Annotated in this window: 56 protein-coding genes (2 of these 56 only partly in view); 19 read left to right on the top strand and 37 right to left on the bottom strand. The window is 69.1% G+C overall.

Annotated elements, in window-relative coordinates:
* Positions 1-327, top strand: partial view of a Bug family tripartite tricarboxylate transporter substrate binding protein gene (locus ABD104_RS12785; protein WP_087839500.1) — the 3' portion only. The gene continues 642 nt to the left of window position 1, outside the view; 327 of the gene's 969 nt are visible here — the last part of the coding sequence; its start codon lies beyond the left edge, outside the window; it ends in the stop codon at positions 325-327.
* Positions 328-357: 30 nt separating this feature from the next.
* Here ABD104_RS12785 and ftsH read toward each other — a convergent pair whose 3' ends face one another.
* Both ftsH and ABD104_RS12775 read right to left on the bottom strand, forming a co-directional pair.
* A complete protein-coding gene (gene ftsH, locus ABD104_RS12780; protein ID WP_243724568.1) occupies positions 358-2394 on the bottom strand; it encodes an ATP-dependent zinc metalloprotease FtsH in 2037 nt (678 codons plus the stop codon).
* Positions 2391-3347, bottom strand: coding sequence for a LysR family transcriptional regulator (locus ABD104_RS12775; protein WP_087839498.1), 957 nt, complete (start codon positions 3345-3347; stop codon positions 2391-2393). Before ABD104_RS12775 ends, ftsH begins: the two co-directional genes overlap by 4 nt.
* A gap of 115 nt (positions 3348-3462) precedes the next feature.
* On the opposite strand from ABD104_RS12775, the gene ABD104_RS12770 reads away from it, so the two are divergent.
* The 4 genes from ABD104_RS12770 to ABD104_RS12755 are packed head-to-tail and all read left to right on the top strand — an operon-like array spanning position 3463 to position 7430.
* Positions 3463-4440, top strand: coding sequence for a tripartite tricarboxylate transporter substrate binding protein (locus ABD104_RS12770; protein ID WP_087839497.1), 978 nt, complete (start codon positions 3463-3465; stop codon positions 4438-4440).
* A 37-nt stretch (positions 4441-4477) separates the two neighbouring features.
* Entirely contained in the window at positions 4478-5470 is a 993-nt protein-coding gene (locus ABD104_RS12765) for a Bug family tripartite tricarboxylate transporter substrate binding protein (protein ID WP_087839496.1), read from the top strand.
* Positions 5471-5508: 38 nt separating this feature from the next.
* A complete protein-coding gene (locus ABD104_RS12760; protein ID WP_279817603.1) occupies positions 5509-6570 on the top strand; it encodes an isocitrate/isopropylmalate dehydrogenase family protein in 1062 nt (353 codons plus the stop codon).
* A gap of 2 nt (positions 6571-6572) precedes the next feature.
* A complete protein-coding gene (locus ABD104_RS12755; RefSeq protein ID WP_243724567.1) occupies positions 6573-7430 on the top strand; it encodes an amidohydrolase family protein in 858 nt (285 codons plus the stop codon).
* A 1071-nt stretch (positions 7431-8501) separates the two neighbouring features.
* Here the strand turns inward: ABD104_RS12755 and ABD104_RS12750 are convergent.
* The 3 genes from ABD104_RS12750 to ABD104_RS12740 form a co-directional block, all read right to left on the bottom strand.
* Positions 8502-8996, bottom strand: coding sequence for a DUF6306 domain-containing protein (locus ABD104_RS12750; protein ID WP_087839494.1), 495 nt, complete (start codon positions 8994-8996; stop codon positions 8502-8504).
* A 21-nt stretch (positions 8997-9017) separates the two neighbouring features.
* Complete coding sequence (locus ABD104_RS12745; protein ID WP_087839493.1) at positions 9018-9371, bottom strand: cupin domain-containing protein; 354 nt, start codon at positions 9369-9371, stop codon at positions 9018-9020.
* A gap of 130 nt (positions 9372-9501) precedes the next feature.
* Positions 9502-9654 (bottom strand): hypothetical protein, encoded by a 153-nt coding sequence (locus ABD104_RS12740; RefSeq protein ID WP_279817606.1) that lies wholly within the window; start codon positions 9652-9654, stop codon positions 9502-9504.
* Between the two features lie 127 nt (positions 9655-9781).
* Between ABD104_RS12740 and ABD104_RS12735 the strand changes: the two genes are divergently transcribed.
* The 4 genes from ABD104_RS12735 (at position 9782) to xth (ending at position 13639) form a co-directional block, all read left to right on the top strand.
* On the top strand, positions 9782-10978 hold the full coding sequence (locus ABD104_RS12735; protein ID WP_087839490.1) for an NnrS family protein: 1197 nt from the start codon (positions 9782-9784) through the stop codon (positions 10976-10978).
* Between the two features lie 11 nt (positions 10979-10989).
* Positions 10990-11445 carry an azurin gene (gene azu, locus ABD104_RS12730; protein ID WP_087839489.1) on the top strand — a complete coding sequence of 152 codons (456 nt, stop codon included), beginning with the start codon at positions 10990-10992 and terminating at the stop codon, positions 11443-11445.
* A gap of 195 nt (positions 11446-11640) precedes the next feature.
* Positions 11641-12627, top strand: a complete 987-nt coding sequence (locus ABD104_RS12725; RefSeq protein WP_343927626.1) for a Bug family tripartite tricarboxylate transporter substrate binding protein — start codon at positions 11641-11643, stop codon at positions 12625-12627.
* A gap of 232 nt (positions 12628-12859) precedes the next feature.
* A complete protein-coding gene (gene xth / locus ABD104_RS12720; RefSeq protein WP_087839487.1) occupies positions 12860-13639 on the top strand; it encodes an exodeoxyribonuclease III in 780 nt (259 codons plus the stop codon).
* Positions 13640-13645: 6 nt separating this feature from the next.
* Here xth and ABD104_RS12715 read toward each other — a convergent pair whose 3' ends face one another.
* From ABD104_RS12715 to ABD104_RS12675, 9 genes are all read right to left on the bottom strand, one after another.
* On the bottom strand, positions 13646-15190 hold the full coding sequence (locus ABD104_RS12715; RefSeq protein WP_279817612.1) for a gamma-glutamyltransferase family protein: 1545 nt from the start codon (positions 15188-15190) through the stop codon (positions 13646-13648).
* Between the two features lie 4 nt (positions 15191-15194).
* Positions 15195-15803, bottom strand: coding sequence for an SRPBCC family protein (locus tag ABD104_RS12710; RefSeq protein WP_343927625.1), 609 nt, complete (start codon positions 15801-15803; stop codon positions 15195-15197).
* On the bottom strand, positions 15800-16951 hold the full coding sequence (locus ABD104_RS12705) for an FAD-dependent oxidoreductase (protein WP_087839484.1): 1152 nt from the start codon (positions 16949-16951) through the stop codon (positions 15800-15802). The genes ABD104_RS12710 and ABD104_RS12705 overlap by 4 nt, the downstream gene beginning before the upstream one ends.
* Before the next feature lie 37 nt (positions 16952-16988).
* The gene (locus ABD104_RS12700) at positions 16989-18083 is read right to left on the bottom strand and encodes a DODA-type extradiol aromatic ring-opening family dioxygenase (RefSeq protein ID WP_343927624.1); all 1095 of its coding nucleotides are present in this window, start codon (positions 18081-18083) and stop codon (positions 16989-16991) included.
* Entirely contained in the window at positions 18080-18559 is a 480-nt protein-coding gene (locus tag ABD104_RS12695) for a (2Fe-2S)-binding protein (RefSeq protein WP_279817617.1), read from the bottom strand. The genes ABD104_RS12700 and ABD104_RS12695 overlap by 4 nt, the downstream gene beginning before the upstream one ends.
* Positions 18556-19404 (bottom strand): FAD binding domain-containing protein, encoded by an 849-nt coding sequence (locus ABD104_RS12690; protein ID WP_087839482.1) that lies wholly within the window; start codon positions 19402-19404, stop codon positions 18556-18558. The genes ABD104_RS12695 and ABD104_RS12690 overlap by 4 nt, the downstream gene beginning before the upstream one ends.
* Positions 19401-21773 (bottom strand): xanthine dehydrogenase family protein molybdopterin-binding subunit, encoded by a 2373-nt coding sequence (locus ABD104_RS12685; RefSeq protein ID WP_343927623.1) that lies wholly within the window; start codon positions 21771-21773, stop codon positions 19401-19403. The genes ABD104_RS12690 and ABD104_RS12685 overlap by 4 nt, the downstream gene beginning before the upstream one ends.
* Before the next feature lie 2 nt (positions 21774-21775).
* Entirely contained in the window at positions 21776-22783 is a 1008-nt protein-coding gene (locus tag ABD104_RS12680; protein WP_343927622.1) for a Bug family tripartite tricarboxylate transporter substrate binding protein, read from the bottom strand.
* 70 nt (positions 22784-22853) lie between these two features.
* On the bottom strand, positions 22854-23234 hold the full coding sequence (locus ABD104_RS12675; RefSeq protein ID WP_165963210.1) for a RidA family protein: 381 nt from the start codon (positions 23232-23234) through the stop codon (positions 22854-22856).
* Between the two features lie 250 nt (positions 23235-23484).
* On the opposite strand from ABD104_RS12675, the gene ABD104_RS12670 reads away from it, so the two are divergent.
* Positions 23485-24399, top strand: a complete 915-nt coding sequence (locus ABD104_RS12670; RefSeq protein ID WP_165963209.1) for a LysR family transcriptional regulator — start codon at positions 23485-23487, stop codon at positions 24397-24399.
* Between the two features lie 9 nt (positions 24400-24408).
* Here the strand turns inward: ABD104_RS12670 and bioD are convergent, their stop codons facing one another.
* Genes bioD through ABD104_RS12655 form a run of 3 tightly spaced genes read right to left on the bottom strand, consistent with a single transcriptional unit; the run spans position 24409 to position 27697 of the window.
* Positions 24409-25833, bottom strand: coding sequence for a dethiobiotin synthase (gene bioD / locus ABD104_RS12665; protein ID WP_343927621.1), 1425 nt, complete (start codon positions 25831-25833; stop codon positions 24409-24411).
* Positions 25830-26498 (bottom strand): alpha/beta fold hydrolase, encoded by a 669-nt coding sequence (locus ABD104_RS12660; RefSeq protein ID WP_132980034.1) that lies wholly within the window; start codon positions 26496-26498, stop codon positions 25830-25832. Before ABD104_RS12660 ends, bioD begins: the two co-directional genes overlap by 4 nt.
* Entirely contained in the window at positions 26495-27697 is a 1203-nt protein-coding gene (locus ABD104_RS12655; RefSeq protein ID WP_087839476.1) for an aminotransferase class I/II-fold pyridoxal phosphate-dependent enzyme, read from the bottom strand. Before ABD104_RS12655 ends, ABD104_RS12660 begins: the two co-directional genes overlap by 4 nt.
* Before the next feature lie 99 nt (positions 27698-27796).
* On the opposite strand from ABD104_RS12655, the gene ABD104_RS12650 reads away from it, so the two are divergent.
* Positions 27797-29080, top strand: a complete 1284-nt coding sequence (locus ABD104_RS12650; protein ID WP_087839475.1) for an adenosylmethionine--8-amino-7-oxononanoate transaminase — start codon at positions 27797-27799, stop codon at positions 29078-29080.
* Here ABD104_RS12650 and ABD104_RS12645 read toward each other — a convergent pair whose 3' ends face one another.
* Genes ABD104_RS12645 through ABD104_RS12635 form a run of 3 tightly spaced genes read right to left on the bottom strand, consistent with a single transcriptional unit; the run spans position 29081 to position 32334 of the window.
* Positions 29081-30529 carry an NAD-dependent succinate-semialdehyde dehydrogenase gene (locus ABD104_RS12645; RefSeq protein ID WP_243724565.1) on the bottom strand — a complete coding sequence of 483 codons (1449 nt, stop codon included), beginning with the start codon at positions 30527-30529 and terminating at the stop codon, positions 29081-29083.
* 49 nt (positions 30530-30578) lie between these two features.
* The gene (locus tag ABD104_RS12640) at positions 30579-31556 is read right to left on the bottom strand and encodes a Bug family tripartite tricarboxylate transporter substrate binding protein (protein WP_165963208.1); all 978 of its coding nucleotides are present in this window, start codon (positions 31554-31556) and stop codon (positions 30579-30581) included.
* Positions 31557-31590: 34 nt separating this feature from the next.
* A complete protein-coding gene (locus ABD104_RS12635) occupies positions 31591-32334 on the bottom strand; it encodes an SDR family NAD(P)-dependent oxidoreductase (protein ID WP_243724564.1) in 744 nt (247 codons plus the stop codon).
* A 100-nt stretch (positions 32335-32434) separates the two neighbouring features.
* Here ABD104_RS12635 and ABD104_RS12630 point away from each other — a divergent pair, with 100 nt between their 5' ends.
* Genes ABD104_RS12630 through ABD104_RS12620 form a run of 3 tightly spaced genes read left to right on the top strand, consistent with a single transcriptional unit; the run spans position 32435 to position 34599 of the window.
* Complete coding sequence (locus ABD104_RS12630; protein WP_087839472.1) at positions 32435-33340, top strand: LysR family transcriptional regulator; 906 nt, start codon at positions 32435-32437, stop codon at positions 33338-33340.
* 22 nt (positions 33341-33362) lie between these two features.
* Entirely contained in the window at positions 33363-33695 is a 333-nt protein-coding gene (locus ABD104_RS12625) for a superoxide dismutase (RefSeq protein WP_338618665.1), read from the top strand.
* 7 nt (positions 33696-33702) lie between these two features.
* Entirely contained in the window at positions 33703-34599 is an 897-nt protein-coding gene (locus tag ABD104_RS12620) for a ZIP family metal transporter (protein ID WP_343927620.1), read from the top strand.
* Positions 34600-34631: 32 nt separating this feature from the next.
* Here ABD104_RS12620 and ntrC read toward each other — a convergent pair whose 3' ends face one another.
* The 6 genes from ntrC to rph form a co-directional block, all read right to left on the bottom strand.
* Positions 34632-36149, bottom strand: a complete 1518-nt coding sequence (gene ntrC / locus ABD104_RS12615) for a nitrogen regulation protein NR(I) (RefSeq protein WP_132980032.1) — start codon at positions 36147-36149, stop codon at positions 34632-34634.
* A 50-nt stretch (positions 36150-36199) separates the two neighbouring features.
* A complete protein-coding gene (gene glnL, locus ABD104_RS12610) occupies positions 36200-37288 on the bottom strand; it encodes a nitrogen regulation protein NR(II) (protein WP_087839469.1) in 1089 nt (362 codons plus the stop codon).
* Positions 37289-37352: 64 nt separating this feature from the next.
* The gene (gene glnA / locus ABD104_RS12605; protein ID WP_087839468.1) at positions 37353-38765 is read right to left on the bottom strand and encodes a type I glutamate--ammonia ligase; all 1413 of its coding nucleotides are present in this window, start codon (positions 38763-38765) and stop codon (positions 37353-37355) included.
* 367 nt (positions 38766-39132) lie between these two features.
* A complete protein-coding gene (gene hemW / locus ABD104_RS12600) occupies positions 39133-40368 on the bottom strand; it encodes a radical SAM family heme chaperone HemW (RefSeq protein WP_343927619.1) in 1236 nt (411 codons plus the stop codon).
* Positions 40368-40967, bottom strand: a complete 600-nt coding sequence (gene rdgB, locus ABD104_RS12595; protein WP_087839466.1) for an RdgB/HAM1 family non-canonical purine NTP pyrophosphatase — start codon at positions 40965-40967, stop codon at positions 40368-40370. The genes hemW and rdgB overlap by 1 nt, the downstream gene beginning before the upstream one ends.
* A 26-nt stretch (positions 40968-40993) precedes the next feature.
* Positions 40994-41749 carry a ribonuclease PH gene (gene rph / locus ABD104_RS12590; RefSeq protein ID WP_087839465.1) on the bottom strand — a complete coding sequence of 252 codons (756 nt, stop codon included), beginning with the start codon at positions 41747-41749 and terminating at the stop codon, positions 40994-40996.
* A gap of 204 nt (positions 41750-41953) precedes the next feature.
* Here rph and ABD104_RS12585 point away from each other — a divergent pair, with 204 nt between their 5' ends.
* Entirely contained in the window at positions 41954-42874 is a 921-nt protein-coding gene (locus ABD104_RS12585) for a YicC/YloC family endoribonuclease (RefSeq protein ID WP_279817638.1), read from the top strand.
* A gap of 57 nt (positions 42875-42931) precedes the next feature.
* Positions 42932-43513, top strand: coding sequence for a nitrogen fixation protein NifQ (locus ABD104_RS12580; protein ID WP_087839463.1), 582 nt, complete (start codon positions 42932-42934; stop codon positions 43511-43513).
* Here ABD104_RS12580 and ABD104_RS12575 read toward each other — a convergent pair whose 3' ends face one another.
* Together ABD104_RS12575 and ABD104_RS12570 are read right to left on the bottom strand one after the other, a co-directional pair.
* A complete protein-coding gene (locus ABD104_RS12575; protein ID WP_132980029.1) occupies positions 43514-43792 on the bottom strand; it encodes an Rdx family protein in 279 nt (92 codons plus the stop codon). It abuts the gene before it with no gap.
* 13 nt (positions 43793-43805) lie between these two features.
* Positions 43806-44480, bottom strand: a complete 675-nt coding sequence (locus tag ABD104_RS12570) for a uracil-DNA glycosylase family protein (RefSeq protein WP_343927618.1) — start codon at positions 44478-44480, stop codon at positions 43806-43808.
* 64 nt (positions 44481-44544) lie between these two features.
* On the opposite strand from ABD104_RS12570, the gene ABD104_RS12565 reads away from it, so the two are divergent.
* Positions 44545-45357 carry a DUF72 domain-containing protein gene (locus tag ABD104_RS12565; protein WP_087839547.1) on the top strand — a complete coding sequence of 271 codons (813 nt, stop codon included), beginning with the start codon at positions 44545-44547 and terminating at the stop codon, positions 45355-45357.
* A gap of 13 nt (positions 45358-45370) precedes the next feature.
* Here the strand turns inward: ABD104_RS12565 and ABD104_RS12560 are convergent, their stop codons facing one another.
* Genes ABD104_RS12560 through ABD104_RS12550 form a run of 3 tightly spaced genes read right to left on the bottom strand, consistent with a single transcriptional unit; the run spans position 45371 to position 48000 of the window.
* Positions 45371-46066 carry an SDR family NAD(P)-dependent oxidoreductase gene (locus ABD104_RS12560; RefSeq protein ID WP_087839460.1) on the bottom strand — a complete coding sequence of 232 codons (696 nt, stop codon included), beginning with the start codon at positions 46064-46066 and terminating at the stop codon, positions 45371-45373.
* Complete coding sequence (locus ABD104_RS12555; RefSeq protein ID WP_087839459.1) at positions 46056-47021, bottom strand: Bug family tripartite tricarboxylate transporter substrate binding protein; 966 nt, start codon at positions 47019-47021, stop codon at positions 46056-46058. The genes ABD104_RS12560 and ABD104_RS12555 overlap by 11 nt, the downstream gene beginning before the upstream one ends.
* Before the next feature lie 40 nt (positions 47022-47061).
* Positions 47062-48000, bottom strand: coding sequence for a dihydrodipicolinate synthase family protein (locus ABD104_RS12550; RefSeq protein WP_087839458.1), 939 nt, complete (start codon positions 47998-48000; stop codon positions 47062-47064).
* Positions 48001-48106: 106 nt separating this feature from the next.
* Here ABD104_RS12550 and ABD104_RS12545 point away from each other — a divergent pair, with 106 nt between their 5' ends.
* On the top strand, positions 48107-49033 hold the full coding sequence (locus ABD104_RS12545) for a LysR family transcriptional regulator (protein WP_087839457.1): 927 nt from the start codon (positions 48107-48109) through the stop codon (positions 49031-49033).
* A 24-nt stretch (positions 49034-49057) separates the two neighbouring features.
* On the opposite strand, the gene ABD104_RS12540 is transcribed toward ABD104_RS12545, so the two are convergent.
* The 6 genes from ABD104_RS12540 to ABD104_RS12515 form a co-directional block, all read right to left on the bottom strand.
* Positions 49058-49384: a tetratricopeptide repeat protein gene (locus ABD104_RS12540; protein WP_087839456.1), complete on the bottom strand. Its 327-nt coding sequence runs from the start codon at positions 49382-49384 to the stop codon at positions 49058-49060.
* A 65-nt stretch (positions 49385-49449) separates the two neighbouring features.
* The gene (gene ppk2, locus ABD104_RS12535; RefSeq protein ID WP_087839455.1) at positions 49450-50373 is read right to left on the bottom strand and encodes a polyphosphate kinase 2; all 924 of its coding nucleotides are present in this window, start codon (positions 50371-50373) and stop codon (positions 49450-49452) included.
* A gap of 80 nt (positions 50374-50453) precedes the next feature.
* The gene (locus tag ABD104_RS12530; RefSeq protein ID WP_087839454.1) at positions 50454-51506 is read right to left on the bottom strand and encodes a VWA domain-containing protein; all 1053 of its coding nucleotides are present in this window, start codon (positions 51504-51506) and stop codon (positions 50454-50456) included.
* A 16-nt stretch (positions 51507-51522) separates the two neighbouring features.
* On the bottom strand, positions 51523-52518 hold the full coding sequence (locus ABD104_RS12525) for a DUF58 domain-containing protein (protein WP_087839453.1): 996 nt from the start codon (positions 52516-52518) through the stop codon (positions 51523-51525).
* On the bottom strand, positions 52493-53494 hold the full coding sequence (locus ABD104_RS12520) for an AAA family ATPase (protein ID WP_371695852.1): 1002 nt from the start codon (positions 53492-53494) through the stop codon (positions 52493-52495). The genes ABD104_RS12525 and ABD104_RS12520 overlap by 26 nt, the downstream gene beginning before the upstream one ends.
* Positions 53495-53529: 35 nt before the next feature.
* Positions 53530-54540, bottom strand: a complete 1011-nt coding sequence (locus ABD104_RS12515) for a S1C family serine protease (protein WP_087839451.1) — start codon at positions 54538-54540, stop codon at positions 53530-53532.
* A 237-nt stretch (positions 54541-54777) separates the two neighbouring features.
* Here ABD104_RS12515 and ABD104_RS12510 point away from each other — a divergent pair, with 237 nt between their 5' ends.
* Positions 54778-55015 carry the 5' end (the start) of a VWA domain-containing protein gene (locus ABD104_RS12510; protein WP_087839450.1) on the top strand. It continues 833 nt past the right edge of the window, so the window shows 238 of its 1071 coding nt (coding positions 1-238); its start codon is at positions 54778-54780; its stop codon lies beyond the right edge, outside the window.

Below are 55015 nucleotides of genomic sequence, written 5' to 3'. Positions count from 1 at the left end.
GGCAACCTGAAGGCGCTGGGCGTCACCACCTCCACGCGCAGCCCGCTCGCGCCCGACGTGCCGACCATCGCGGAATCGGGCGTGCCCGGGTATGAATCGACCTACTGGTTCGCGGCCTACGTGCCGGCCGGCACCTCCGACGCGATCGTGAACCGCCTGAACCAGTTGCTGGTGACCGCGGCCAGGACGCCGACAGCGGCGAAGTTCTACGGACCGACCGGCACCGAACTGGTGACCAGCACGCCCGACGAGCTGCGCCGCTTCCAGGCAGCCGAATCGCAGAAATGGGCGCAGATCATCGCCAAGGCGGGCATCCAGAAAGAGTGATGCACGCGCGCCTCGGACCAGGCTGCCGCCTTACAGCAGCGGCAGCTTGTCCTCGTCGTCCCGCGGCCGAATCCCTTCGGGCAGTTCGTTGAGCCGCGGCGCGGGCGGCAGGCCCGTCACTTCCAGGATCTCCTTCTCGTCCAGCGTTTCCCGCTCCAGCAGCGCCCGCACCAGCGCATCCAGCTGGCCGCGATGCTCGCGCAGGAGGCCCAGGGCGCGGTCGTGGCAACCGTGGATGATCTTCTGGACCTCATCGTCCACGGTCCGGGCCGTTTCCTCGCTGTACGGCAGGCTGCCGCCCGCGGCGCCCAGGTAGGGATTCTGGCGCGGCGCCAGTTGCACCATGCCGAGCCGGTCGCTCATGCCCCAGCGCATGACCATGTTGCGCGCCAGGTTCGACGCCTGCTCGATGTCGCTTTCGGCGCCGGTGGTGCGAGTGCCGTAGACGACCTCCTCGGCCGCCCGGCCGCCCAGCATGCCCACGATGCGAGCCAGCAGATAGGCTTCGGGATAGTTGTAGCGGTCGGTCTGCGGGCGCTGGTAGGTCACGCCCAGGGCCTGGCCGCGCGGCACGATGGTGACCCGGTGCACCGGATCGGCGCCCGGCACCAGCAGCCCCAGGATGGCGTGGCCGCCCTCGTGGTAGGCGATCCGCTCGCGGTCGGCATGGCTCAGGATCAGCGGCCGCTCGGGGCCCAGCACGATCTTCTCGAGCGCGTCGTTGAAGTCCTTCTGGTGCACCTGCTCCTGGTCGCGGCGGGCCGCCAGCAGGGCCGCCTCGTTCACCAGGTTCTTCAGGTCGGCGCCCGACAGGCCGGGTGTGGTCGAAGCCAGTTCCGGCAGATCCACGTCGGCCGCCAGCGGCGTCTTGCGCGTATGGACCTTCAGGATGGCCTCGCGGCCGTTCTTGTCCGGCAGGTTGACCACCACGCGCCGGTCGAAGCGGCCCGGCCGCAGCAAGGCCTTGTCCAGCACGTCGGGCTGGTTGGTGGCTGCCAGCACGATGACGCCCTCGCGTCCCGAAAACCCGTCCATCTCGGTCAGGATCTGGTTCAGGGTCTGTTCCTGCTCGCTGGACCCGCCTATCGCGACCTGGCCGCGCGCGCGGCCGATGGAGTCTATCTCGTCGATGAAGATGATGGATGGCGCCTGCTCGCGGGCCTGCTTGAACAGGTCGCGCACCCGGGCGGCGCCCACGCCCACGATCATCTCGACGAACTCGGCCGCGCTCATGGAGAAGAACGGCACGCCGGCCTCGCCCGCCACGGCCTTGGCCAGCAGGGTCTTGCCGGTGCCCGGCGCGCCCACCAGCAGCACGCCCTTGGGGGCGGAACCGCCCAGGCGCGTGTACTTGGCGGGGTTCTTCAGGAAATCGACCACCTCGACCAGTTCGTTCTCGGCTTCGTCGATGCCGGCCACGTCCTCGAAGGTGACCTTCTCTCCCCCTTCCAGGTCATAGCGGCGCGCCTTGCTCTTGCCCAGCCCGAACATGCTGCCGCCCATGCCGCCCTGCCGCGCGGCGCGCCGGTACAGCCAGACGTAGAAGGCGATGATGAAGATGGCCGGCCCGAAGCCGAAGATCAGCGTCGTCAGCCAGTTGCCGCTCTGGATGGGCTCGGCGCTGATCTCGACCTTGTGGTCGATCAGGAACTGCTCGAAGCCCGGCCCCACGAACACGGGCAGCGTGCTTTCGAAGGTGGTGGACGTGCGTGGCTGCTGGGCCCGCGCGCCGGCCTTGGCGGGGGCCTCGGTGGCGGCGGTCGGCCAGGTGACGGCCTTGACGAAGCGGCCCTCGATGCGCTCGCCCTGGCTGTAGATGGCGGTGACGTTGCCCTTGGCGACCTCTTCCTTGAAGACCGTGTAGGGCACGGTGATGGGCGCGTCGGCGCCGCCGCCCGACAGGTAGCGCGCCAGGAAGTAGTTGACCAGCAGCACGGCCAGGAAGATCAGCCACATCCGGCGCGGCGGCATGGACATCTGATTGCCCGCGTTGCGGCCATCGGGCAGTCCGCCCCTGGCCGGGGTGTTCGCGGATTTCTTCGGCTCCTGCTGGCTCGGCCACTTCATGGCGTCCCCTCCCTGTGTCGATCGGCTGCCGCCAAGCATACTCCTCCGGTACGATCTTCCTTGCGTACCCGCGCCTCGGCGACGATCACGTCGCGAAAGGCCTGCACCGCCGGCGCGGCCGGCTGCCCGCGGCGCCAGATGAGGCCGACCTGCCGCCCCAGCACGGGCTCGACCAGGTCCACGCTGGCCAGGCCCCGGCCCGCCGACCCGGACAGCGCGTGCTTGGGGACCGCGCCCACGCCCACCCCGGCCTGGATCAGGCTCAGCAGCGCCGGCACGTGCAGCACCTCGCCTATCCATTTGGGACGCGTGGCCAGATGGGCCAGCCCCTGGTCGATCAACAGGCGGTTGCCGCCGCCGGCGGCCAGGCCGATGCACTCGACGTCGGCCAGTTCTTCCCAGCGCATGCGCCGGCGCCGGGCCAGCGGATGATCCGGCCGGCAGGCCAGCACGAAAGGCTCGCTCGCCAGTTCCTCGAACTCCAGGTCGGGTTCGCGCGTACCGAGGTAGCTGATGCCGAAATCGGCGTCCGAACGCGAGACCGACAGCAGGACGTCGGGTGCCGGCTGGTCCAGTACCCGCAGCCGGATGCGCGGGAAACGGGCGTGGAAAATGCTGGCGGCCCGGGCGACGAAGTTGTCCACGGCCGACGGGATGCAGGCCACGGTGACCAGCCCGCGGATGCGTTCGGACAGCTCGGTCATGCCCAGCAGCGCGCCCTCGAGTTCGGACAGCACGTGCTGGGCGCGCGGCAGGAACGACCGCCCCATGGCGTTGAGCTCGACCTTGCGGGTGCTGCGCTCGAACAGCCGCATGCCCAGCGCTTGCTCCAGCTTGTCGACCCGCCGCGACAGCGCCGGCTGGGACACGTGCAGGGCCTGCGCCGCGGCGCGGAAGCTGGCCAGTTGCGCCACCGTCACGAAGGCCCGCAGGTCCGACAGATCGAAATTCATACGATTACCGTATCAATTGAAAGGATTTTTGCAATTTACAGCAAGAGCGGGATGGATGAGGATGCCGGCAAGGCACCGATGAGTGCCTTGCAGAACATTTCCGGAGGCATTACCCATGAAGCGACGCTTCATACTCCTGGCCGGCGCAGCCGCGACGGCCGGCGCGCTGGCATCCACCTCGGCCCGGGCCGACGATGCCTGGCCCCAGCGCCCGATCACGCTCGTGGTCCCCTTCGCCGCCGGCGGCGGCACCGACAGCATCGCCCGCGACATCGCCAGGCAGATGAGCGATCAGTTGCGCCAGCCCGTGGTCGTGGAAAACCGTGGTGGCGGCGGCGGCTCCATGGGCGCCAACGCGGTCGCCAAGGCGCGGCCCGACGGCTATACCGTGCTGTTCGCGACCTCGACCTTCGCCACCAACGCGGCCTTCGAGCCCAGGCTGCCGTACGATCCGGAGCGCGACTTCGCCCCGGTCGCCATGATCGGCCGCGGCCCGCTGCTGCTGGTGACCAGCAAGCAGCTCGGCGCCGCCACCGTGCCGCAACTGCTGGCCGCCGCGCGTGGCCGCGCCGAAGGCCTGAACTTCTGCTCGGCCGGTCCCGGCAGCATCAACCACCTGGCCGGCGAACTGTTCCGCCAGCAGACCGGAGCGGCCATGACCCACGTGCCGTTCAAGGGCAGCGCCCCCGCCAGCATGGAACTGCTGGCCGGACGCGTGGACGTGTTCTTCGCGACGGTGCCGACCATCCTGCCCCACGTCAAGGAAAACAAACTGAACCTGCTGGCCGTGACCAGCGACAAGCGCTCGGCCCTGTTTCCCGAGGTTCCCACCCTGGCCGAGGCGGGGGTAAAAGGCTATGACGTGACCACCTGGTGGGGCGTCCTGGCCCCGGCCGGAACAAAGCCCGCCGTGGTGCGGGCGCTGAACAAGGCGGTGATCGCCGCGGCCGCGGCCGCGCCCGTGCAGGAGCGGCTGCGCCACGAAGGCGCGACGCCGCTGGCGCTCAGCCCCGCGGCCTTCGGCGAGGAACTGCGCAAGGAACTGGCGCTGTGGCGCGGCGTCGTCGCCAAGCCCGGCATGCAGTTGCAATGACCGGACCGGCCAACACAATCATTACGAGACATCATCCATGACCGCTTTCTCCTCCCTGTCCCGCCGCGAATTCGTGCGGCTCGGCGCGGCCGGCGCCATGCTGGCGGCCAGCGGCGCCGGCCGCGCCGCCGGAACCTATCCGACCAAGCCCGTCACGGTCATCGTCCCCTACGCCCCGGGCGGCCAGGGCGACGTGTTCGCGCGGCTGTTGTCCCAGGACCTCGGGCAAGCCCTGGGCCAATCGGTCATCGTCGAGAACCGGCCCGGCGCGAGCGGCGCGCTGGGCACCCGGCAGGTCGTGCGCGCCGAGCCCGACGGCCATACGCTGCTGCTGGGCCAGACCGGCGAAATCGCCATCAACGGCTTCGCCATGAAGAACCCGGGCTACGACGCGCTCAAGGACTTGCGCGCGATCGCCCTGGTCGGCAACGCCCCGCTGGTGCTCGCCGTTCCGCAGAATTCGCCCTACGGCAGCGTCGAGGCGCTGCTGCAGGCCGCGCGCGAGAAGCCCGGCAGCGTCGCCTATGCGTCCTCGGGCACCGCCACGCCGGGCCACCTGGCGGCAGCCGCGATGGCCGCCCGCTCGAAGGTCGACATGACCCATATTCCATACAAGGGCGCGGGCCAGGCGATCTCGGACCTCATCGGCGGACAGGTGCAGTGCTTCTTCGCCAGCGCCTCGTCGATCATGCCGCACATCAAGGGCGGACGCGTGCGCGCGCTGGCCGTCTCGTCGCTGGAACCGGTCGCGGCGCTGGCGGGCGTGCCGACCGTCGCGCAGACCCTGCCCGGCTTCGAATTCAGCCTGTGGGGCGGCTATTTCGCGCCGGCCGCAACAAAGCCCGCGATCATCGAGCTGCTGGCCGGGCACATCAACCGCATCGCCCAGAAACCCGAACTGCGCGGCCGCTTCGAAGCGGAAGGCAGCGCCGTCGATCCCATGACACCCGAGCGCTTCGGCAAGTTCGTGCGCGCGGAAATGGACAAGTACGCGGCCCTGGTCAAGAGTACCCGGGCACGCATCGACTGACCCACGCATCCCACCCTTTCCTTCCCGGCTGGATCATCATGAAAATCATCGTACTTCCCGGCGACGGCATCGGCCCCGAGACCATGGCCGCTACCGTCGAGGTGCTGCGCGCAGCGTCGCAGCGCTTCGGTTTCGAGCTTTCCCTGGAACACGACGTCGCGGGCCACGACAGCCTGCGGCGCCATGGCGCCACGGTCACCCCGGCGCTGCTGGACAAGGTCCGCGCCGCCGACGGCCTGATGCTGGGCCCGATGGCGACCTTCGACTTCAAGGACGAAAGCAAGGGCGAGATCAACCCGTCGATGTTCTTCCGCAAGGAACTCGACCTGTATGCCAACATCCGGCCCTCGCGCACCTGGCAAGGCGTGCCGCACAAGGTCGACGCCTTCGACCTCGTGGTCGTGCGCGAGAACACCGAGGGCTTCTACGCCGACCGCAACATCGCCTCGGGCGGCAGCGAGATGCTGATCACCGAGGACGTGGTCGTGTCCCTGCGCCGCATCACGCGCCCGTGCTGCGCCCGCATCGCCCGCGCCGCCTTCGAGCTGGCGCGCGCGCGGCGCAAGCACGTCAGCATCGTCCACAAGGCCAACGTGCTCAAGATCGGCGATGGCATGTTCATCGACGAATGCCACAAGGTCGCCCGGAACTTCCCCGACGTGACCGTGGACGACTTCATCGTCGATGCGATGATGGCGCACGTGGTCCGCGCCCCGCAGCGCTTCGACGTGATCGTCACCACCAACATGTTCGGCGACATCCTGTCGGACCTGACCGCCGAACTGTCCGGCAGCCTGGGGCTGGGCGGCTCGCTCAACATGGGTGCGCGCTACGCGATGGGCCAGGCGGCCCATGGTTCGGCGCCCGACATCGCGGGCCAGGACATCGCCAATCCGTTCTCGCTGATCCTGTCGGCCGGCCAGTTGCTGGACTGGCATGGCCGCCGCACCGGCCAGCCCGCCTACGTGGCCGCTGCCGACGCCATCGCGCGCACCGCCGCCACCGTCGTCGAGGCCGGCGAATCCACGCGCGACGTGGGCGGCAACCTCGGCACCGCCGCGACCGGCCGCGCTTTCGCCAAGCGGCTGCTGGAGGCCTAGGCATGGCCGCCACCGCAGCCGATATCCGGGCCGCCCTGCCGGCCCTGGCGTGCGATTGCCATACGCACGTGATCGGCGCCGCCGCGTCCTATCCCATGGCCGCCGACCGCCACTACACGCCGGGCCCGGCCCCGACCGCCCGATTGCGCCACCACCTGGAACAGACCGGGATGGCGCGCGTGGTCATCGTGCAGCCCAGCGTCTACGGCACCGACAACCGCTGCCTGCTCGACGCGCTGGCGGACATGGACGGACGGGCGCGCGGCATCGCGGTGATCGATGCCGGATCCACGCCCGGACAGTTGCGTTCGCTGCACGACGGCGGCGTGCGGGGCGTGCGCGTCAACCTGGAAAGCGCCGGCCTGCACGACATCGGCGCGGCGGAACGGGCGCTTGCCGGCGTCGCCGCGCAGGTGGCCGGCCTGGGCTGGCATGTGCAGCTGTATGCCGCCCATGGCGTGATCGCGGCGCTGGCATCCCGGCTGGCCGCGCTGCCCTGCCCCGTGGTCCTGGACCACTTCGCCATGGCGCCCTGGTCTCCCGAGGCCGCCGCGCCCCTGGTCGACCTGCTGCGCTCGGGACGCGTGCACCTGAAGCTGTCGGCGCCCTATCGGCTGGCGGACCCCGACGATGCCGCCCGCTGGGCCCAGGCGCTGTGCCGGGAGGTCCCATCGGCCCTGCTATGGGGCAGCGACTGGCCGCATACCGCCCGCGCGCCCGGCAAGGCGGCGCACGAGGTCAGCCCCTACCGCCCGATCGGTCCCGACCGCTTGCTGGATGATCTGGCGCGGTGGCTGCCGAGCCCCGAATTGCGGCAGGCGGTCCTGGCGGACAATCCCGACCGCCTGTATTGGCGCTGACGCCGCCATCCCGCATGGCCTGGCGGATCAGCGCCGCGTTCATGCGCAGCCGCTCGTCGCCGGGCGCCATCCGCGCGGCCTCCTCGGCGTGGGCCAACGCCTCGCTGCCGCGCCCCAACCGCCAACAGGCGATGGCCGCGAGATCGTGCGGCAGCGCGCCATGGCATATCGGATCGCTCATGTAGCCGTCGGGCTCGCCGGACAGCGACAGCGCCCGGATCGCCGCCGCGCGGCACTCGGCCCATTCGCCGCGCCGGTAGCGGATGTCGGCCAGCGTGACCCACGGTTCGCGGCGCTCCGGGCACTCGGCCGCCGCACGCAAGGCCCAGGCCAGGCCGTCGCGTCCCTGCAGCATGTCGCACTTGGCCAGGTACAACATGCCGGCCGACCGCTCCGGCCGGAAAGGATTGCCCGGCAGGGCAAGGTAGCGCTCGAACTCGCGCGCGGCCTCCTCGCAGCGTCCGGCGTGGAACAGCTCGCGCGCATGATAGTGCGCCATGCGCGGATCGTGGGGCTCCTCGGCCGCCGCCGCGGCCAGCAGCGGCAGATAGGAGGCGCGCGGCTTGGCCCGGCCGGGATGGTGCTCCACGCGCACGCCGGGCGCCAGCACGCCCCGTTCGACGATGCGGTCCGGATAGATACCTTCGTGGCAGGCGTGGCGCCACCGGTAGCCGTGGCGGGCATGGATGCGGTTGTTCAGGAAGCGTATCGCCGGGCTGCCGTCCGCATGGAAGGCGGCCACGAATTCGTAGTGCGCGCGCGTGGTGCCCGGCGCCCAGGCGGCCTCCAGGGCCCGTCGCCAGCCCGGGCACAGGATCTCGTCCAGGTCCAGCGACACGCACACGTCCACATCCCCTGGCACCAGCGCCAGCGCGGCGTTGCGGGCATCGTCGAAGCGCCAGGGCTCGATGGACAAGCGATGCACGCATGCGCCCAGGGCTTCCAGGCGCTCGATGCCGCCATCGGCCGACCCCGTGTCCGCGACCACCACCGCGTCGGCCTGCGCGCAGGACGCCATGAAGCGTTCGGCATGGGCCGCCTCGTCGCGGCAGATGGCGTAGACGGCGATCTTCAGGACTTGCCCGCCGCGGCCAGCTGGACCTCGACACGATCGATGTTCTCGCGATGCGCGGCCAGCATCGCCAGCAGATCGTCCTGGATGCCGGCCTCCTTGACCTTGGGCACCAGGGCCTCCAGCTTCCTGACCACCCAGGCCTGCCCGCGATTCAGGAACGCCATCCGCGCGGGCAGGTCGGCGATGGCCATGGCCTTGCCATGGAAGGCCCCCGTGCGCGAGCCGGGCTTGGCGTCCAGCGACTTGATGGCGGCGATCAGCATGCCGCACCACTTCACTTCGTCCTGCCGGATGGTTTCCATCAGCGCGCGCTCGGCCGGATCGCGCAATTGCGCCACGGTTTCCTCGGCCACGCGGGCCCCGGCCCGCTCGGCCTCCAGCAATTCGTCCAGCGCCGCCAGCAATTCCTCGCGCGAGAGCTGGCCCATGTACGCGGCGTCGGCCTGCTCGGCATAGCACACCGGCGATGCGCGGTCGGATTCGGGCTGCATTGATTTCTCCAGGATGGTCGGTCAGGCGGCGCCGGGGCCCGCGTCGCCGGGCTTGCGGACCAGCGTGACCAGCAGCGTGGTGTCGGCCAGCGCCCGCACCGCGTGCGGCTCCTGGCCGAGCAGCGCGACCAGCTGGCCGGGGCGCAGCCCACAGCTGCCGTGCGGCGTGGTGACGAGGGCTTCGCCGGCCAGGCATTGGATGGTCAGTTCGCCGGGCACGTGATGCTCCGGCAATTCGTGCCCCGCGGGAAGCACCAGCTGCATGAGCTGCAGACCGTCCGTGCGGAGCAGGCTGCTGCTTGCATGCGTGCCGCGCTGTTCGTCGCTGGCATGCAGGTCGATCGCTTCGAGCGGACTTGCGTGTCTGAGGGCCATGATCGCACCGACTGAACCGATGGGCGCTCCAGTCTCCAGGCCGAGCGCGTTGCCTTGTCGTACCTGTCTTTATACGCCAGTCCGGCGGCGGCCGCATGGTGCGGCGCCGCCGGCCGGTTCCACGCCCGGGCTACTTGTAGGCGTCGACCACCGCGTCGTACAGATTGGTCTTGACCAGTTGGTCGATGGTCAGCACGCCGTAGTTGGTCTTGGCGTCGTTATCATAGAAATCATAATCGGCCTGCACGGTCTGGATCTGCTTGACGATGCCCCCCGGTCCCACGGCCCGCCCGCGCTCGCTGGATTCCCGCTGGAAAATCCCCGCTGTCGTCAGCGGTATTGGGATTACCCTCCATAAGATTCATTTAGCATACATCTTCAAACCGGACGCCCACCTACGGAGCCGGCCCATGGCCATCCTGCTGGAAGTCGAAGAACCCGTCCCCTCCCCTCCACCGCCCCCGCAGTGGCTGGCTTTCCTGGAACTCGGTTTCCGGCCCCTGTACCTGGCGGGTTGCCTGTGGGCGGCCATTTCCATCCTGCTCTGGGTATTTGCGCCGCGGACGCTGGCCGGACCGCTCGGTGGCGTGGCCTGGCATGCCCATGAGATGCTCTGGGGCTTCATCGCCACCATCGCCGTCGGCTTTCTGTTCACCGCCGGCGCCAACTGGACCGGCATCAATCCGCTGCGCGGCAAGGCCCTGGGCGGACTGACGACCCTGTGGCTGCTGGCGCGGGCCGGCTATCTGGTGCCCGGCAGCGCGGGATTCTGGGTTGCCGCGTGCAGCGAGACCGCGTTCTTCGCCATCGCCGCCGTGGCCCTGGGCCGCTCCATCTATCCGGCGCGTAGCCGGCGCAACTACGGCATACCGGTGCTCGTCCTTGCTCTGGGCGCGGCGAACGTCCTCTACCTCCATACGGTCCTGCGGGGCGACTACGCCCTGCTGCTGGCACGCTTCAACCTCGGGTTGCTGTGCATGGCGGTGATCGCGCTGCTGGTGGCGCGGCGCGTGATTCCCTTCTTCGCGATGCGTGCCGTGGCCGGCCTGGACATTCCCATGCATACACGCAGCGGCCAGTGGCAGCTCGGCGCCGGCCTGCTGGCGATCACGCTCCTGCTGGCGGGCTGGATGCCGGGGGCGGGCCTGGCTCTTGCTGCCACCGGCATGCTGACCTGCTGGCAACTGCTGGCGTGGCGGCCCTGGGCGGTGCGGCGCGTGCCGCTGCTGTGGATCCTGTACGCGGGCTACGCCGCGCTGGGCACCGGCCTGCTGGTGGCCGCGGCGCACGCGGCGGGCTGGGTCCCGCGCCTGGCCTGGCCGGCGCACGTCATCGGCGCGGCGGGCTTTGCCGTGCTGATCATCGGCATGGTCACCCGCACGGCGCTGGGCCACCTCGGCCTGCCCTTGCGCACCGACCGCAGCATGGTGGCTGCCTACGTGCTGGTGATCGCGGCGGCGGCGCTGCGCCTGGCCGCCCTGCTGCCCACGGTCTGGACGACGGGCATCCTGCACGCATCGGCGGTGGCCTGGATCCTGGGGTTCGCGCTGTATGTGTGGCGCTTCTTCCCGCTGCTGATCCGTCCGCGTTTCGATCCACATTCCTGAAGGAGAACCTGATGAAGATCCTGCACACCGCCCCGGCGCTGCTGCTGGCCGCCACGCTGGCCAGCCCCGCCTTCGCCGCCACCTGCAACGTGGACATCGCGGGCAACGACGCCATGAAGTTCGACAAGACCAGCATCGACGTGCCGCAGAGCTGCAAGCAGTTCACGGTCAAGCTCACGCATACCGGCAAGCTGCCCCGGAACTCCATGGGCCACAACTGGGTGCTGAGCAAGGCCGCGGACGTGCAGGGCATCGCGGCCGACGGCATTCCCGCGGGGCTGGACAAGAACTACCTCAAGCCGGGCGATCCGCGCGTGATCGCGCATACGAAGGTGGTGGGCGGCGGCGAATCCGACTCCGTCACCTTCGATACGAGCAAGCTCAAGGCGGGGGAAAACTACGCGTTCTTCTGCTCGTTCCCGGGGCATGCGGCGCTGATGAAGGGCACGGTGGCGGTGACGAAATAGGCGCCGGGGGTTCATGCGGGCCTCCCCCTGCAAATTCAGGCATATCAGCTTTGACGCGAGCGCGGATAGCCCGCGCGCATCGCATTGCCTACAGTGCGCGTACACGGTGCCCGCGCCACGCGCGGGCACCAGATCAACGATAACCGGCCACCGGGCGCTTCCGAAGCCCGCCGGACACGAGACAAGGAACCCCACGTGATCGATCAACGACGACGCGTCCTCACGCTTGGCGCCATGGCGCTCCCCCTGGCCACGGCCATGTTTCCGGTGCGCGCGGCCGACAAGTTCCCCTCGCGCCCCATCCGCATCATCGTGCCGTTGGCGCCGGGCGGCTCCGCGGACACGGTATGCCGCCTGCTTGGGAACGGCCTGACCAAGATCCTGGGCCAGCCGGTGATCGTCGAGAATCGCCCGGGCGCGGGCGGCCTGACCGGGCTGTCCGAAGTCGCCCGGTCGGCGCCCGACGGCTACACCCTGGGCTATTCGCTGGCCGGCGCGCTGACCGTGGCGCCGCATATCGCGCGCAAGATGCCCTACGATCCGTTCAAGGACCTGGTCCCGGTGTCGCAGGTCATCGGCGTACCCGAGATCATCGTCGTCAACCCCCGAACCGGCATCAAGACCCTGGGCGAACTGGTGTCCTACGCCAAGGCCAATCCTGGCAAGCTCAACTTCGGGTCTGCCGGCAACGCCACCATTCCCCACCTGGCCGGCGAACTGTTCAAGCGCGTGGCCGGGGTCGAGATGGTGCACGTGCCCTACCGCGGCTCGGGTCCGGCGCTCAACGATCTGTTGGCCGGCCAGGTCCAGGTCATGGTGTCGGGCATCACGCTGGTACGCTCGCACATCGAAGCCGGCCGCCTTACCGGCCTGGCCGTGGCGGGTCCGCGCCGTGTCGACCAGCTACCCAATTTGCCGACCACCGCCGAGGCTGGCGTGCCGGCCATGCAGGTTTCCAACTGGCACGGCCTGGTGGCGCCGGCTGGCCTGCCCCCGGCCCTGCTGGACGGGTTGCACCACGGCATCGCGAAGGCCATGGCCCTGCCCGAAGTCAAGGATCGCATCGATTCGGAAGGCGCGGAAATCGTGGCCAGCAGCTCCGCCGAATTCGGGGCCTTCCTGAAGAAGGAAAGCGACAAATGGGGCGGCCTGGTGAAGGAGCTGGGCATACAGTGGGACTGAACGTTCCCGGCCATGGGTCCGCCGGCTGCCGGGTCGAGGCCGGGCGCATCCGGGGTCGAGGCCGGGCGGGGTAGACGAGCGATTCGGTCCGCACGAATCGAGGCTGCTATCATGCGCAAGGCGGCGGACATCCATCCGGCCGCCAAGCGCGCCTCGGCTTTGCAGCCAGCCCAGCGGATGGGGCGATGAATCCCCCGTTAGCCCGCATCCATACTAGAAATCGCCTCGCCCGATGAAGCTCGCCACCTGGAACATCAACTCCCTCAACGTGCGCCTGCCGCAGGTCATCGCCTATCTGCAGGCCAATCCGGTCGATGCCCTGTGCCTGCAGGAGCTCAAGCTTCCCGACGACAAGTTCCCCGTCGCGGCCCTGGAGGAAATCGGCTATCACGCCGTCTTCACCGGCCAGAAGACCTACAACGGGGTTGCCATCCTGACCCGCCAGCCGGTCAAGGACGTGGCCAAGAACATCGACGGGTTCGAGGACACCCAGCAGCGCGTCATCGCCGCCACGCTGGATACCCCGGCCGGCGAACTGCGCGTCGTCAGCGCCTATTGCCCCAACGGCCAGTCGGTGGGAAGCGACAAATACGAATACAAGCTGAAATGGTTCGCCGCCTTCCGCGAAGGACTGCAGAAGGAACTGGCCCGCTACCCGCGCCTGGCGGTGCTGGGCGACTACAACGTCGCGCCGGATGATCGCGACGTGCATGATCCGGTCAAGTGGGAAGGCAGCGTGCTGGTGTCCGAACCCGAGCGCGCCGCGTTCCGCTCGCTGCTGGACGTGGGCCTGCACGATGCCTTCCGGCTGTTCGAGCAGCCGCCCAAGTCCTTCAGCTGGTGGGACTACCGGCAACTCGGCTTCCGCCGCAATGCCGGCCTGCGCATCGACCACATCCTGCTGTCCGACACCCTGAAGGCCGTGTGCAGCGAGTGCGTGATCGAGCGCGAGATCCGCAAGAACGAACAGCCGTCGGACCACGCGCCGGTGGTGGCGACGCTGGAAATCTAGGGCCTGTCACTCCGCCAGCGCGCAGGCCTGGCGGCGCAGGTCGGCCGCCGCCTCCAGTGTTCCATCGTGGCGCATGCGGATGGCCTTGGCCGACCCGAAGTAGAACTCGTGCAGGGAATCCTCTTCCACCGGCACGCCGGCCTCGCGCAGCCGCTGCGCCACGCCCGGCTCGAAGCCGGGTTCGAGCAGGATGTCGCCGCCGCGCGTGATGCTCCAGCGCGGCGCATCGATGGCCTGGGCCAGCGGCAGGTTCTCGAAGCAGGCATGGGCGATGACCTGCACGCCGGTCGTGGTCTGGCTCACGCCGCCCGGCGACACGCCCAGCATGGCCGGCCTGCCGCCTTCCATCACGATGTAGGGGTTCAGCGTATGGACCGGCCGCTTGCCCGGGCCCAGCACGTTGGGGCTGGCCGGATCGAGATCGAATTCGATCAGGCGGTTATTCAACAGGATGCCCGTTTCCGGATCCACGCAGCCGCTGCCGAAGGGCTGGAACACGCTTTGCAGCATGGCCAGCGCGTTGCCCTGCCCGTCCGCCAGCACGATGCCGGCGGTGTCGCCGGGATCGCGCGCGCCCGATGGCGTCCCGCCCGCCACGCTGGCCAGGCGCCGCGCGACCTGCCCAGGGTCCAGGGTGGCGGGCCACGGCGCGGCCGGGTCGGCCACCTTGCGCTGGAAGGTTTCCAGGCATAGCCGCGCGATCTGGATCTGCGCATAGGCGCGCTGGCCTTCGGGCTCGTCCAGGTACGGCGCCAGCGCATCGAGCTGGGCCAGCATCAACACCCCCAGGGAATTCGGCGGCATGACATGGATGTGCCTGTCCCGCACGGACAGGCTGACCGGTGGCGCCCAGCCGGCCCGCTGCGCCAGCATGTCATCCATGCGCAGCAGGCCTCCTTGCGCGCGCGAAAAGGCGTCCAGGCTGCGGGCGATGGGTCCCTGGTAGAAAGCGTCGGCGCCATCGCGCGCGATGCGTTTCAAGGTATCGGCCAGGGCGGGCTGGCGCAGGAGGTCCCCTGGCGCCAGCGGCCGGCCGTCGGGCACGAACAGGGAGCCGAAGCCGGGCTGGCGGACCACGGCCGGCCTGGCGCTCCTGAGGTTGCGATGAATCTCGCTGGAGCACCCGATGCCGTCCGCGGCGTGGCGCACGGCGTCCGCCAGCAGCGAGGCCCAGGGCAATCGCCCATGGCGCCGGTGCGCCTCGTCCCACAGGCGCACGAGTCCGGGCGCCACCCAGGTCGATGGTCCGCGCGGACCGATGACGCCGTCGGCGAAGACACCCGGACTGGCCAGTCCGGGCGCCCGGCCCGTGCCGTTCAGGGCCTGGACCGTGCCCGAGGCCGCGTCGTGATAAAGCATCATGCCGCAGCCGCCCAGCGAGGTCGCATGTGGCAAGGCGACGGCCAGGACGGCCGATGCCGAGATCATGGCATCGACCAGCGAGCCGCCTGCCTGCAAGGTATCCAGCGCGCTCTGGCTGGCCAGGTGATGGCCGGTGACGATGGCGCGGCGCCGGCCGAACACGGCCGCACGGGGAACGGGCCTGGTCATCCGGTCACCGCAGCAGGTTGGCGCAGAAGGTGCCGACGAAGCAACCCACCCCGCAGGCGATGGGCAGCCACCAGCCTTGCCAGCGTCCCGCGGCCGGCGAAGCGGCGGCTGCCGCGGGCGCGGCATGGACGCTGGCCGCGACCCCGGTTGCCGGCGCGGCCGTCCGCGCCCCGCCGCCCGACAATTCGCGCTGCACGTTCGCGAAGAACTGCTCCGAGAACTTGCGTGCGGCGCCGTCTATCATCCGCGCGCCCAGCTGGGCGACCTTGCCGGTCACCTCGGTCTCGGCGCGATAGGCCAGCAAGGTACCGCCGGCGATGTCCTCCAGCGTCACGGCCACGCTGCCGGCGGCGGCGCCGGCCACGCCGGCCGAGCCCTGGCCCGTCAGCGTGAAGCGCTCCTGCTGCGCCTGCACCGCGCGGGCGAAGGCCACCTCGAAGTTGGCGCGTATGGGCCCCACGCCCGCCGAGATCGTGGCCCGGTAGCCGCCGTCGTCGGTGCGGCTGATGGCGCGGCAGTCGGGAATCGTCCGGCGCAGGAAGTCCAGGTCGTCCAGCGCCTCCCAGACCCGGGCGCGCGGCGCCGCCAGCGTCTTGGTGCCGTCTATGATCATGGCCGTGCTTCCCCCATCATGTCTATGCCGGCCTGCGCCAGGCCGCGATCGGCCACGCGCATGCGTTCGTTCAGGCACTTGAACTGGCCGAAGCTCCAGGCCACCAGCGGCCGCGCGAAATCCAGCGAGGTCGGCCACTGGCGCGTGAACCAATCGTAGCGCACGGCCCAGGCCTGCGTGCGATCGCTGATGAAGCGCACGCGCTGCTCCCAGGCCGACACCGCGGCGGCGACGTCGTCGGCGTCGGCCACCAGGTGCGCCAGCGCGTAGGCGTTCATCAGCGTCAGGCCCGCCCCCTGCCCCAGCGTCGGCGGCAGGCCATGGGCGGCGTCGCCCAGGATGGCGATGTTGCCGGCGCTCCACCTCGGACACTTGACCAGGCCGTAATGGTATTGCGTGCCCTCGGCCCGGTGCAGCACGGGCATCAGGTCGGCGATCCTGGGAAAGCGCCGGCTCCAGTCCCCGACGTCGATGGGAAAGCGCGCCGCCGTGGCGTCCCAGGCCGGGGCGACCATGTAGACGTAGGTATGGTCCGGTCCCGAGGGCGTCACGCCTATGCGCCGGTTGCCCGACCAGTGCTCCACGGTCTTGGGCTGGGGCGTGAAGGCGCGGCCTTCGATCAGATAGCGGTTGATGATGGTCGGCAGCTCGGTGAAGCCCCCGCCCATCTTCAGCGAATTGCGCACCGCCGAATGCACGCCGTCGGCCGCGATGACCAGGTCGGCCTCGTGCAGCCCGCCGTCGGCGGTCAGCAGGCCCTTGCCGGGCAGCGCGCCGGTTACCCGCGAGCCGGTCACGATGTTCACGCCGGCCTCGAGCGCGGCGTCGCGCAGTCCCTCGATCAGCACCTGCCGGGCGAAGGTATGGACGCGGGACTTGTCCCGCAACGGCCGCTCCTGCTTGACCGTGCCGTCGGCGAACTGGATCTGCGCCCGCTCGAGTACCGTGCCCTGGCCGCGGATGCGGTCCAGCACGCCCAGCTTCTCCAGCACCTCCAGGCTGTTGTTCTTGATATAGATGCCCGCCCCCACTTCGCGGATCTCGGATCCCTGCTCGTGGACGTTGACTTCCCAGCCGCGGCGCGCGAACAGCGCGCCGGCGCTCAGGCCGGCGATGCCGCCCCCGGCGATTTCTACTTTGCGTTTCATACCCGATACCCGAAGAAAATGTTGAAGCGAAGAATCTCTATCCGGCCTGTCGGCGCTTGGCGGCCAGGCCGATCTGCATGGCCGCGCCGGAGGTCAGCAAGGCGTGGATGCCGAAGCGGTCGCGCAGGACATCCCATTGCATGGCGCACAGCGCCTGGCGTTCGTCGTCCGCCAGGAGGAAGGGCCGGCAGAAGGCCGCGGGGTCGTCCAGGAAGCGTTCCGCCGCCTCGGCCCGCGTGCGCAGGGCCAGCACCGCCTCGGCCAGCCTGGCCCGTTCCGGCGGCATGGCCGGATAGCGCAGCGGATCGCGCGCCGGCGCCGGCTCGGTCAGGTCCCAGCCGGCCGAGGCATAGATGTGGTGCCACGACGGCTCCAGCAGCGCCGTGAACGGCGGCCGGTTCTCGCCCAGCGCCCCGGCCAGGATCAGCGGCGCGCGCAGCTCGACGTTGCCGGTGCGGTCCAGCTCCCAGTCGTCGTAGCTGAGCAGGTGCGTCAGATGTCCCGCCTGGATTTCGGCGAAGATGCGCTGGTCCGTCTCCAGGTCGGGATGCGGATAGTGCACCGTGCCCGGATAGTGGGACAGTCCGCCGCTGGCGATCAGCAGCGCCCGCTTGCCCAGGCGCTGCAAGGCGGTCTGCAGGGCGGCGCCGAAGGCGTAGCAGCGGCGCCCGCTGGGCTGGGGCGGCACGTAGGCGTTGACGAACAGGGCCACCAGCGGCACGTCGCGCCCGAAGCCCATGAACTCGTAGGGTATGGTGAAGGCCGTCTGCAGCTTGGCGTTCATGGTGAAGGCCAGGTCGAAGCCGGCCCGCTCCATTTCGGGGACCAGGGCGTAGCCGGTGGTGCCGTCGATGGCCCACATGCCGCGATGCTTGTGCATGCCGTCGGCCTCGTCGGCCACGTGCACGCAGAACGGCGGCACGCCATGGGTGACGAAGTGATCGCCATGGTCGTTGGACACCATGACGATGCAATCGGGCGCGAGCGCCCGCAGCCGCTCGCCTATGGTTTCCAGCGAGCGGCGCACGCGAGCGACCTGTTCAAGGTCCTCGGTCTCGGGCAGGGACAGGAATTGCGGCGCGTGCGGCACGATGGCCGCGCCGACGATGCCATAGGGATTGAAGGATTTCACGCTTGCACCTCGGTGATGGGTCGTTCTTCGTTGGCGACTTCGACGACGGCCGCGACGATGCCGTGGTAGCCCGTGCAGCGGCAGATGTTGCCGGACAGGCACTGGCGGATCGCCGGTTCGTCGCGCAACTGGCCACGGCGCACGATGTCGTATCCGCTCACGACCATGCCCGGCGTGCAGAAGCCGCATTGCAGGGCGTGGTGTTCGCCGAAGGCCCGGCGCAGCCGGTCGGCCGTGGCATCGCACAGGCCTTCCAGCGTGGTCACCGAGCAGCCGTCCACCGAACCCGCCAGCGTCAGGCAGGCACGCACCACCTGGTCATCGACGATGACGTTGCAGGCGCCGCACACGCCATGCTCGCAGCCCAGGTGCACGGAGGTCTGCCGGCACTGCTCGCGCAGCACGTCGGCCAGTATCGCGGAGGGTTCGACGTCGAGTCCGGTTTCGCGGCCGTTCACGGTCAATGTGATCTTCATGCGGCGACTCCTTGCCATGCCTGTTCGACCGCCCGGGCCATCGCCTGCGCGTGACGGGATGCCGCCAGCGGATCGATGTGCGGCCGGGCGGCCAGGATTTCGTCCAGGGCCGAGGCCGCGACGTCGCGCCTGGCGGGTGTCGGGCCTCCGGCTGCCGCCAGGCGCGCCGCCGTGGCCGGCAGGGCCAGCGGACCAGGATCGATCGCGCCCAGCCAGCATGCCCACTGGCCATCGGCGCCTTGCAGGGCCAGTGCGCTGGCCGAGGCGAATTCGCCCGCCCGGTGCATGAGCTTGCACCGGCCCCATCGGACCAGGCCCGATGCCCGCTCGGGCAGCGTGGCCGCCAGCGCGATCTCGTCCACCTGCACGTCGCTGTCCATGGCGCCGCGGATGAAATCGCGCAGGGCGACGACACGCCGCCCCCGCAGGCTGGCCAGTTCCACCGAGGCATCGAGCGCGGTCAGCAGCAGCGGCCAGTCCCCCGCCGGATCGGCGTGGACCAGGCTGCCGACCACGGTGCCCCGGCCACGCACCGGCAGGAAGGCGATCTCGGCGGCATGCGCGCGCAGCAGGTCGAACAGCGCCCCGGCCTGCGTACACCGTTCGACGTCGGCATGGGTGACGGCCGCGCCCATGCGCACGGCCGGCGCGGTGTCCAGGTTCGCCAGCGACGCCACCCGGGTGATGTCGATCAGCGCATAGGGGCGCAGCATGCGGTAGCGCATCATGGGCAGCAGGCTCTGCCCGCCGGCCAGGACCTTGGCATCGCTGCCCAGGGCGGCGCGCAGCGCCAGCGCTTCGTCCAGCGTGCGCGGCACATGCAGCGCGAAAGGCGGCAGCTTCATCGCGTGCCTCCCCGCCCGGCTTCGTGCAGTTGGCGCAGCAGGTAGTCGGGCGTGATGGGCGTGCGGCACACGTCCACGCCCAGGTCCGCCAGCGCGTCGCGCACGGCATTGGCGATGGCCGCCGGCGGCGCCACGGCCCCCCCTTCTCCCATGCCCTTCATGCCGAACTCGGAATGGGGCGACGGCGTGCTGAAGTGCAGGATGGAAATGGGCGGAACCTCGACCGCGCTGGGCACGGCGTAGTCGCCGAAGGTCACGGTCTGCGGCTGGCCGTTGCTGTCATAGATCATTTCTTCATACAGGGCCTGGCCGATGCCTTGCGCGACGCCGCCGCGTATCTGGCCGTCCAGGATCAGGGGGTTGACCACCGTGCCGCAGTCCTCCACGACCAGGTAGTCCAGGATCCTGACGAAGCCGGTGTCCGGGTCGACGCTGACGCGCGCGGCATGCAGCGTGTAGGAAAACGTCCCGGTCTCGACGCTGGGCCGATAGTCGGCCTGGAACGAGAAGCCCGGGGAAATGGAGCGCGGCAGCTTGCTCACGCCCACGTAGGCGATGCGCGCCAGGTCGCCGAAGGACGTCGTGCCTTGCGGCGAAACGCAGGCGCCGTCGCGCACCTCGATCTGCGCCTCGTCCGCCTCGTGCAGCACGGCATGGATGGCGCGCGCCTTGCCGACGATGTCGCGGCAGGCCATGGCCACCGCCCCGCCCGCCATCACGATGGAACGCGAGGCGACCGAGCCCAGGCCATACGGTGCCGCCGAGGTATCGCCCTGGCGTATGCGTATGGCCGAGACCGGCAGCGTGGTGATCTCGGCCGCGATCTGCGCCAGGCTGGTGAAATGCCCCTGCCCGTGCGACAGCGTGCCGACCTCGATGACCAGCGTGCCGTCCATGTTCAGCGTGGCCCGCGCCGACTCGTGGCCGTAGATCAGCGGCGAGCCCCGGCGGCGCCATTCCTCGGCGCCGTGCGCGGCCTGCTCGACCAGCATCGCATAGCCCACGCCCACCCGGCCGCCGTCGGCGGCCTGTCGCGCGGCGGACCAGTTCTCGGCCACGAAGCGCCCGGCGGCATCGACGACCTCGCGATAGTTGCCCGAGTCGTAGGCCAGTCCGGTGGCCGACACATAGGGCATCTGCGCGGGCGAGATCAGGTTGGCCCGGCGCACGTCCAGCGGGTCGGCACCCAGTTCGCGGGCAACCTCCTCGATGATGCGCTCCATCGCGAAGCACCCGCCCGGACGGCCCACGCCGCGATAAGGCCCCAGGGGGCTCTTGTTGGTGTGGATGCTGACGGCCTCGAAGCGATAGTTGCGGATGTCGTAGGGCCCGAGCATGACGTTGGTGGCCATGTTGGCCTCGATCGCGCCGGTGGAGGTCTTGGCCGAATAGGCCCCGGCGTCCACCACCACCAGCGCGTCCAGCGCGTGGATCCTGCCCGTGTCGTCGAAATAGGCGGTGATGCGCTGCTCGTGCTGGCGGCTGTGGTTGCTGGCGACGAAGTGCTCGTAGCGGTCCTCGATCCAGCGCACCGGCCGCCGCAGCTTCCAGGCCAGCGCCGTCACCAGGACTTCCTCGGGATACAGATTGCTCTTGGAGCCGAAGCCGCCGCCCACGTCCGGCACGACCACGCGGATGTCGGCTTCGGTCAGGCCCGGAATCTGTTCGGCCAGGAAGGTGCGGATCAAGTGCGGGCGTTGGCTGGACACGTGCACGACCACGCCGCCGGCCGGATCCGGATAGGCCAGGCAGCCCCGGCATTCCAGCGGGCTGGCCAGCACCCGCCCCATGGACAGGCGGCGCGTGACCTGGCGCAGGCCTCGCGCGGCGGGGTCGTCGATGATGGCCTGCGCATCGCCCAGCGCGCGGCCGATGCGCATGACCAGGTTGGAGTCCAGGTGGTCGTGCAGCGGCACGCCCGGATGTTCGACCTCGTCCCAGGCATCGACCACCGCGGCCAGCGGCTCGATGTCCAGTTGCACCTGCTCGGCGCGCTCCTCGGCCTCGGCGCGGGTCGCGCCCAGCGCCAGGACCACGGGCTCGCCGGCGAAACGCACCTTGCCGTCGGCCAGCAGCGGATACGGCGCGCCGTTGAACTCCGGACGCAACAGCGCGCAGTAGATGGGCAAGGCCAGGCCGGCGATGTCGGCCGTGGTCCAGAACGTCCCGGCCGGCAATTCCGGCGGCAGCGTCACGCCCTTCAGGCGGCCATGGGCCACCGGGCTGCGGCAGAACGCCACTTCCAGGCATTCCGGCACCTGGATGTCCGCCACGAAGGCGCCCCCGCCTGCCAGGTGGCGGGCATCCTCCACCCGGGCCAGCGGCCGCCCGATATGGGCGTAGCCACCGTCGACCTTGCTTTCCCCCATGCTCACTCCAGCGTCACCTTGGCATCCTTGATGATGCCGCCCCACATGTTGAAGTCATTGCTCATGCGCTTCTTCAGATCGTCCACCGAGGTGTCCATGGGCGCAAGCCCCAGATCGATCAGCGAACTGCGCACGTCCGGCTTCTTCAGGATCTTGTTCACCTCGCTGTTGATGGACGCGACCACGGCGGGCGGGGTCTGCGCCGGCGCCATCAGGATGAACCAGCTGGACAGTTCCTCGTCCGGCAGTCCCGACTCCTTCAGGGTCGGCAGCGCCGGAGTGCTCGGGAAGCGGTTGCGCGCGCCCACCATCAACAGGCGCACCTTGCCCGCATCCACCATGGGACGCAGCGGCGGGATGTTGTCGAAGCTGAAGTCGATGTCGCCCTGCGCCAGCGCCACCGATGCCGGGCCGCTGCCCTTGTAGGGCGAATGCACGGCCTTGATGCCGAGCTGCTTGACCAGCCATTCGGAAGCCAGGTGCAGCGTGCTGCCGGGGCCGGCCGAACCGAAGGTCACGCCTTTCTCGGTGGCGGCCTTGGCCTTGATCTCGGCGATGAAGTCCTTGACGTTGGTCGCCTTGATGCCGGGCCCCACGGCCAGGAACGGCGGCACGTCGACGATGCCCACCACCGGCACCAGCTCTTTCATGGCGTCGTAGTCGAGCTTGGGATACAGGTGCGTGTTGTTGACGACCGAAGTAGTCGCCAGCAGCAGCGTGTAGCCGTCGGGCGCCGACCGGATCACGTTGCGGGTCGCGATCTGGGTGCTGGCGCCCGGCTGGTTCTCGACGACGACGGCCTGGCCATAGGCCTCCTGCAGCTTCCTGCCGATCAGCCGCGCAGTCACGTCGCTGCCGCCGCCGGCGGCGAAAGGCACGATGATCTTGATGGGACGGCTGGGATAGGTGTCGGCCGCCGTGGCAGTGGCGGCACAGACCGCGGCGGCGCAGGCAAGCACGGCACCGGTGGCGCGCCGCGCGAAAAGCGACGAACTCAACGACATCTTCATGTTCGATACCTTGAGCGAAAAAGGGAAAGAAGCATCGGCGGCGCGCGGGAGCCGTGCGCCGCCAGCCGGCCTAGCGGGTCGCCACGACCTCGATCTCCAGCATCATCCCGGCGATCGCCAGGGGTGCCTCGATGGTGGTGCGGGCGGGAAACTTGCCTTCCTGGAAATAGCCGCGATAAATCTCGTTCATCTCGTTGAAGCGGCTGATGTCGGTCAGGATCACGTTGGCCTTGACCACCTTGTCGAGCGAGCTGTCGCATTCGCCCAGGATCTGCCTGAGGTTCTTCATCACCTGGTGCATCTGCTCGGAGAAGGTCGGCGCCAGCTCGCGATTGGCGTCGAAGGGCGTGGTGCCCGAGACGAAGACGAAGTCTCCGGCGACGACCGCGTGCGAGAGCGGCGCCTTGGGTTTGGCGACGGCGTCGGACATGAAAATCTTGCTTGTGGACATGAGGGGCCTCGATAATGACTGGCGGGAAACGGACGAACCGCCCGGCTGCTGCGCCACGTTGGCGCCGGTCTTGCCGGGCGGCTCGGCGGCAAAAAAATTATCGGGAGATCCCTTCCCCCCAACAAGACAAGGGACACGCACACCATGTTCTCGATACGAGAACACCCGCACGAGACCGGGGCATGCGACGCTACATCCTTGGACACCGGTCGCACGAGGCCGGTGCACGGCACCGACATGGGGAACCTGCATGAATCCGGCTGACCTGGCCAGCTTCTATGAAGTCGCGGTATGCAAGGGCATACGGCGAGCATCGGAGCGGCTCGACATCGCGCCATCGGCCCTGAGCAAGCACATCAAGCGCCTGGAAGGCGAACTGGGCATCAAGCTGCTGGACCGGTCCAGCCGCGGCGTCGTGCTGACGCCCGCGGGCGAGGTCTGCCTGCACTATGCCGAGGAAGTGCTGCACGGCCAGCGGCGCATGCTGGCCGAGCTCGAGGCGCTGAAGGGATTGCGCAACGGCCACGTGAAGCTGTATTCCACCGAAGGCCAGATCGAGTTCGTGACCCAGACCGTGGCCGGGTTCCAGCAGCGCTATCCCGGCGTGACCTTCGAGATCGTCGTGGCCGGCACCGAGACCACGCTGGCCGCGGTCACCAGCGGCGACGCCGACCTTGGCCTGGCGTTCACCCCCACGCCGCACGACGCCATCGAATGCGCGCTGCGCATTTCGGCGCCGCTGGAGGCGGTGATGGCGCCCACGCACGAACTGGCGCGCCGCAAGGCGATCTCGCTGCGCGAGATGATGAACCACCGCACGGCGCTGCCTGCCTCGGACTTCGGCATACGCCGGCTGATCGACTCCATCTGCGCGGGCGAACGCCTGCGGGTGGCACCCGCCATGGTGACCAACTCCATCGCCGCCATGAAGAATTACGCGCGCAACCAGGGCGGCATCACCATCCTGTCGCACATGTCCATCCATCATGAACTGGATGCGGGCGACCTGGTCAGCATCCCGCTGTCGCATCCCATCCTGGGCAAGACCTGCGTGGACGTCTGCGTGCTGGGCCGCCGGCGCCTGCCGCAGGCGGTCAGCGCCTATCTCCAGCACATGCGCAAGCACGTGCGCATGCTGTACGGCCAGGACGCCGGCAGGCGCTGAGGGCCGGTTTCAGGCGCGCGCGGTTCCGGCCGCCCGCAGCACCCGGTCCAGCGGCTCGATGCCGCGCGCCAGGGCCACCACCGCGTCGGCATCGACCCTGGGCAGATGCGGGATTTCGGCCAACACGCGCACCTTGCCGAACTGCTCGATGCCGAGCCGGTTGCCGGCCGAGGGCTCTCCGCTCATCACCACGCCCGCCACCGGGATACCGCGCGCGCGCAGCGCCTCCAGCGACAGCAGCGTGTGATTGAGCGTGCCCAGCGTGCTGCGCGCCACGAGCACCACCGGCAGCCCCAGGCGGACGATCAGGTCGATCATGGTGGCGCGGTCGTCGATGGGAACCAGCAGCCCGCCGGCGCCCTCCACGACCAGCGGCGCGCGCGTGTCGGGCAGCTCGATGCCGGCCATGTCCAGGGTCACGCCTTCCTCGCGCGCGGCCGCCCAGGGCGACAGCGGCGCCTGCAGCACCGCGTGGGGCGCGTGGATGCGCTCGGGCGGAAGATCGGCCAGCCGTGCCACCGTGCCGGTGTCGTCGGGCTCCGTCGCCACGCCGGTTTGCAGAGGCTTCCAGTAGTCGGCCTGCCAGGCGTGCGCCAGCACCGCCGACACCAGCGTCTTGCCGATGCCGGTGTCGGTGCCGGTCACGAATACGCCGCGCGGCGCGTCGCTCTTGTTCCAGGTGCCGTAGGCCAGATGGTAGGTCACGCTTGCCCCCCGTGTGTCGAAACTGCGCAGTATCTGCTTGAACATCGCGGGCGGCAGCGGACGGCGGCCCGGCGCGGGCGCATCCGCGCCTATCGCCTTGAGCCCGCGCAGGAACGCCATGCCGTCGCGATGCGGCTGCACCCGTCTTTCGGCCTGCATGAAACGGCGCAGGCCGGGCAGCGCGGCGCCGATGTCCGCCGGACGGGGATAGTCGCGGACCGCGGCATCCATCCCATGGTCCGCATGCGCCGCGCGCCACTCGGCGAAGGTACCGTCGGCCAGCGTGGCCACCGCCATCCAGCCGCCCTGGGCCAGCAGGCCGCCCAGCCGCGCCAGCCCCGCGTCCAGGTCGCCGAACCATTGCACCGCCATGCTGGAGCAGATCAGGTCGAATTCGCCCAGTCCCGTATCGGGATGCTCGCCGTCCATGACCGCGAAACGGCATGTGCCGGGCAGTGCCAGGCGCCGCCGTGCGGTCTCCAGCATGGCGGGCGAGACGTCCGTCAGCGTCCAGCATGCCGGCCCCAGCCGGCGCGCCAGGGCCTGGGCCAGGAATCCCGTGCCGCAACCTATCTCCAGGATGCGCGGGCGCTCCGGCAGCGGCAGGCGGGCGATGCGCGCGGCCAGTTCTTCGGCCACGTCGCGCTGCAAGCCCGCGTGCCGTTCGTAGCGTCCCGCCGCATCGCCGAAGCGGCGCGCCACCACTCGCCCATGGACCGGCCCCGTCATGCGTGGTCCACGGCGCTTGCCAGTTCACTCGCGAACGCGCGGACCTGGCCGGCGCACCACTCGGGATGCGTCAGGGGCAGCAAATGCCCGCCGCCGGCGCACCACGAGACCCGGTCCCCGAACGAGGCAGCCGTGAGCGCCGGCGTGACGACCGCATCGGCGTCGCCCGCCAGGACGCAGGCCGGGACGCGCCGGCCGGCCCAGGCCGCGCGCGCATCGCCTTCACGCAGGTAGCGCAGGCCGGCGGCCAGGGCGGCCTCGTCCAGCTTAGCCGCATCGACGGCGCCATCGGCACCGCAGCGCCGGCGGAACTCGCCCACCACGGCGACGGGATCGGCCGCCAGACGGGCCAGCATGCGGTCCAGCACCCTGGGGGCGACTCCCGCGGGAAAATCGCCGGAGGCCGCGAAACGCGCAAAGCCGTTGATCAGGACGAAGCCGCGGCAACCACCGCCCTCGTCTTCCAGGCCGCGCATGGCGCCCAGCGAATGCCCCACGGCCACGTAGGCGGCCGGGCGTTCGGCGGCCACGGCTGGCCCGAAATAGCCTGCGTCGTCGGCATGGACCTCCCAGCCGTCCAGGTGGGCGCGCATGGGCGCCCAGGTCGAGGCATCGAATCCCCAGCCATGCAGGAACACCAGCGGCAGGCGCGCGCCGCCGGTCATGACCGGCCTCCGCTCGCGCTCGCGGCTTGCGTGCGCAGGTCGGCGATGGCGCGGACCAGCCGCCCCACGTCCTCTTCATCATGCGCGGCGCTGAGCGCGATCCGCAGCCGGCTCGTGCCCGCCGGCACCGTGGGCGGACGGATCGCCACCGCCAGCAGGCCGCGCTCGCGCAGGCCGTCGCTCAGGGCCAGCGCCGCGCCCGCTTCACCCACGACGGCGGGCACGATCTGCGTCGACGAAGCGCCCGTCTCCAGGCCCTGGTCCGCCAGCGCCCGCCGCAGTCCGTCGCCCAGCCCCGCCAACCGCTGCCTTTCCCTTTCCATGCCGGGCACCAGATCGAGCGCGGCATCGATGGCGGCCAGCACGGGCGGCGGCAAGGCGGTGGTGTAGATGAACCCCGAGCAGGTGTTCACGAGGTAGTCGCACAATTGCCGCGATCCCGCCACGTAGGCCCCGAAACCGCCCATGGCCTTGCTGAAGGTGCCCATGGCCAGATCGACCCTGCCGTCGCCCAGGCTTGCCAGCCCGGCCCCCCGCGGCCCCAGCACGCCGGTCGCGTGGGCCTCGTCCAGGTAGACGAAGGCGCCGTGGCGTTCGGCCACCCGACACAGCGCCGCCACGTCGGTACGGTCGCCATCCATGCTGAACACGCTTTCCGTCACGATCAGGCGCGGGCCGGGCTGGCCGGCCCGCTCGGCCAGCAGTGCATCGAGGTGATCGAGATCGTTGTGCCGGAAACGTATCTGCCGCACGCCGGCGGCCTGGCAGCCGTGGTGCAGGCTGGCATGGTTCAGCCGGTCGCAGAACACCAGCGGGTCGCCCTGGCCCGGCAGGCGCAGCAAGGCCGGCAGCACGGCGGCGTTGGCCTGCCAGCCCGAGGCGAACAGCAGCGCCGCCTCGGTGCCCTTGAAACGGGCCAGCTTGGCCTCGACGGCCAGGTGCAGGTCGAGGTTGCCCGACACCAGGCGCGAGGCGCGCGCGCCTGCGCCATGGCGCGCGGTCCATTCGGCCACGCGTTCGGCCAGCAAGGGGTGGCCGGCCAGGCCCAGATAATCGTTGCTGGAGAAATCGACGACGTCGCGGCCTTCGAACGTCACGCGCCCGCCGCGCGGCGCGGCGGTGGTGCGCAAACGGCGCCGCGTCTGGCGCTGGACCGCGCGGTCGAGCTCTTGGGCGAACAGGGAATCGAATATAGACATGGTCCGGCGATGCGCCTGGGGACGCCCGCACCGTAGAATGCATGTCATTGTAGAGGAACGACCGGCCCGGCCTGGCGCCGCGGCCGGCGCAGGACGAACATGCGCACACCCCCATCCGCCTGGGTCGCCGACGGCGCCCGCCACGTCTGGCTGCCCTATGCCCAGATGAAGACCGCCGCGCCGCCGCTGCCCGTGGTCCGTACCCACGGCAGCCGCATCGAACTGGCCGACGGCCGCAGCCTGGTGGATGGCGTGGCCTCGTGGTGGACCGCCTGCCATGGCTACAACCATCCCGCCATCGCCCGGGCCGTGCGCGGCCAGCTCGATGCGATGCCCCACGTGATGTTCGGCGGGCTGACGCACGAGCCCGCCGCGCGGCTGGCGCAGCGCCTGTGCGCGCTGCTGGGCCCGGGTTTCGACCGCGTGTTCTACACCGACTCGGGCTCCGTGGCGGTCGAGGTGGCGATGAAGATGGCCGTGCAGTTCTGGCTCAACCAGGGCGAGCGCCAGCGCTCGCGCTTCCTGGCCTTCCGCGGCGGCTACCACGGCGACACCTTCGGCACGATGGCGGTCTGCGATCCGGAAGACGGCATGCACAGCCTGTTCCACGGCCTCCTGACCCAACACGTGATCGCCCCGCTGCCGCGCGACGACGCCTCGGAAGCCGAGCTGGACGCGCTGCTGCGCCGGCACGCCCACGAACTGGCCGGCATCCTGGTCGAACCGCTGGTCCAGGGCGCAGGCGGCATGCTGATGCACCCGCCGCAAGTGCTGGCCCGCCTGCGCGCGCTGGCGGACCGCCACGGCCTGCTGCTGATCTACGACGAGATCTTCACCGGCTTCGGCCGCACCGGCACGATGTTCGCGTTCGAGCAGGCCGATGCGCGGCCCGACATCATCACGCTGTCCAAGGCCCTGACCGGCGGCACCCTGCCGCTTGCCGCCACCGTGGCCAGCCAACGCGTGTTCGACGGCTTCTGGTCCGACGATCCCGGCCACGCCCTGATGCACGGCCCCACCTTCATGGGCAACGCCCTGGCCTGCGCCGCCGCCAACGCCTCGCTGGACCTGTTCGAACGCGAACCGCGGCTGGAACAGGTGGCGGCCCTGTCCCGCGCGCTGGAAGCCGGCCTCGCTCCCTGCCGCGACCTGCCGTGGGTGCGCGACGTCCGCGTGCTGGGCGCCATCGCCGCGGTCGAGCTGGCCGGACCGTTCGACCGCGACGCCCTGCGTGCCAGGCTGGTCGACGCCGGCGTCTGGGTACGGCCCTTCGGCAACATCGTCTACCTGACGCCGGCCTTCACCATAGGCCGGGACGACCTGGATTTCCTGGTCGCCGCGGTGGTGGGCATCGTGCGGGGCATGCACGCACCCGCATCCTGATCAAGCCACGGAAACCAGCTTGGTCACCAGGCAGGCTTCGAGCCCCTCGATGCCATTCTCAGCACCATGGCCGCTTTCCTTGATTCCCAGAAATGGCGCATCGGGAACCGAGATCATGAAGGAATTGATACCCAGCATGCCGGCCTCGACCTCCTGGGATACCCGCCTCACCACGTCCGTCGAGCGGGTGAAGGCGTATGCTGCCAGGCCGAATGGCAGCCGGTTCGCCCGTGCGATCGCCTCGTCCGTCGACGTGAAGGCGTTCAACAGCGCCAGGGGGCCGAAAGGCTCTTCGTTCATCACCCTGGCGGACTCCGGCACGTCGGCGAGTACCGTCGGCTCGAAGAAATAACCACCCGACTCGATGGCCTTGCCACCGCTGACGAGGCGGCCGCCGCCGCCCAGCGCATTTTCGATCAGGCTTTCCAGGGGAGCCCTGCGCCTATCGTGCGCTAGCGGCCCCATGCGGGTACTTTCGGCCAGCCCGTCGCCTACCGAAATGGTCCGCACCCGCTGCTCGAAACCCTGGACAAAGCGTTCATGGATGCTTTCGTGGATATAAAAACGTGTCGGACTTACACACACCTGGCCGGCATTCCGGTATTTCGAGGCAACGGCCAAATCCAGCGCTTGCTCGACATCGGCATCGCCGAACACAAGCACCGGCGCATGTCCGCCCAGCTCCATGGTGGTCCGCTTGCCGGAGGCCGCGGCGAGTTTCATCAGATGTTGCCCGACGGGAATGGATCCGGTGAAGGACACCTTCCGTATGATCGGCGATGCCAGAAGATGCTCGGAAACCTCCGCTGGCACGCCGAACACGACAGACAGGACTCCGCGCGGCAGGCCGGCCTCCAGCAGTGCCCTGGCCACTTCCAGCGCCGCCGCGGGTGCCTCTTCCGCTGGCTTCAGAATGCAGGGGCACCCAGCCGCCAGCGCCGAACCTATCTTGCGGGCCGCGTTGACCGTTGGAAAATTCCAGGGCGCGAATGCCGCCACGGGCCCCACCGGCTCCTTGACCACCATGAACTGGGTCTTGCCCAGTCCCGATGGCAGTATCCGCCCATACGCGCGGCGCCCCTCTTCCGCGAACCAGTCGAGCGTCTCCGCGGCCAGCGCCGCCTCCTGGCGGGACTCGGCAATGGGTTTGCCGACCTCCAGGGTGATCAGCCGGGCAATCCGCTCGACGCTGCCGCGCATCAGGTCGGCCGCCCGGCGCAGGATCCGCCCCCGATCGACCGGCGCCACCCGCCTCCATTCCGTGAAGCTCCTTTGCGCGGCTTCAAGCGCATCGTCCAGGTCCTGCCGGCTTGCCAGCGGAAGCAGACACAGCGCACCGCCGGTCGCCGGATTCACGACCGGCATGGCATCCCGGCCATCGAGCCCCCGGGGATCGCCCCCGATCAGCAGTTCCGGCTGCCGGTATGTATCGGTATTTCCCAGTTTCAAGATTCCATCCTCAAAGATTTCCCGACGGTCGGTCCGGACACGACCGCGCCTACTGGTCCAGCGTCAGGTTGTTTTCCTTCACGATCTTCGCGTAAGCCTCGGACTCCTTGCGGATCAGCGCCGAGACTTCCTGAGGTTTGATCAGCAGCGGCATGTAGCCGAACTGGATCATCTTCGGCGGAATGTCCGCCTGGCTGTAGAGGGCGGTCACATCCTTGTTGACCTGATCGACCAGCGTCTTGGGCGTACCTGCCGGCGCAAACAGCCCCACCCATCCCGACACCTGGAACCCCGCCGGCCCGCCGCTTTCACCAACCAGCGGCACGTCCGGATAGGTGGCAAGACGCTCCGTGCCGGCCCAGCCGATGAACTTGAGCTTGCCTGCCTGCTGCAAAGGACCGGCACTGCCCGGCGTCCCGAACGCCCAATCGACGTCGCCGTTGGCTACCGAGGCATACAGCTGGCCTACGTCCTTGAACGGAACATGCGTCATATGGGTGCCCGAGGCGGTCTCCAATGCCGCACCCGCCAAATGCGCCACACTCCCGATTTGCCAGGAGCCGTATGTCACCCTGCCGGGGGCTGCCTTCGCCGCTGCCAGCAGATCGCCGGCGCTGTTCCATTTCGACTGCGACGACACGGCGATGAAAAAGTTGCTGTGATGCAAAGGAATCACCGGCACGAAATCCTTCTGGGCGTCGTAGGGTATCTTCTTGTAGAGATGCGGCACCGCGGTGAAGTTGAGGCCATCCGCGTGGAAGAGCGTATAGCCGTCGGCTGGCGAGCGCATGACGTCGGCGGCCGCGATGAAACCCGTGCCCCCTGGCTTGTTCTCGACGACGACGGCCTGGCCCCATGCCTTGGACAGGCGATCGGCCACGATGCGCAACATCGCGTCGGCCCCCGATCCAGTGGAAAACGCCGACACGATGCGGACCGGCTTGGCAGGATATTTCGACGCCTGGCCAAAGGCCGGCGTGTTCGCTAGCATGAATGCCGCGGCAGCGGCCGTGATTGTTTTTTTCATGGTCTCGACTCCAGGTTTCTGATGGTTTTTGTGATCAGACGAAAATGGCTCCACCATCGACGACGAGCGTCTGACCCGTCATGAATGCCGCATCGGGCCCCAGCAGGAACGAAGCCGCGCCGACCAGGTCTTCCGGCATTTGGTCCCGCTTCAACGCCCGCGCGCTCTTGCCCACGTCGCGGAACTGATCGACATGCTCCTTGTTCGTGAGGATGCCGTCCGACAGCGTGAATCCCGGGGCGATCGCATTGACCGTGATGCCCGCTGGGCCCAGTTCCCTGGCCAGGCTTCGCGTGAGCGCGATCACCGCGCCCTTGCTGGCCACGTAGTGAGGCATCCCGGTCACGCCCTTCAAGGGCGAGGTGGACGCGATGTTCACCACACGCCCACCGCCGCCCGCTCGCATGGCTGGCGAACATGCCTTGATGCCCAGGAACGGACCCGCGGTATTGACCGCCATGACCTGCATCCAGTCTTCCTTGGAAATCTGCGTGAACGGCTGCATGGGCAGGCTCGCGAACATCGCCGCGTTGTTGACCAGTCCGTAGAGCGCATTCCCTTTCGCGGACAGGTCTTCGACGATGCGCATCCAATCCGCCTCCTCCGTCACGTCGCCGGAATAGCCGGTAGCGCTCAGTCCCTCGCGCGCCATAGATGCCGCGGCTTGCTCGGCGCCCGTGCTATCGAGAATGGCGACGTCGAACCCGTCGGCCGCGAAACGTCGTGCGAACGCCAGCCCTATGCCTCTGGCGGCTCCTGTAACGATGATGCTCCTCACTGCTTGCGCTCCTGGCTCCTCGTTTACGATGCGCGGAGTATGCGTAAGGCAGAGCGGCACTGAATATTGCTTTTTCCGGTGGGCGCCATTAAGTTTCGGCATGACCATCCACATCCGCCCCCTCGATGCCTTTCTTGCGGTTGCCCAGTACGGCACTCTGGGGCGCGCAGCCCAGAAACTCAACATCACCCAGCCGGCCCTGAGCCGGACCATACGCAAGCTGGAAGAGCAGATCGGCATGCCGCTGTTCGAGCGCTACCTGACCGGCATGAAGCTGACCGCCGCGGGCGAGACCCTGCTGCCCCGCGCCGCGTTGATCCAGAAAGAAGCCGAGGCCGCTACCGAAGAAATCGACGAACTGCGCGGCCTGGCGCGCGGTACGATCCGCGTCGGTGCGATCGCCAGCGCGGTCGGACAAATCCTGCCTCAAGCCATCGCCCAGGTACTGGAACAATGGCCCAAGCTGCAGGTGCATATCGTCGAAGGAATCGCCGACGTGCTCGTCGATGCGCTCGTCAACCGGGAGGTCGACCTTACCGTGGGCGCTTCCATGCCGGCCAGCCCCGATATCTGCGCAATCCCGGATTGCCATTGGGAAGACGCGAGCTACATCGTCGCGGCCCCGTCACATCCCCTCCGCGCCAACAACGTCATCACCCTGGCAGACACCCTGGACTACAAGTGGGTACTCTCGCCCGAAGGGACCGCCCCCTACGAGGACTTGTCCAAAGAGTTCGCCAAGGCCGGATTGCCCATGCCGGAGGTAATCGTCAAGACCCGCTCGAACATCACGAACAAGAGCCTGATTTCGCACGGCGGCTTCCTCGGATGGCTGGCTGAACCGCTGTACGAGCCGGAACGGCAGGCTGGCTGGATAGACCGGCTACCGGTGGCCGGCGTGGTCAAGCGCCGCCAATTGCAGGTCTATCGGCGAAGCCACGGGCTATTGCCCCAGCCTGCGGTGAAGCTTCTGGACGTCCTGCGTCGGCTCACGTCTCAGCGTTAATGGGACGGATGCCGCCTCTTCCGTGGAAGCCTTGGTGGCCGGTATCGGCCTGGCACCCGAGCCCCTGCGCACGGCCATCCGCAACAATGTCGGCGGCCACGCCGGCCGCGCTGGCACGCTTCGGCAGCGACTGGGCATGGATGAGCGTGAAGCCACAAGGCAAGGTGGCCGTGGAAAGCACGGACAACCCGAACAGCCGCTCATGGCTGGTAACACCCCGATACTGGGTCTGGACGTGTGGGAGCATGCATACTACTTGCGCTACCAGAGCCGGCGTCCCGAATACATCGCCGCCTTCTACAACGTGGTGGACTGGGATGAAGTCGAACGGCGCTACCAACAGGTCCAAAGCTGAGGCTTCCATGACGACGGCCAGCCGGACCGCTTCCTCCGGACAGGTGCTGCGCAGGACCGTGGGCGCCGCCATCGCGCTGCTGGGCCTGGCCGTGCTGGGGCGGCAACTGTGGGTGCGGATGGCCACCGACCCGGTGGTGCTGGAAGCCTTGATAGGCGGCATGATGGCCGCCGGCGCAACGGCGCTGGGGGCGGTGCCCGTGCTGTTCTCCCAACGCCTGTCCGACCGCGTGCAGGACAGCCTGTTCGGCTTCGGCGCGGGCGTCATGCTGGCGGCCAGCGCCTTCTCGCTGGTGGTCCCGGGCATAGAAGCGGCAAGGCTGCAAGGTGCCGGCCCCTGGGGCGCGGGGATGATGATGGGCGCGGCCATCCTGCTGGGCGCCGCCCTGCTGCTGGCGATGGAACGCTACCTGCCCCACGAGCACTTCATCAAGGGCGTGGAAGGCAAGCACTCGCCCCTGGCCGTGCGCCGCACGTGGATGTTCGTGTTCGCCATCGCCCTGCACAACCTGCCCGAGGGCCTGGCCATAGGCGTGGCCTTCGCCGGCACCGATCCGCTGCGCGCCTCGGCGCTCACCACGGGCATCTCGATCCAGGACGTGCCCGAAGGGCTGGTCGTCGCCGTCGCGCTGCTGGGCATCGGCTACAGCAAGGGCTTCGCGTTCGTGCTGGGTGCGCTGACAGGGCTGGTCGAGCCGATCGCGGCCGTCGTCGGCGCCTCGGTCATCTCCTACTCCGCGATGCTGCTGCCGTGGGGACTGGGCTTCGCGGCCGGGGCGATGCTGTTCGTGATCAGCCACGAGATCATCCCCGAGTCGCACCGCAAGGGGCACGAGGTCTATGCCACCTGCGGACTGATGGTGGGCTTCGTCATCATGATGCTGCTGGACACGGCGCTGGGCTGACGGCACGGCCGGCCGCCGCCAGCGCCGCCGGCTCAATCGTCGTCGTCCAGCCCCAGGTCCTGGATCTTGCGCGTGATGGTGTTGCGACCGATGCCCAGCTTGAGCGCCGCCTCGATCCGGCGGCCTCGGGTAGCGCGCAGCGCGGTCGCGATCAGCATGCTTTCGAACTGGCGGGTCAGGGTCTGCATGATGTCGGGCTCGCCCCGTTGAAGCCGTTGCTCGACGTCGCTTTGCAGGCCGCTCAGCCACGGGTTCGGGCGTTCGGCCACGGCGACGCCACCGGCGGTGCGCGCCGCCTCGGCGCCCGGCGCGGCCAGCACGCCACGCTCCGGCGTCAGCGCCTGCACCGTGGCGGCGGCCCCCGGCGCCGGCGCGGCATGGCCGTCGGCCGGCATCTTCTCCAGGAGCTCGGGCGGCAGGTCCTGCACGTCCACCGTCTGCGCCGGCGCCATCACGGTCAGCCAGTGGCAGACGTTCTCGAGCTGCCGCACGTTGCCGGGAAACGGAAAGCGCGACAAGGCCGCCAGCGCGGCGGGCGTGAAGCGCTTGGGTTCGACGCCCAGGTCGCGCGCGCTGCGCGCCAGGAAATGGCGGGCCAGCAGCGGGATGTCCTCGGCCCGCTCGCGCAGCGGCGGCAGGCGCAGCCGGATCACATTGAGCCGGTGGAACAGGTCCTCGCGGAACAGGCCCTGCTTGACGCGTTCTTCCAGCGGCTGGTGCGTGGCCGCGATGACGCGCACGTTGGCATGCACCGGGCTGTGCCCACCCACGCGATAGAAACTGCCGTCCGACAGCACGCGCAGCAGGCGCGTCTGCAATTCGGCGGGCATGTCGCCGATCTCGTCCAGGAACAGCGTGCCGCCATCGGCCTGCTCGAAGCGGCCGCGGCGCATGCTCTGCGCGCCGGTGAAGGCGCCGCGCTCATGGCCGAACAGCTCGGACTCCAGCAGGTCGCGCGGAATCGCGGCGGTATTGATCGCCACGAAGGGGCCGGAGGCCCGGGCACTGTGCCGATGCAGTGCGCGCGCCACCAGTTCCTTGCCGCTGCCCGACTCGCCGGTGATCATGACCGTGACCTGCGACTGCGACAGGCGGCCGATGGCGCGGAACACTTCCTGCATGGCCGGCGCCTGGCCCAGGATCTCGGGCGTGCCGACCAGGGTCTCGTCGGCCGAGGCCTCCTCGCGCAGGCTTTCCTCGACGGCGCGCCGGATCAGTTCGGTCGCGGTATCCACGTCGAAGGGCTTGGGCAGGTATTCGAAGGCGCCGCCCTGGAAAGCCGACACCGCGCTCTCGAGATCCGAATACGCCGTCATGACGATGACGGGCAGCGCCGGGAAACGCCGCTTGACCGCCTGCAGCAGTTCGATGCCGCCGGCGCCGGGCATCCGGACGTCGGTCACCAGCACCTGCGGCACGTCGTCGTTCAGGGCGTCCAGGGCCTCGCGCGCCGTACCGAAGCTGCGGCTGGGCAGGTTCTCGCGGGCCAAGGCTTTTTCGAGCACCCAGCGGATCGAACGGTCATCATCTACGATCCAGATCGGTTTCATCGCTGCCTTCCTAGGTACGCTCGGGAAAAAAAATCCATCCAATTCTTCGGTCAAGGTAGGGGCAACAGCAGGCGGAAATCAGTCAGTCCCGGCCGGCTGTCGCATTCGATCACACCCTCGTGCTGCTGCACGAAAGTCTGAGTCAAGGTCAACCCCAGCCCGCTGCCGCCTTCACGTCCGGACACCAGCGGGTGGAAGATCCGGTCCAGCAATTCAGGGGGAATCCCCGGACCGTTGTCCATCACATGCAATTCCAATGCCAGCCTGAACCGCTGCTTGGCCAGCGTGACCTGACGCGCCACACGGGTGCGCAGCGTGATCTCGGCATCGCCGGCCGCGATACGCGCCGACAGCGCCTCGGCGGCGTTGCGCACCACGTTCAGGACAGCCTGGATCAACTGCGCCTTGTCGCCCCGGAACTCGGGAATCGCCGCGTCGTAGTCGCGCACGATGCGCAGCCCGTTCGGATACTCGGCCAGCACCAGCGACCGCACGCGTTCGCACACCTCGTGGATGTTGACGTCGCCGACGATACGCGGCGCGCGGTGCGGCACCAGCAGGCGATCCACCAGGGTCTGGAGGCGGTCGGCCTCCTGGATGATGACCTGGGTGTATTCGATCAGCGCGGGGTCGGACAGCTCGGCTTCCAGCAATTGCGCCGCGCCGCGCAGCCCGCCCAGCGGATTCTTGATCTCGTGCGCCAGGTTGCGCAGCAGCTCGCGATTGGCCTGCGCCTGCTCGAGCAGGCGCTCCTCGCGGTCCACCTTCAGCTGCTGCTCGATCTCGCGCAACTCGATCAGCGCCGGCCACGGCTGGCCGTCCAGCGCGACCACGGTCACCGACACCTGGGTCGGTTCGCGCCCCAGGCGATCGATCTCCAGTATCTGCCGCTTGTCGGCGAACAGGTGCCGGCGGGCCTCTTCCAGCGACTGGCGCAGCTGCTCGCCGTCGCGGAACAGGTCGCCGGCCTGGACCGCGTACAACTGCCGCACCGAGACCTCGAACAAGTCCTCGGCCGGCGCGTTGGCATAGCGGATCAGGCCGTCGTCGTCGATGACGAGGATGGCGCTGGACAGCAGCTCGAACGCGGCAAAGGCGTCGGCCGGATAAGGGGAAGGATCTGGCTGCAAATGGGTCATGGCCAATAAAAACGGGGCGTTCGAACGCCCCGTTTTTCGTTGCCGACGACTGATCAGGTCCTGATCAGAGGCCGTAGTACATGTCGAACTCGACGGGGTGGGTCGTGGCGCGGAAACGCGTGACTTCTTCCATCTTCAGGGTGATGTAGGCGTCGAGCATGGCGTTGCTGAACACGCCGCCACGGGTCAGGAACTCGCGATCCTTGTCGAGCGCTTCCAGGGCCTGGTCGAGCGACGAGCACACGGTCGGGATCTTCGCATCTTCCTCGGGCGGCAGGTCGTACAGGTTCTTGTCGGCCGGGTCGCCGGGGTGGATCTTGTTCATCACCCCGTCCAGGCCGGCCATCATCAGGGCCGAGAAAGCCAGGTACGGGTTGGCCAGCGGATCCGGGAAGCGCGTCTCGATACGGCGGCCCTTCGGGTTGGCGACGTACGGGATGCGGATCGAGGCCGAGCGGTTGCGGGCCGAGTAGGCCAGCTTGACCGGGGCTTCGAAGTGCGGAACCAGGCGCTTGTACGAGTTCGTGCCGGGGTTGGTGATGGCGTTCAGCGCGCGGGCGTGCTTGATGATGCCGCCGATGTAGTACAGCGCGAATTCGGACAGGCCGGCGTAGCCGTTGCCCGCGAACAGGTTCTGGCCGTCCTTCCAGATGGACTGGTGGACGTGCATGCCGGAGCCGTTGTCGCCAACGACGGGCTTGGGCATGAAGGTGGCGGTCTTGCCGTAGGCGGCGGCCACGTTCCAGATCGTGTACTTCATGATCTGGTTCCAGTCGGCGCGCTGCACCAGGGTCGAGAACTTGGTGCCGATTTCCAGCTGGCCGGGGCCCGCCACTTCGTGGTGGTGCACTTCGACCGGCACGCCCTGCTGTTCCAGCAGCAGGCACATTTCCGAACGCAGGTCCTGGAAGGAATCGGTGGGCGGGACGGGGAAATAGCCGCCCTTGACCGACGGACGGTGGGCCAGGTTGCCGCCGTCATAGTCGATGCCGGTGGACCACGAGGCCTCTTCCGACTTGATCTTGACGAAGCAGCCCGACATGTCGACGTTCCAGGTCACGCCGTCGAACACGAAGAACTCGGGCTCGGGACCGAAGTAGGCGGTGTCGCCCAGGCCCGAGGACTTCAGGTAGGCTTCGGCGCGCTTGGCCAGCGAACGGGGATCGCGGTCATAGCCCTTCATGTCGGAAGGCTCGACCACGTCGCAGGTCAGGATCAGGGTCGATTCCTCGCGGAACGGGTCCATGCGGGCGGTCGAGGGCTCGGGGATCAGCAGCATGTCCGAGGCTTCGATGCCCTTCCAGCCGGCGATCGAGGAGCCGTCGAAAGCGTGGCCCGTTTCGAACTTGTCTTCGTCCACGGTGTGGGACGGCACCGACACGTGCTGTTCCTTTCCACGCGTATCGGTGAAACGGTAGTCAACGAACTTGACCTCGTTGTCCGCAATCATCTTGAGGACGTCTTTGGGCGTTGCCATTAGGGCTCCTGATAGTCTCGTAACCGCCTCCGGCTCCCGGAGGCTCAAGCGTTCTCGATAGTGCACACAGCGCGACCGGAAGCGATCTGGGCTGAACCGTTGCGCATCAAATTAAGCAGCTTCCGTGCCAGCATCGGCCCGGACCGCTTTCCCGGCCCGCTTGCGCAGGACGGCGCGGCATTCTCGCATATTGGCGGGACGGCGGAGATGTCAGGCCTCGCACCATCATGACGCAAATCCCGACTAAGAATTCCCAATAATGGTGCAAACGGGAATATTCGAGGTATTTTGCACCAAAATAGTGCTTACGTGCTGCGCGATGGCGCGGCGTGCACGTTTGCGGGCGCAGCGCCCGGTCCCCGGCGCGCTACAGGAACAGGCCCTGGAGGTCGTTCAGGAAGCGCCGGCCCAGCGGCGTCGGCCGGATGCGGGTCGGGTCCTCGTCCAGCAGTCCCCGTTCGACGGCGCGGGCAAGCGGCCTTGCGATGGTGGCCAGGTTCAGGCCGGTACGTTCGGCGAAACTCGCCGCCGGCACGCCGTCGGTCAGCCGCAGCGCGTTCAGCATGAACTCGAACGGCAGTTCCTCCGCCCCCACCAGCCGCGATTCGGCCAGGTGCGTCGCGCCGGCCGCGGGGTCCAGCAGCGCGTCCATCCAGGACTGGGGATTGCGCACACGCGCCTCGCGCAGGATGCGGTCATGGAAGGACAGCTTCCCGTGGGCGCCCGGGCCGATGCCCAGGTAGTCGCCGAACTCCCAGTAGTTCAGGTTGTGGCGGCAGCGGGTGCCCGGCCGGGCATAGGCCGATATTTCGTAATGGTCGTACCCCGCCTCGGCCAGGCGCGCCTCGATGCGGTCCTGCATCTCAAAGGCCGTGTCGTCGTCGGGCAGCTCGGGCGGATACTTGGCGAAGACCGTGTTCGGTTCCAATGTCAGGTGGTACAGGGACAGGTGCTCCGTCCCGAAGGACAACGCGGTCTCGACGTCGGCCAGGCAGCCGTCCAGGGTCTGGCCAGGCAGCGCGAACATCAGGTCCAGGTTGACCCGTTCGACATGGCGTTGCGCGATGGCGATCGCCTCGCGCGCGGCCCGGCCGTCGTGGATGCGGCCCAGCGCGCGCAGCCGGTCGTCGTCGAAGCTCTGTATGCCCAGCGAGATGCGGTTGATGCCGCTGGCCGCGAAGTCGGCGAAGCGCGACGCCTCGACCGTGCCGGGGTTGGCCTCCATCGTGATCTCGGCGTCGGGCAGCAGCGGCAGCCGCGAGCGCAGCAGCGCCAGCATGGCGTCCATCGTGGCGGCCGACAGCAGGCTCGGGGTTCCACCGCCGATGAAGACCGACACCACCTTGCGCCCCCAGACCTGCGGCAGGCTCTGGTCCAGATCGGCGGTCAGCGCCTGCAGGTAGCGATCCTCCGGCAGCTCGTCCGGCGCCGCGTGCGAATTGAAGTCGCAATACGGGCACTTGCGCACGCACCACGGCACGTGCACGTATACCGACAGGGGCGGCAGGCTGGTCAGCAGGCTGGGCCCGGGCGCGAACGGCATGGCCGCGCGCGGTGCGGGCGCCCCCTGCCCCGCCGGCCGGATCGCGATGGAGCGGGCCATCAGAACGTATCCAGCTTGCCCATCAGCACCGCCAGCGCCTGGGCGCGGTGACTGATGCGGTTCTTCTCGTCGGCGGACAGCTCGGCCGCCGTGCGGCCCAGGCCGGGCAGCAGGAAATGCGGGTCGTAGCCGAAGCCGCCGCTGCCGCGCGGGTGCTCGATGATCTCGCCCCACCACAGCCCCTCGCCGATCAGGGGCTGGGGGTCGTCGGCCGAACGCACCAGCACCAGCGCGGCATAGTAATAGGCCCGGCGGTCCTGCGCGCCGCGCAGGCGCTCGACCACCAGCGCGTTGTTGGCGGCATCGGACTTCTCGCCGCCATTGCGCGCCGCGTAGCGCGCCGAATAGACCCCGGGCTCGCCGCCCAGCGCCGTCACGCACACACCGGAATCGTCGGCCAGCGCGGGCAGGCCGGTCAGCTGGCTGGCGTGCCGGGCCTTGGCCAGCGCGTTCTCGATGAACGTGACGTGGGGCTCGTCCGCCTCGGGCACGCCCAGGCTGCCCTGGGGCACGAGCTCGAAACCGCGCGGCGCCAGCAGCGACGAGAATTCGCGCAGCTTGCCCGCGTTGTTGGACGCCAGGACCAGTTTTCTTGCCATCGTCGTTCGCTCCGGTCGCGCGGGCATCAGCGGCCCGGATACGGCTGCGCCAGCGCCTCGCGCTGCAGGCGCACGAGATCGGCGATGCCGGCCTCGGCCAGCCCCAGCAGCGCATCCATTTCCTGGCGCGAGAACGGCACGCCCTCGGCCGTGCCCTGCACTTCCACATACGCGCCGCTGCCCGTCATCACGACGTTCATGTCGGTCTCGCACTGCGAATCCTCGGCGTAGTCCAGGTCCAGCACCGGCTGCCCTTGATAGATGCCTACCGATACCGCGGCCACGTGGTCGCGGATGGGCGAGGCCGCCAGGGCGCCGCGCGCCATCAACAGCGCGATGGCGTCGCTGGCCGCGACGAAAGCCCCCGTGATGCTGGCCGTGCGCGTCCCGCCGTCGGCCTGGATCACGTCGCAATCCAGGTGCAGCGTGCGCTCGCCCAGCTTCTCCAGGTCGAACACCGCGCGCAGGCTGCGGCCGATCAGGCGCTGGATTTCCTGCGTGCGGCCGGTCTGCTTGCCCTTGGCCGCCTCGCGGCCGCCGCGCGTGTGCGTGGCGCGCGGCAGCATGCCGTACTCGGCCGTGACCCAGCCCTGCCCCATGCCCTTCAGGAACGGCGGCACCTTGTCCTCGACGCTGGCGGTACAGATCACCTGCGTGTCGCCGAAGCTCACCAGCACCGAGCCTTCGGCATAGCGGGTGTAGCCGCGTTGCAGGGACACGGGGCGCAGCGAGGCGAGGCCGCGGCCGGACGGCCGGGCGATTGCGGAAGGGGCAATGCTCATGAAAAAGACTCCAGATCGGCGGGCGGGCCGGCGCACCGGCGCCCAGGACGCATGGGCCGCGCCGCGGCGGCCGGATGCGGACATTGTACGGGCAAGGCCCCACGAACTTTCCCGTGCGATTTATCATGCTGACTCATGCCGACAAACGCACCGGCCCTGTCGCCGTGCTCGTCGGCCTTGCCCACGTCCTGACAGGCCTTCGCCATGATCCGTAGCATGACCGCCTTCGGCGCCGCGCGCGCCGACACCGACCACGGTTCGGTGTCCATCGAACTGCGCAGCGTCAACAGCCGCTTCCTCGACCTCCACTTCCGCATGCCGGACGAACTGCGCGCGCTGGAATCGCCGCTGCGCGAACTGCTGACCAAGTCCGTGGCGCGCGGCAAGATCGAGGTGCGCGCCTCCATCCAGCGCCGCCTCATCACCGACCCCGACTCCATCAACGTCGCCGCGCTGGAACAGGCCGCCACGCTGTTCCGCAAGGTCCAGGCCGTGCTCCCGGACGTCCAGCCGCCGCGCCTGTCCGAACTCCTGTCCTGGCCCGGCGTGCAGGCGGCCGAGGAATCGGAGGACACCTGGCGCGAAGCCGCCCTGCGCGCCGCCGCCGAAGCGCTGACCCAGATGCAGGAAGCGCGCGACCGCGAAGGCGAACGCCTGGCCGCCATGATCGCCGACCGCGCCGACTCGGTCGCCGCCATCGTGGGCGAGGTCGAACAGCGCATGCCCCAGCTCGTGCACGAATACCGCGAACGGCTCGCGCGCAAGCTGCGCGACACGGTCGAGGCCGCCTTCCCCGGCGGCTTCCAGAACATCCGCGGCGAGGAGCTGTCCGAACGCCTGGCCCATGAGGCCACCCTGTTCGGCCTGCGCATCGACGTGGCCGAGGAACTGTCGCGCCTGCATTCGCACCTGGCCGAGCTCAAGCAACTGATCGGCAAGGGCGGCGCGGGCAAGAAGGCCGACAAGGGCAGCGCCGGCAAGCGGCTGGATTTCCTGTTCCAGGAAATGAACCGCGAGGCCAACACGCTGGGATCCAAGGCCGGCGGGCTGGAAGTGACGCGGGCGGCGATGGATCTGAAGCTGCTGATCGAGCAGATGCGGGAACAGGCGCAGAATATCGAGTAACGCGTCAGAAAGACGACATCAGACCTGGCTCTGTGCCTTTCCATCGGAGCAAATGCCTTGCTCGACCGGCCCCACACCCAGCCCGGGCACGCTGACCCCGCCGCCCGCACCGCGCTGCTCGCTTCCTTCTCCGCGCATCCGGACGCATTCGACGCGCGCCTCTTCGCCCGCCTGCTGGCCGCCCGCGAAGTCCGGCGCGAACTGCCCCTGCTGGGGCTGTCGCAGGAAGCGCTGCGGGAGCTGTACGCCCGCTGGTTTCCGGGCGCTCTCCTTCCCTCGCTGCCGGCGCAGCCAGAGGCCGACACCCCGTTCACGGCCAACCTGCGCGCCCACATGCTGGCCTGGCGCAACCCCGCGCTTCCCGCCGCCGACGTCGCCTGCCTGGCGACGATCATCGCCCACGCCTGTCTGCGGCCCGACCACCTGTGGCGCGACCTGGGGCTGGCCGGGCGCGACGACGTCACGCGTGCGCTGCATCGCTACTTCCCGGGGCTGCCCGAACGCAATACCGGCGACATGCGCTGGAAGAAATTCCTGGCGTACGACATGGCCGTCACGCGGGGCGAAACGCCGCAGCCCGCGCCTGGCTGTCCGGGCTGCGAGGAATACGGACGCTGCTTCCCGAAACGCCTGCGCTAGCTAGGACCGGTCGACGTGCCCCAGGTCGCGCCCCGGGTCCAGCCGGTCGCGCACGCGCTGCTTGAGTACCTTCGCATCCGGAAAGCCGCCATCGGTCTTCCGGTCCCAGATCAGTTCGCCGTCGTAGCGGATCTGGAAGACGCCGCCCGTGCCCGGCACCAGCGCGACCTGCCCCAGGTCCGTGCCGAAGGTAGACAGCAGTTCCTGCGCCATCCAGGCCGCGCGCAGCAGCCACAGGCACTGCGTGCAATAGGTAATCGAAATGGCGGGTCCGTTCATGCCAAGGCCTCCATCAGGTGGACGGCAGCAGCGCATCCAGCCGGGATTTCAGCAGCCGGGGGAAATGCGGCCTCCAGCGGGCATTGGCGGGCGACGGATGCGGCAAGGGATGCAGGCGCAGGACCCGTTCGCCGCCTTGCGCGCGCAGGGGCACGGCAACGCTGGACTCGTACTTGTCCTCGCGCCGCCAGAACTCGCGCACGGCGGCCAGTGCGTCGCCCGCCAGGCCGATACCGAACCATTCGAAGGCTTCGTTGCCCAGGGTGATGACATCGCCGCCGCGCCACCGCGCCGCCAGGATGCGCCGGATCAAGGGCTGGAAGCGCCGCCGCACCGCGGGCGACCACGCCTTGTTGTGCAAGGGCTTGTAGGGCACGGTGCTGATCCAGAAGAAGCCCGCGCCGACGCGCAAGCCTTCGTCGAACGAATACGGCACGTCCGGCGCCAGATGGCGGTGCAGTTCGGCGCGCAGCAACTGGCCGGAACTGCCCACGAAGGGTTGCCCGTGCCGGACTTCGTCCGCCCCCGGGTCGCGGCCGAAGAAACACAATGGCGCATCGACGGGCCCCAGACCTAGAATAGGAACGAGCGGATCGCGGCCGGCGGCGGCATAGGCCTCGGCATCGATGCGATCGAGGCCCGCGGCCAGGCGGCGGAAGGCGGCGAGTTGTTCGGCGTCCAGGGGCATGGCGGGGTGAAACTAGAACCGGAACGGCATTGTAGGGTCGGCCGGGGCGATGGAGAAGCAGCGCATGAGCAAGGCGAAAAGCGTGTCTTCCGTACGCGTGGGCATAGGCGGCTGGGTGTTCGAGCCCTGGCGCGGCAGTTTCTATCCCGAAGGCCTGGTGCAAAGCCGGGAACTGGAGTACGCCAGCCGCCACGTGACCTCCATCGAGATCAACGGCACGTTCTATGGCACGCAGAAGCCGGCCAGCTTCGCCCGCTGGCACGACGAGACGCCCGAGGACTTCGTCTTCGCGCTCAAGGGCCCGCGCTTCGCCACCAACCGCCGCGTGCTGGCCGAGGCCGGCCCCTCCATCGACAAGTTCCTGGCCAGCGGGCTCGTGGAACTGAAGGACAAGCTGGGCCCCATCAACTGGCAGTTCCCGCCCACGAAGAAGTTCGATCCCGACGACTTCGCCGCCTTCCTGGCGCTGCTGCCTCCGGAATACGAAGGCCGGCGGCTGCGCCACGCGGTGGAGGTCCGGCACGAGAGCTTCGCCGTGCCGGCCTTCGTCGATCTGCTGCGACGTCACGAGGTGGCGGCGGTCGTGGCGGACAAGGACGGCGTGCCGCACCTGCACGACGTGACGGCGCCGTTCGTCTACGTCCGGCTGCAAAGCGCGCGGGAAGACCGCAAGCTGGGCTATGCGCCGGCCGATCTCGATGCCTGGGCGGAACGCGCGCGGGCATGGGCCGGCGGCAAAGCGCCTGCCGACCTGCCCTGCCTGGCCGGCTCGCCGGCCAAGGCCGCGCGGGGACGCGAGGTGTTCGTCTACATGATCAACGGCTTCAAGCCCAAGGCGCCGGCCGCCGCCATGGCCCTGATCGAGCGGCTGGGCTGAACGCGGCCGTCGGTCAGCCCGTCAGCGACGCGCCGCCGCAAACCTGCACATCCTGCCCGGTAATGGCCGCGGCGGCGTCCGACAGCAGGAAACCCACCAGCGCCGCCACTTCGGCCGGCTCGATCAGGCGGCCCAGCGGCGGCAGGCGCGGCGCGCTGGCGGCGCGGCCGGGATCCTCCAGCATGGCCGTGCGCGTGGCCGCGGGCGACACCACGTTCACCGTCACGCCCCGCGCCGCCACCTCGGCCGCCCAACTGCGTCCCATGGCCACCAGCGCCGCCTTGACCGCGGCGTACTGGCTGCGTCCGGCCATGCCGCGGGACACGCGGCTGCCGATCAGCACCACCCTGCCATGGCCGCGCGCGGCCATGGCAGGCACCATCCCGTCGGCGAGCTGGCTGGCCGCGGCCACGTGCAACCGCCACATCTGCTCGAAGGCGGCGCCGTCCAGGCTGCCCAGCGGCGCGGTCCGCATGATGCCCGCCGCGTGGACCAGCGCATCGCAGTCCTGCAAGCCGGGCAGGATGCCGGCGATGGCCCCGGCGTCCGCGAGGTCGGCCGGCCGGCCTTCGAAGCGAGGATGATCCAGGGTCGCCGCCGCGCGGTCCAGCCCGACCACGTGCCAGCCCTGCCCCAGCAGCGCCTGCGCCACCGCCCGGCCGATGCCGGCGCTGCTGCCCGTCACCGCCGCGCGGCGCTCATTCCGCACGGATGTTGCCCTCGACGATGATCTTCTTCGACCGCGCCATGTCTTCCTGCTGGAAGCGTGCGAAGTCCTCGATGGAGCCAGCCTTCAGCACCAGCCCCTGCTGCTCCAGCTTCTCGCGCATGCCGGCCTCCAGTGCCTTGTTGACCTCGGCGTTGAGCTTGCGGGCGATGTCCATCGGCAGCTTGGCCGGACCCCACAGGCCGTACCAGCTGTAGAACTCGTAGCCCGGCACGGTCTCGCCCACGGTGGGCACTTCGGGCAGCGTGGGCACGCGCGACCGCGACGTGACGGCCAGGATCTTGAGCATGCCGCCCTTGTAGTAGGACATGGCCCCCAGGATGGGATCGATGAAGCCGGAGATCTGCCCCCCGACCAGATCCTGGTAGGCGGGCGCGGACCCCTTGTACGGCACGATCAGGTAGTTCATCTGCCCCGCCCGGCGCAGCAGCTCGGTGGCGAGCTGTCCCGCCGAGCCGGTGGAGCCCACCGCGAAACTGAGCTGGCCCGGGTTCTGCCGCGCGTAGTCCAGCAGGCCCTTGATGTCGTTGAACGGCAGCGACTTGTTCACGGCCACCGACAAGGGCGCCTGGGCCACCAGCGAGATGGGCTGGAAATCCTTTTCCATGTCGAAGGGCGCGGACTTCATGGTCATCGGCGTGGTGGTCACCGTCGACGCGTTGAACATCAGCGTGTAGCCGTCGGGCGACGCCTTGGCCACGGCGGCGGCCCCGATCATGCCGTTGCCGCCGGCCCGGTTCTCCACGACGAAGGACTGGCCGGTCTGCTCGCTCAGGCGCTGCGCCAGTTGCCGTCCCACCGTGTCCAGCGTCCCGCCGGGCGGGAACGGGATGATGATGCGCACCTCGCGGGCGGGATACGGCTGCGCCGATACGGCACCGGCCACGCACAGGGCCGCGGCCGCCAGCCCGGCGGCAAGAAAGGGTCTGCGTTGCATGTTTGTCTCCGTCTTGTTTTGAATCGCGTCGCGTCCGGGGTCAGCGCCGCAGCAGTCCGGCCTGTTCCACCGCTGCCCGCAATGCCGCCATTTCCCTGGCGTCGGGCACTTCGGTGGGCGGACGGACGGTGGCCTCGTCCAGCACGCCGGCCAGGTACATGCCGGCCTTCATGCGGGCATGGGCCTCGCCGGTGGGTTCGCCGCCGCCGTACACGGCGTCCTTGAGCGGCGTGATGAGCGCCTGGATACGCTGCGCGCGCTTGAGGTCGCCTTCCTGCACCGCCCGCCACAAGTCGCCGATCAGCTGCGGAATGAAGGTGGCGAAGCCTACCAGCGCGCCGTCCACGCCCTGCACCATGGACGCCAGCAGGTATTCGTCGTGGCAGGTCAGGATGGCCTTGCCGGCGTCGGCGTCGCGGATGGCCTGGATGTCGCGCGCGTACTTGTTCATGTCGCGCTGCCCGACCTTGAAGGCCTGCACGTACGGCAGCCGGGCCAGGTCGGCCAGCAGGGCCGAGGAGTAGGCCGCGCGCGTCCAGGCGGGATACACGTGGCAGACCAGGTCGGCGCCCGGCGCCGCGCGGTGGATGGCGTCGAAGTACTGCAAGGCATGGCCGGACGTGAAGCCGAAGCGCAACCAGTGATGCGGCGGCATCACGTCCAGCCCGGCCGCACCGGCCTCGACGGCGGCGCGCGCATGTTCGGCCGCTTCCGACAGGCCTTCGCAGACGATGGACGAGATCACCGGCAGCCGGCCGCGCAGTTCGTCGGCGACGATGCGGGTGACGGTGGCGCGCTCCGCCGGCGTCAGCGAAAAGACCTCGCCGGTATGGCCGTTGGTCATGACCGCGACGACGCCCTCGTGGCCGGCCAGCCAGGAGGCCAGCCTGCGCAGCGCGGGCTCGTCGATGCGGTGATCCGGGGTGAAGGGGCAGGCGATCGCGGGAATGATGCCGCGGTAGTTGGCGATGGCAGGCAAGTGGGTCTCCATGAGGCTGCGGTGGGTAGAATCCATCATTGCCGGCCGCCCGCGCGGCGTCCAATACTCGAAATGCATACAACTATCGCGGAGACGACACCCCACGATGGGACCGGACAATCGCCCCCTGGACCTGGAATGGCTGGAAGATTTCGTCGCGCTGGCCGACAGCGGCAACTTCTCGCGCGCGGCCGAAGCCCGCGCCATCGCGCAGCCTGCGTTCAGCCGGCACATACGCGCGCTGGAGGAATGGGTGGGCGCCGACCTGGTCGACCGCGGCGCGCACCCGGCCACGCTCACCGCCGCCGGCAGGCGCTTCCTGCCCCTGGTGGAAGACGTGCTGGCCAGGCTGGTGGCCGCCCGCATCAAGGCCCGCATGGCACATGACCAGAGCGTGGCCAGCCTGCGCATCGCGGTCACGCACGCCCTGTCGCTGTCCTTCCTGCCCGGGTGGCTGGCGCGCCTGGAAGGCAGCCTGCAACTGGGTGCGGTCGAGATGATGGCCGACGGCACGGCCGCCTGCGAAGAACTGATGCTCCAGCGCAAGGTCCAGTTCCTGCTGTGCCACGCCCACCCCGCGCTTCCCGGCCGGCTGGACGAGGCCGCCTGTCCCGTGGTGCGGCTGGCGGACGATACGCTGGTCCCCGTGTGCGCCCCCACGCCCTCGGGCTCCCCCCGCCACGACCTGCGCCAGGACGCCCCCATCCCGCTGCTGGCCTACGGCGAAGCCTCGGGCCTGGGGCGCATCCTGCGCACCGGCCTGGGCGCCGCGGCGCGCGACCCGCGGCTGCATCCGGTATTCACCGCGCCGCATGCGCTGCTGCTGGAAGCCCTGGCCCTGGAAGGCCGGGGCGTGGCCTGGCTGCCTCGCAGCCTGGCGGCGCCGGCGCTGGCCCAAGGGCGGCTGGTGGAAGCCGGCGATGCCTCGTGGCATGTCGCCGCCGAGATCCGCCTGTACAGGCAGCACGTGGACATGGCGCCGACCGCGGAGTCCCTATGGCAACTGGCGCGGCTCGTCGACGCGCCCGCCTAGATCGCCTTCCTGCCGAAAGACGCCTCAAAAGGGCTGCTGCCGCTTCTTGTCCAGCCGCCGCAACTGCACCTGCATTTCCTTGACCGCCTGCACGCTGCCCTTGGCGGAGGCTGCCGCGATGCCGTCGGCCCAGGCCGCGCGGGCCTCGTCCTCGCGGCCCAGTGCCAGCAGGGCCTTGCCGAGCTGCTTCCACGCGGCGGCATAGCCGGCATCCAGGTCGACCGCGCGCCGCAGGTGTTCGGCGGCCGAGGCGGCATCGTCCTCTTCCAGGTAGAGATTGCCCAGCGTGAACCGCAGCAGCGCATTGTCGCGGCCGGCGGCGATCATCTTCAGGAAATTGTTCTTGTCCATGGCCTTGCGTCCATCGGCCCCGAGGGGCCGCCATGGGCAGGATAACGCGAACGGCGCGCCGCCGCTCAGTAGCGCTCGGGCACCATCATGCTGTCGGGCACCGGCCGCCGGATGTAGTCCTCGTGGCGCACGCGATGGGGCAGGTCGATGTGGGGATGGGGAATATCGTGATAGGGAACCAGGCTCAGCAAATGGTCGATGCAGTTGAGCCTGGCCTTCTTCTTGTCCACGGCCTGCACCACCCACCACGGCGCCTCGTCGATGTGCGTGCGCTCGAGCATGATTTCCTTCGCCCGGGTGTAGTCCTCCCAGCGCCGGCGGGACTCCAGGTCCATGGGGCTGAGCTTCCACTGCTTCAGGGGATCGTGGATACGGCCCAGGAAGCGCAGGTGCTGCTCGTCGTCGGTGATCGAGAACCAGTACTTGACCAGCTGTATGCCCGACCGAACCAGCATGCGCTCGAACTCGGGCACCGAGCGGAAGAACTCCTCGTACTCGTCGTCGTTGCAGAAGCCCATCACCCGCTCGACGCCGGCGCGGTTGTACCAGCTGCGGTCGAACAGCACGATTTCGCCCGCTGCGGGCAGGTGCGATACGTAGCGCTGGAAATACCACTGCGTGCGTTCGCGGTCGTTGGGCGCGGGCAGCGCGGCCACCCGGCACACCCGGGGATTCAGGCGCTGGGTGATGCGCTTGATCACGCCCCCTTTTCCCGCCGCGTCGCGGCCCTCGAAAATGATGACAACCTTGTGCCGGGTGTGCACGACCCAGTCCTGCAGCTTGACCAGTTCGGCCTGGAGCCGGAACAGTTCGCGGAAATATCGGCGGCGTGCGTCGCGGTCCTCTTCCACCCGGGCGGGCTGGCCGTCGGCGTCCCACTCGCGGTCCTCGAATTCGATCTCCAGCTCTTCGTCGTAGCTGTCGATCAGGTCGCGGTGGATGCGCTGCATCAGTTCTTCGTGGTGGTCGGAAATCGGCTGGTAGCTCATGGGGCGCTTGGAAAGGTCGGGCCAACGCCTCTTTTTGCTACACGGACATGACATGGTCATGACACCGCGGCCGAGCCTCCCTATTGCACGCGGCCGAACCACCACAGCGACAGCAGGCCCGACAGCACTGCCAGCAAGGCGCCCAGCGCGGTGAACAATGCCGTGACCTCGACCACGTCGCGCTTGTCGAACGCCAGCCGCGCACTGAGCGAGCGATATACCTTCCTGAGCTCGCCCGCGTCCTGGGCCTGGAAATACTGCGCGCCGGTCATGTCGGCCACCTTCTTCAGCACGTCCTCGTCCAGCCGCACGCGCATGGACCAGCCGTCGGCCGACAGCGTCGTGCCCTCGGGCGTCCCGATGCCCACTGTGAATATCCGCACGCCATATCCGGCGGCGACCTCGGCCGCCTTCAGCGCATCGGGCCCGGTGTTGTTCTGGCCGTCGGACAGCAGCACGATGGCCCCGGACGGGTACGAACCCGGAACCGCCGCGTCGCCCCGCCCCGCGGCTGACAGGTCCGGCGATGTCGGCCCCCGGGCGCTGCCGCCGTCCAGGAAGCGCTCGACGTCGATACCCGCATTGGGCAACACCGTTGCCAGCGCGATGATCAGGCCGCTGCCGAGCGCGGTGCCGCGCTGGGGCTCCAAGCGCTCGATGGCGGCGATCACGTCCTCGCGCTTGCGCGTGGGCGACTGCACCACGGCCGCCGCGCCGGCTACCGCGACCACCGACACGCTGACGTTGGCCGGCTGGCCGTCGACGAACTCCTTGGCCGCCCGCTGGGCCGCGAAGATGCGGGTGGGCTTGATGTCGTCGGCCCGCATGCTGCCCGACATGTCCATGGCCAGCACCACGGTCTCCAGCCGCGAGGGCAGCATCATCAGTGCCTGCGGCCGGGCCATCGCGACGATGAGCGAGCACAGCCCGAGCAGCAGCAACAGCGGCGGCAGGACGCGCCGCAGCCGGGACGGCCGGACGCTGGCGCCCACGACGTCCAGTGCGGGATAGCGCAGGGCCATGCCGCGGCGCAGGCGGTCCAGCCGCCAATAGCAGAACGCCAGCGGCGGGACCAGCACCAGCAGCCACAGCATCTTGGGCCACAGGAAAGTCAGGGCGGGCAGGTTCTCCATGCAGATGCTTCCCGGTTCAGATGTCTCGGGCCCAGGGCCCGTTCAGTCCACCCACGAGCTGGCTGCGCCGGCGGCGCAGCCGCATGAAATGCAGCAGTGCCCGGTCCAGCCGCTCGTCGGTGGCCAGTTCCAGGCAATCCACGCCCGCCTCGGCCAGGGCCTTGCGCAGCGCCGTCTCGCGCTCCGTGGCAGCGGCGGCGAAGCGCCGTCGGAAGCCGGGATCGTGGGTATCGACGAAAAGCTGTTCGCCGGTCTCGGCATCCTGCAGCACCACCAGGCCCAGATCGGGCAAGGCCTGCTCCAGCGGGTCGTACAGACGCACCGCGACGACCTCGTGGCGCTGGGCCAGCACGCCCAGCGTCTGCTCCCAGCCCGGCGCGCTGATGAAGTCCGAGACCACGAACACCACCGAGCGCCTGCCTATGGCCGACAGCGAACGCTCCAGCAGGTCGCCCAGCCGTGTCTCGCCCGACTTGCCGTCGGCCCGCAGCGCGCCGATGCGGTCCAGCACGTGCAGCACGTGGCGCCGGCCGGTGCGTGCGGGAATCGAGCCCTCGCCCTGGCCACCGTACAGGACCGCGCCGACGCGGTTGCCATAACGCGTCAGCAGCCGCGCCAGCACGGCCACGAAGCTGGTCAGCACCGCCCGCTTGCGCACGCCGGCCGAGCCGAAATCGACCGAGCCCGACAGATCCAGCAGGAACCATGCCGATACCTCGCGGTCCTCCTGGAATTCGCGCACGTGCGGCGATTGCAGCCGCGCCGTGACGTTCCAGTCGATGTGGCGCACGTCGTCGCCCGCCTGGTATTCGCGCAGGTCAGCCAGGTCCAGGCCGAAGCCCCGGAACAAGGTGCGATAGTCGCCCTGCAGTGCGCCGTCCAGGCGGCGGATGACCGTCCACTCCAGGCGGCGCAGCAGCTCCTCGGCCTCGCCCTTGGCAGGAACCGACGCGACCGCCGCGTCGTTGGCCGGCTCGGCCGGCCGCTTACTGAACCGCCGCAACCCGAACATGCGAATCCAATGGCCGCTCCGGGGCCGGCAAGGTCTGGAGGATGCGCGTGATGATCTGGTCGGACCCGAGCCCGTCGGACAGCGCCTCGTATGACAGCACCAGCCGGTGCCGCAGCACGTCGGGAATCAGGTCGACCAGGTCCTCGGGCAGCGCATAGTGCCGTCCGCGCAGGAAAGCGAGCGCGCGCGCCCCTTCGACCAGGTTGATGGTGGCCCGCGGGCTCGCGCCGAAGGTCAGGTAGCGCGACAGGTCGGACAGCCCGTAGGCCTCGGGCCGGCGCGTGGCGGCCACTACCTTCACCGCGTACTGCACGAGGCCGGGATCGACGTACACCTTGCGGCACTCCGCCTGCAATTGCGTGAGCTGCTCGGTGACCGCGACCGGCTGCACCTGCACCGGCGGCCCCGTGACCCGGTCGACGATCACGAACTCCTCTTCCTCGCTCGGATAGCCGACGATGACCTTCATCATGAAGCGGTCGACCTGCGCCTCGGGCAAGGGATACGTGCCCTCGGTCTCGATCGGGTTCTGGGTGGCCATCACGAGGAACGGCGACGGCACCTTGTGGGTTTCGCCCGCGATGGTGACCTGCCGCTCCTGCATGACCTCCAGCAGCGCGCTCTGCACCTTGGCCGGCGCGCGGTTGATCTCGTCGGCCAGCAGCAGGTTGGCGAAGACCGGACCCAGCACCGTGGAGAAATCCCCGGTGCGCTGGTTGTACATGCGCGTACCCACCAGGTCCGCCGGCAGCAGGTCCGGGGTGAACTGGATGCGCTTGAACGAGCCTCGTATGGTCTTGGCCAGCGTGTTGACGGTCAGCGTCTTGGCCAGGCCCGGCACGCCTTCCACCAGCAAATGCCCCTGGGCCAGGATGGCCACCAGCACCCGCTCCAGGAAGTGGTCCTGCCCCACCACCACGCGCTTGACCTCGTACAGCAGCCGTTCCATCAGGTTGGCGCTGTCTACGGCACTCATGGGCTTGTCGTTCATAGGCGTCCTGTCGTGGAGAGTCAGAAGGGGGGCATGCCGACCGCGCTGCCGGCGCTTTCTATCGTGGTGGCGAAGCCGATGCCGACGAAGGTCCCGGCGTTGGTCGGGTTGAGGATGGCGGTGACGATGCCGACCACCTCGCCGTTCATGTTGACCAGCGGTCCGCCGGAGTTGCCCGGGTTGGCCGCCGCATCGAACTGGATCAGCCGCGTCAGGACGTGCCGCCCCTCGGCCGAGACGAATTCGCGGTTCAGGCCCGAGACCACGCCGGACGACACCGACGGCCCGATGCCGAACGGAAAGCCCACCGCCACGACCTCGTCTCCCGGCGCGAGATCCAGGCTGGACCCCAGCGTGGCGGCGGGCAGGTCGTCGGGCACGGACTTGGCGCGGATGACGGCCAGGTCCTTGTCCGGCTGGATGGCGACCACGTCGGCATCGGCCTCGTAGCCGTCGAAGAAGGTGACCTTCAGGCGCCTGGAACCCGAGATGACGTGGAAGTTGGTCAGGATCACGCCGCTGTCGACGATGACCACGCCCGAACCGATGCTGCCTTCATGCCTGGGTGCGTTGCCTTCCTCGTTCCTGGCCGTCTGCCTGTCCTTGCCCCTGGACTTGCCGCCCGCCTTGGGCTTGGCGCCCGGAGGCGCGGCCGGCTTGGCCTTCTTCGCGCCGCCGTCCTGCGCTTCTTCCTCGTCGCCGTAACCGCGTATCTGCACCACCGACTGGCGCACGGCCTCGGCCGCCTTGGCCGGACGCGAGGGCAGGGTCTTGTTCTGCAGGGTGTGCAGGACCGCGGAATCGATGTCGTCCTGGGTCAGCTGCCTTTGTTTAGGTTGCAACAAAACGAAAACCAGGCCGCCCGCAACGACGAGCAAGGCCAGGCCGAAGAAAGCGGTGCGGTGCCTGGCCGTCCAGTTCCGGAGCCGGCCCGGCCATCCCGGCCGGCGCGCCTGATCGGCCTCGGCCTTCGGCGCGGCATCGACCGAAGGGGGCCTGGCGGTCCTGCTGTATAGGGCAACCCGTTTCATCACTACCGTCCAGCTTGGCGTTCTTCACGGAATGCGGTCCCGCGTCCGGGCGCGCCCGAATTCCCTTGGGGTATTCAAGGCTGACAGCCCGGACCGCCCCCGGTTCAATCGAACGAGGGCCCGGCCAAAATAAGGTAACACTTAAACGACGGCCATGGGCGGATACCTTTACCGCCGCAAGGGTTCATGGGCATACTAAAGACAACGTTGCACACTCCCGCGCGCCAAGGAGCACTCATGCGGTTTCTCTGGCCCGATCTTCTCTGGCTGCAGCTCCTCGTTCCCCTGCTCGTAGCCCTCTACCTGTACGCGCTGGCCCGCCGCAAGAAGGCGGCCATCCGGTATGCCAGCCTGAGCCTGGCCAAGGCCGCCATCGGTCCCGGCCAGCGGCTGCGGCGCCACATCCCGCCGCTGCTGTTCCTGCTGGCGATGTCGGCGGCGCTGCTGGCGTGCGCGCGTCCCACCGCGACCGTCA

Origin of the sequence: Pigmentiphaga daeguensis, from assembly GCF_039523035.1 — a bacterium.
Classification (GTDB): Bacteria; Pseudomonadota; Gammaproteobacteria; order Burkholderiales; family Burkholderiaceae_B; genus Pigmentiphaga; species Pigmentiphaga daeguensis.
Note: the sequence above shows the minus strand (reverse complement) of the source record. Positions and strands in the feature narration are given on the sequence as shown.

Bases quoted from the DNA above. Each gene is read 5' to 3' on its own strand.
- glnA (WP_087839468.1), bottom strand. From the start codon at position 38,765: ATGGCAACGCCCAAAGACGTCCTCAAGATGATTGCGGACAACGAGGTC.
- ABD104_RS12650 (WP_087839475.1), top strand. From the start codon at position 27,797: ATGCGCACACCCCCATCCGCCTGGGTCGCCGACGGCGCCCGCCACGTC.
- ABD104_RS12525 (WP_087839453.1), bottom strand. From the start codon at position 52,518: ATGTTCGGGTTGCGGCGGTTCAGTAAGCGGCCGGCCGAGCCGGCCAAC.
- ABD104_RS12585 (WP_279817638.1), top strand. From the start codon at position 41,954: ATGATCCGTAGCATGACCGCCTTCGGCGCCGCGCGCGCCGACACCGAC.
- ABD104_RS12575 (WP_132980029.1), bottom strand. From the start codon at position 43,792: ATGAACGGACCCGCCATTTCGATTACCTATTGCACGCAGTGCCTGTGG.
- ABD104_RS12630 (WP_087839472.1), top strand. From the start codon at position 32,435: ATGACCATCCACATCCGCCCCCTCGATGCCTTTCTTGCGGTTGCCCAG.
- ABD104_RS12530 (WP_087839454.1), bottom strand. From the start codon at position 51,506: ATGGAGAACCTGCCCGCCCTGACTTTCCTGTGGCCCAAGATGCTGTGG.
- ABD104_RS12680 (WP_343927622.1), bottom strand. From the start codon at position 22,783: ATGAAGATGTCGTTGAGTTCGTCGCTTTTCGCGCGGCGCGCCACCGGT.
- ABD104_RS12545 (WP_087839457.1), top strand. From the start codon at position 48,107: ATGGGACCGGACAATCGCCCCCTGGACCTGGAATGGCTGGAAGATTTC.
- ABD104_RS12515 (WP_087839451.1), bottom strand. From the start codon at position 54,540: ATGAAACGGGTTGCCCTATACAGCAGGACCGCCAGGCCCCCTTCGGTC.
- ABD104_RS12710 (WP_343927625.1), bottom strand. From the start codon at position 15,803: ATGATCATAGACGGCACCAAGACGCTGGCGGCGCCGCGCGCCCGGGTC.
- bioD (WP_343927621.1), bottom strand. From the start codon at position 25,833: ATGACGGGGCCGGTCCATGGGCGAGTGGTGGCGCGCCGCTTCGGCGAT.
- ABD104_RS12735 (WP_087839490.1), top strand. From the start codon at position 9,782: ATGGCCATCCTGCTGGAAGTCGAAGAACCCGTCCCCTCCCCTCCACCG.
- ABD104_RS12765 (WP_087839496.1), top strand. From the start codon at position 4,478: ATGACCGCTTTCTCCTCCCTGTCCCGCCGCGAATTCGTGCGGCTCGGC.
- ABD104_RS12760 (WP_279817603.1), top strand. From the start codon at position 5,509: ATGAAAATCATCGTACTTCCCGGCGACGGCATCGGCCCCGAGACCATG.
- ABD104_RS12750 (WP_087839494.1), bottom strand. From the start codon at position 8,996: ATGCAGCCCGAATCCGACCGCGCATCGCCGGTGTGCTATGCCGAGCAG.
- ABD104_RS12540 (WP_087839456.1), bottom strand. From the start codon at position 49,384: ATGGACAAGAACAATTTCCTGAAGATGATCGCCGCCGGCCGCGACAAT.
- ABD104_RS12675 (WP_165963210.1), bottom strand. From the start codon at position 23,234: ATGTCCACAAGCAAGATTTTCATGTCCGACGCCGTCGCCAAACCCAAG.
- ABD104_RS12670 (WP_165963209.1), top strand. From the start codon at position 23,485: ATGAATCCGGCTGACCTGGCCAGCTTCTATGAAGTCGCGGTATGCAAG.
- azu (WP_087839489.1), top strand. From the start codon at position 10,990: ATGAAGATCCTGCACACCGCCCCGGCGCTGCTGCTGGCCGCCACGCTG.
- ABD104_RS12570 (WP_343927618.1), bottom strand. From the start codon at position 44,480: ATGCCCCTGGACGCCGAACAACTCGCCGCCTTCCGCCGCCTGGCCGCG.
- ABD104_RS12770 (WP_087839497.1), top strand. From the start codon at position 3,463: ATGAAGCGACGCTTCATACTCCTGGCCGGCGCAGCCGCGACGGCCGGC.
- ftsH (WP_243724568.1), bottom strand. From the start codon at position 2,394: ATGAAGTGGCCGAGCCAGCAGGAGCCGAAGAAATCCGCGAACACCCCG.
- ABD104_RS12565 (WP_087839547.1), top strand. From the start codon at position 44,545: ATGAGCAAGGCGAAAAGCGTGTCTTCCGTACGCGTGGGCATAGGCGGC.
- ABD104_RS12620 (WP_343927620.1), top strand. From the start codon at position 33,703: ATGACGACGGCCAGCCGGACCGCTTCCTCCGGACAGGTGCTGCGCAGG.
- ABD104_RS12520 (WP_371695852.1), bottom strand. From the start codon at position 53,494: ATGAGTGCCGTAGACAGCGCCAACCTGATGGAACGGCTGCTGTACGAG.
- ABD104_RS12640 (WP_165963208.1), bottom strand. From the start codon at position 31,556: ATGAAAAAAACAATCACGGCCGCTGCCGCGGCATTCATGCTAGCGAAC.
- ABD104_RS12705 (WP_087839484.1), bottom strand. From the start codon at position 16,951: ATGAAACGCAAAGTAGAAATCGCCGGGGGCGGCATCGCCGGCCTGAGC.
- xth (WP_087839487.1), top strand. From the start codon at position 12,860: ATGAAGCTCGCCACCTGGAACATCAACTCCCTCAACGTGCGCCTGCCG.
- ppk2 (WP_087839455.1), bottom strand. From the start codon at position 50,373: ATGAGCTACCAGCCGATTTCCGACCACCACGAAGAACTGATGCAGCGC.
- ABD104_RS12555 (WP_087839459.1), bottom strand. From the start codon at position 47,021: ATGCAACGCAGACCCTTTCTTGCCGCCGGGCTGGCGGCCGCGGCCCTG.
- ABD104_RS12755 (WP_243724567.1), top strand. From the start codon at position 6,573: ATGGCCGCCACCGCAGCCGATATCCGGGCCGCCCTGCCGGCCCTGGCG.
- ABD104_RS12685 (WP_343927623.1), bottom strand. From the start codon at position 21,773: ATGGGGGAAAGCAAGGTCGACGGTGGCTACGCCCATATCGGGCGGCCG.
- glnL (WP_087839469.1), bottom strand. From the start codon at position 37,288: ATGACCCATTTGCAGCCAGATCCTTCCCCTTATCCGGCCGACGCCTTT.
- rph (WP_087839465.1), bottom strand. From the start codon at position 41,749: ATGAGCATTGCCCCTTCCGCAATCGCCCGGCCGTCCGGCCGCGGCCTC.
- ntrC (WP_132980032.1), bottom strand. From the start codon at position 36,149: ATGAAACCGATCTGGATCGTAGATGATGACCGTTCGATCCGCTGGGTG.
- hemW (WP_343927619.1), bottom strand. From the start codon at position 40,368: ATGGCCCGCTCCATCGCGATCCGGCCGGCGGGGCAGGGGGCGCCCGCA.
- rdgB (WP_087839466.1), bottom strand. From the start codon at position 40,967: ATGGCAAGAAAACTGGTCCTGGCGTCCAACAACGCGGGCAAGCTGCGC.
- ABD104_RS12690 (WP_087839482.1), bottom strand. From the start codon at position 19,404: ATGAAGCTGCCGCCTTTCGCGCTGCATGTGCCGCGCACGCTGGACGAA.
- ABD104_RS12695 (WP_279817617.1), bottom strand. From the start codon at position 18,559: ATGAAGATCACATTGACCGTGAACGGCCGCGAAACCGGACTCGACGTC.
- ABD104_RS12775 (WP_087839498.1), bottom strand. From the start codon at position 3,347: ATGAATTTCGATCTGTCGGACCTGCGGGCCTTCGTGACGGTGGCGCAA.
- ABD104_RS12660 (WP_132980034.1), bottom strand. From the start codon at position 26,498: ATGACCGGCGGCGCGCGCCTGCCGCTGGTGTTCCTGCATGGCTGGGGA.
- ABD104_RS12715 (WP_279817612.1), bottom strand. From the start codon at position 15,190: ATGACCAGGCCCGTTCCCCGTGCGGCCGTGTTCGGCCGGCGCCGCGCC.
- ABD104_RS12655 (WP_087839476.1), bottom strand. From the start codon at position 27,697: ATGTCTATATTCGATTCCCTGTTCGCCCAAGAGCTCGACCGCGCGGTC.
- ABD104_RS12745 (WP_087839493.1), bottom strand. From the start codon at position 9,371: ATGGCCCTCAGACACGCAAGTCCGCTCGAAGCGATCGACCTGCATGCC.